We start from the raw sequence: 56,764 nt of genomic DNA, 5'->3' as shown, positions 1-56,764 counted from the left end.
GGTGGGCAAACAGCGGCTTCTGGACGATGGTGTTGACGGCCGAGCACAGCGCCGAGCCGAGGACAAGCAGCGCACCATTGTTGAAATGCAGCCCTTGCCCCTCGCCCATGGCGATGATCCCGATACCGGCGAAGGACAGGAATGTGCCGGCCCAGGCGAGGCCCGAGAAGCGTTCGCCGAGCAGCGCCATGGCCATGATGGCGGTGAAGATCGGGCTGACATTGATGATGAAGCCGGCCGCACCGGCCGAAACGGTCAGCTCGCCGAAATTGAGCATCACCGTGTAGAGCGCGACGAAGACGGCACCACCGAAGACAAAGCGCCAGAGTTCATCGAGCCTGGGCAGCGCCGGCCGCTTGACCGCGAGGAAGATCGCCGCCGGAACCGCGGCGATGGCAAAGCGCAGCGCGCCAAGTTCCAGCGGCCCGAAAGCAGCAAGGCCGGCGCGGATCGCCGGAAAGGCGGAGGCCCAGCCGACCACCGTCAGCGCCACCGCGATGGCAGCCGTGGCATCCATGCGCTGTGTCGTATTCAACGTGCCGGTGTAAGCGCTCATCTGGGTGTCCTCGCGATCCAATGCCATGAAGTAGAGAAACGCTATTGCGGGTCGGTTGACAAACGAACAAATCGAGGATCACCTGTGACTATGGATCACAGCTTAGACCCGATGCTGCCGCTCGAAACGCTGCGCGCCTTCGACGCCGCGGCTCGGACCGGCAGCTTTTCGGCGGCGGCCGAGAAGCTCAACATCACTCACGGCGCCGTCAGCCGGCAGATCGCCAAGCTCGAGGGTTGGCTCGGGCTGAAAGTCTTCGATCGCGGCGCGCGCGGCGTCTCGCTGACCATCGAGGGCAACCGGCTGCATCTGCGCACCACCGAAGCCTTTGCCCTGATCGCCAGCAATTCGGATCGCTGGGTCGAGCCGCGCGGCACGGCGGTGGTGCGGCTGACCTCGATCCCTTCGGTCAGCGGGCTGTGGCTGATGCCGCGTATGGCGGCGCTGGAGAACCACCCGTCGAAGCTGCGTATAGTGCTCGACGTCGACATCCGCCAGGGCGATCTTGCCGACGAGGGCATCGACCTGTCGATCCGCTGCGGGCGCGGTCGCATTCCGGGCCGGATCTCGGTGCAGCTTTTCGAAGAATATGTGTTCCCGGTCGCCTCGCCGGAATTGGCCAGGGAGATCGGCCGCGGAGATCCTGCCCGGCTGCTCGAATTTCCGCTGATCAACGATTCCGACGCTTCGGCCTGGCGCGCCTGGTTTGCGGCGCAGGAGATGGACTATCGGCCGCGGCCGCACGACCGCCGTTTCGAGGACTACAATCTGGTGCTCGACGCCGCCGCGCACGGGCTCGGTATTGCGCTGGCACGTCCGCCGTTGACGGTGGACCAATTGAAATCGGGCCGCATCGTCGCCGTCGACGAACGCAGTGCGCTGAGCCCGATATCCTACTGGCTCGACCGGCCGCTGGGGCGCCCGCGCGCCGCCGCCGCCGAACTCGCCCGGCGCATCGCCGTCCAGGCCGGGCTGCCAGCGAAGAAGATCGAGCAGTTTATCACCGCCGAGGAATGAGAAGCGCGTCGCGTTCGACCGGCCTCATGCGACGCGCTTCAGGTTCTTGTGTTTATGCATGTCGCGCAAAACCGCTGCACACTTTTGCGCGACATGCATTGGCATCCGCTTTGCCGGCTTGTTCGAGCAAGTGTCACCAGAAACAGAACCAGGCGAGGCCAACCGAGCTTGACCTCGCCGCAATTTGTGGCGATGACATCGTCATGAATTTCGGCACCACCCCATGATGAACCGTTTCGAAGGACCCGGCGGCAAGGAAGCCCGCATCCGCTATCTCGACGGCGACTTCCAGGTGACCAGCCCCGGCGCCTTCGTGCGCTGTGCGGTGACCGGCGAGAGCATCCCGCTCGACGAGCTCAAATACTGGAGTGTCGCCAGGCAGGAACCCTATGTGAACGCCGCCGCCTCGCTGCGCCGCGAGATCGAAGCGCATCCGGAACTGCGCCGCCGACGCTAGTCCAGCGCAAATGTAAGCCGCCCCGTTGCGATCCTGCGCCCTCTGCCGCGGCGTCAGGCCGGCAACACCGAAACCTTAGAGGCCATGAAATAAAAAAACCGCCTCAAGCTCGAGGGCGGGCCACCGGCGAATCATCACCATACCCAAATTACTAGCATAGCTGCCGGCACAAAGCAAGAACAAAATACGCTCGACCGGCGGAAAGCTGCAAATTCCAGTCCCGCATTGCCTCGGTGCTCACGCTTCTGGTCAGCCTTTAAGCCGGCGCTGCCGCCAGGCATCCAGCGTCTCGTCGATGATGCGTTGCGGCACATGGTCGAGCTCGAAGACGGTGTCGATCTCCAGCACATCGAGCCCGTCGAGGAATTCCGGCGGTGCCGCGCCGTGACGCAGGCGGGCAGCGTCCTTGGCGGTGGTAATGAGACCAAGCCCGGCTTTACGTGCTGTCGCCGCCAATTCGGCAAGCTCGTCCGCACTGTAGAAATGATGGTCAGGAAACGGTCGGGTCAGCGCAAGCTCGCCGCCGGCCTCGGCTACGGTGTCGAAAAACCTGTCGGGATGGCCAATGCCGGCGAACGCCAGGAACCGCCTGCCGGCCAGCGTCACCTTGCTGCTCGGGGCAGTGTGCGCCTCGAAGATCGGCCTGCCGGCGCGCGCTGCCTGGCGCACGACCGTATCGGCCGCGGTGCCCTCGCCCATCTTCAGCAAGGCGCTGGTGAAGACCAATTGGTCGACGATCTTTGCCCGCAGCGGCCCGCCGGGGATGACGCGGCCATTGCCGATGCCATGTCGCGCGTCGACGACGACGAGCGCATAGTCGATGTGGATGCGCGCGCTCTGAAAACCGTCATCCATGATCAGGAAATCGCAGCCGAGCTTCCCCAGCAGAAGCCTGGCGCCGGCGGCCCGGTTCGGCGTCACCGCGACCGGGGCGTGTTCGGCCAGAAGCAGCGGCTCGTCGCCGACATGCTTGGCGGCATCGTGGTGCGGATCGACGATATGCGGCTGCGCGAAGGAGCCGCCATGGCCGCGCGACAGGAAACCCGGATTAAGCTGCATGCGCCTGGCCTGCTCGGCCAGCGCGATCGCCACCGGCGTCTTGCCGGTGCCGCCGACGGTGAAGTTGCCGACGCAGAGCACCGGCGCCTCGACCTTTTCACGCGGCGCGTGCCGCATGCGGCGACCGGCGACAAGCGCATAGACGGCGGAGAGCGGCGACAGCGCCGTGACCCGCCAGTCCGGCTCTTCCCACCAGAAGGGCGGCGCTTCCGAGGTCACGTCAGCGCCCGTTCGCGCCCTTCAGGCGCGACTTGACGACCAGCGGCTGGATATAGGGCTCAAGCGACCTGAGCGTATGCGCCAGCGCACCGCGCATCTCGTCGACCGTCGCCGCACCCGCCGCCATCATCTCATGGCGGGCCGCCTCGTTGGTCAAAAGGAAATTAACGGCGCCGGCCAGCATATCGCGGTCGCGCACCAGCTTGGCGCCGCCGCTATCGAGCAGGCGCTGATAGGCCTCGCGAAAATTCTGGACGTTGCGGCCGGCAAGCACTGCCGTCTCCAGCATGGCTGGTTCCAGCGGGTTCTGGCCGCCCTCGGAAGTCAGCGAACGGCCGACAAAGGCAATTTCCGTCAGCCTCAGATAAAGCCCCATCTCGCCGATCGTGTCGCCGAGCAGAATATCGGTGTCGGCGGTGATCCTGTCGCCCTTGCTGCGCTGCGCCAGCTTCAGGCCCATGCCGGAAATCTGGGCGGCCAGCTGCCCGGCGCGATCGGGATGGCGCGGCACGATGATCGTTAAAAGCCCGTGGTGGCGCTTGTGCAGCATGGCGTGAACTTCGGCGGCGACCGCCTCTTCGCCGTCATGGGTCGAGATCGCCGCCCAGGTCGGGCGGCCGCCGATCTGGCGTTTCAGCGCCGCCAGTGCCCGCTCGTCGGCCGGCGGCGGCGCGGTGTCGACCTTGAGATTGCCGGATACAGTGACCGGCCTGGCGCCGAGCGAAAGGAAGCGCTCGCCATCGAGGTCCGACTGGGCAACGACATGGGCGAGATTTTCGAACAATGCTTCGGCAATGTTGGCGCGCTTCTTCCACGACTTGAAGGAGCGGTCGGACAGCCTGCCGTTGACCAGAACCTGCGGCACGCGGCGGGCGCCGAGTTCCAGGATGGTCATCGGCCAGATCTCCGATTCGGCGATGATCGCCAGGTCCGGCTGCCAATGGTCGAGGAAGCGGCTGACCGCCGGCTTGAGGTCGAGCGGCACATATTGGTGGATGATGCGGTCGCCCAGCCGTTCTTCGGCGACCTGCGCCGAGGTGACCGTGCCCGTCGTCAGCACGATGTTGACGCCGTAATCGAGAATGCTCTCGACCAGCGGCACGACGGCGATGGTCTCGCCGACGCTGGCTGCATGGATCCAGATCACCGGGCCTTCGGGGCGCTCGCGTCCGGCGACGCCGTAGCGTTCGCGCCGGCGAATGCGATCCTCCTTGCCTCTGGAAGTGCGCCAGGCGACATAAGGCCCGGCCAACGGGTAGGCGGCCGCCCCCGCGAAACGGTATGCGGTCAGGAAGGCGCGCGCCCAGCGCACACTCATTTCGAACCGTCCACAAGGCGATAGGCCTCGGCGGTCGCGGCATTAAGCGAGGCCGTGACCTCCTGGCGCTTGCGTTCCATTTCGGCGGCGTCGGCGTTGGCCGGCACGAAGACAGGCGTGCCGACGACGATCGAGGAGCGGCCGAAGGGCAGGTTGATCGTCGTCTTGTCCCAGCTGCCCTCGATCACCTTGCGGCGGCTGGTGGCTATCGCGGCAGGCAGGATCGGCCGGCCGGACAGCCGCGCCAGAAGGACGACGCCGAGCCCCGCATCGCGCGGCGTGCCGTGGGGAATATCAGCAATCATGGCGACATTCTTGCCGGTGGCGAGCGACTTTTTGAGGGCGATGAGCGCCTTGGCCCCGCCCTTGTCGAGATGCCTTGCGCTTTCGCGCCCGCCAGAGCCGCGCACCGCCTCGATGCCGAATTTCTCGACCATCAGCGCGTTGAGCTCGGCATCGGCGCTGCGCGATACCATGGCAACCAGCGGCCGTCCCTTGGGATAGTAGGCCGGGGTCAGCAGGTGCTGGCCGTGCCAGAGCGCGATGATGCCAGGCTCGAGCTGCGCATAGGCGCCGCCGGAAAACTTGGCCGATCCGTCGACCATGCGGTTGGTCAAGCGGACAAGGCGGACGAAATACGCAAACAGCGCGGCAAGCGCATTCTTGACGAATCGCGACTGCGCCAGCGGTTCGCGGATCTTGCGCCAGAACGTCTTCGGCTTGCGACGTCTGACCGCCGACCGCGGGGCTGATCGCTTGACCGCTTCATGGTTCATCGATGTCAACCGACAGCCTTGTTTTCGGGGTCGAGGAGGCGGTGCAGGTGAACGACGAAATAGCGCATATGGGCATTGTCGACGCTAGCTTGCGCCTTGGCCTTCCAGACGGCGTGCGCCGATTGGTAATCCGGATAAATGCCGACAATATCGAGCGCGTCGAGATCGCGGAATTCGGTGCCGCCCAGCTTCTTGAGTTCGCCGCCGAACACCAGGTGCAAAAGCTGCTTCTTTCCGTCTTCAGCGGCCATGTCGATCCTTCACATATCGTGAGTTTGGGACAGGTCTAGACCAAAGCCGCCGACTTTGGAACTATTGATAGTGGTCAATTGTCCAGCCCGGCGATGACGCCGGCGAGCACGGCGAGGAGTTCGCCGCTGCCGGCGGCGAGCGGTCCGTGACGGATCACTTCGCCGGCATAGAGCGGCGCGCGGCCATGCCGATCGAGCAAGGCTCCGCCTGCCTCGCGCAGGATGAGATCGGCCGCGGCGATGTCCCAGTCATGTGCGTTGGCCTTGACGAAGGTGGCATCGAGCTGGCCGCCGGCGATCATCGCCAGCCGGTAGGCGAGCGAAGGAATATAGGGCACGCGCTTCAGCCGTTTGTGCCATTTCGCCGGCAGCAGGTCGATCATCGCCTTCGGTCCGGCGATTTCGGCCGTTTCCGCCAGCGGACGCACGCTGATGCGCCTGCCGTTCAGGAACGCGCCCTCGCCCGGCAGCGCCCAATAGATTTCGCCCTTCGCCGGGCAGTCGAGTACGCCGGCAAGCGTTCGGCCGTTCTCGACCACAGCGACGCTGACGCACCATGTGGGCAGGCCCTCGAGGAAGCCGCGCGTGCCGTCGATCGGATCGACGACGAAGGTGCGGCGCGCGACAAGCCTTACCGGGTCGTCGACGGTTTCCTCCGACAGCCAGCCATAATCCGGCCGGGCCGCCAGCAAGGTCTCGCGCAGATATTTGTCGGCGGCGTGATCGGCTTCGCTGACCGGCGAGGTGCCGCCCTTCATCCACACTTGCGGATTGTTGTTGAAGTATTGCATGGCGATGAGCCCCGCCTCGCGGGCGGCATCGCGCAACAGCTGCAGGTCTTCAGTAGCGCCGGCCGAGACGGCCGGGTCAAGCTCCGGCAAGGGTCATTCCTTCGATCAAAAGCGTGGGCGCGGCGGTGCCGAAATTGCGGTCGAGATCGCTCGCCGGAACCATGTTGAGGAACATCGTCTTCAGATTGGAGGCGATGGTCACCTCGGCGACGGGATAGGCCAGCTCGCCATTTTCGATCCAGAAGCCGGAAGCGCCGCGGCTATATTCGCCGGTCACCATGTCGACGCCCTGGCCGAACACTTCGGTGACGTAGAAGCCGGTCTTGAGCGACTTGATCAGCTCTTCCGGCGTATTTTCCCCGGGCTCGATGGCGAGATTGGTCGACGACGGCGAGACCGACGAGCCGCTGCGCGAGCCGCGCCCATTGGTGACGAGGCCAAGTTCCCGAGCCGCCGAAGTCGACAGGAACCAGTGGTTGAGCACGCCCTTGTCGACCATGAACAGTTTTTCGCCCTCGACGCCTTCGCCGTCGAACGGGCGCGAGGCCTGTCCACGGCGCCGGAGCGGCTCGTCGGTGACGGTGATTGCGGCCGAAGCCACCTTCTTGCCCATCATGTCGCGGAGAAAGCTGGTCTTGCGCGCCACCGCGGCGCCATTGATGGCACCGGCAAGGTGGCCGGCAATGCCGCGCGCCACACGCGGATCGAACACCACGTCGACAGGCCCGGTCGCCGCCTTGCGCGCGCCAATGCGGCGTACAGCGCGCTCACCGGCCTTGCGGCCGATGTCTTCCGGCGCGTCGAGATCGGAAAAATGCTGGCGCGAGGAGAATTCGTAGTCGCGCTCCATGCCGGTGCCCTCGCCGGCGATCACGCTGGTCGAGCGCGAAAAACGCGAGGCGACGTAGTGGCCGACGAAGCCGTGCGAGGTGGCGAGCACCAGGCCGCCAAGCCCGGCACTGGCGCCACTGCCGGCCGAATTGGTGACGCCCTTGACGGCAAGCGCCGCCGCTTCGGCGGCAAGCGCTGCTTCCTTCAACTGGTCCGCCGACACCTCGGTGGCGTCGAACAGATCGAGGTCGCGCGGTTTCTTGACCAGCAAGGCCGGGTCGGCGAGGCCCTGATAGGGATCCTCGGGGGACACCTTGGCCATGGCGACCGCGCGCTCGGCCAGTATATTGGGGTTGGATGCCGCTGTTGCCGAAACGCTGGCTACCCGCTTGCCGACGAAGACGCGCAGCGAGACGTCCTCGCTCTCGGACGCCTCTGTGCCTTCGACCTTGCCAAGCCGCACCGACACGCCGGTCGAGCGGCCACGTACCGCAACGGCATCGGCGGCATCGGCGCCGGCCCGTTTGGCAGCCTCGACCAGGGCCGCGACGCGATCGGTCAGTTTCGCTGCGTCGAGCGTATCGGTCATGCGCATGATCCTGTTATTTCCGGCCGGCTGAAGGGCAGCCGCTGCTGCACCATCTATTGTCCCGATGCCGCTTCTGCAATGGGAGAAGCGGACAATCAGGAGGCATCTAGCCCCAGGTCAGCGCGACCGATCCAGAGATGGTGCGTCCTTCCAGACGCACAAAGGACGGCTTAGATCCGAGGTGGCCGTGACCGAAAGCCGCGACGGCGGCACCGCTGCCGGCGACGAGTCGAAGATGCGGCGTGTGCGACCGTCAGCCTGTAGAGTTGGGATCGGCTGGATCCACCCACGGGCGGCCCAACCGTGTCACCATCGCCGCGTACCCGACGGCACCTGCCGCCCAAAGGAAGATGCCAAGCTCTTTGACAGCGTCTTCGGCGATGTCGACCGCCGAACCCGGGCTAGGAAACAGCTCTCCCAGCTGGTCGATCGCTGCTGACATCGCGAGTAAGAAGCCTGCGGCCACAAATACGATCGAGCCGTCGAATGTCTTCCGTCGCAGCCGAAAGAACCAGAACAACCCGGCGACGGCGTAGGCAATCATCGTAACAATCTCTGGTATCGCGACAAACGGCAGCACGTCCTCATGGATCAACAACAGGTCATCGAGGCCCATGACCAAGGTAAGGCCGCCGAGAAACGTGCAATCCCATCGGTGCGTGAGCAGACCGGCAAACAGGGTCGCCGCGCCGGTGCCGATCCACAGTGAAGCACCTAGGGACGAAATCCACCCCGTATAGAAGCCGACATCCGCGGCTGCAGATGGATCTCGATAGAAGATTGTAGCGTCCAGACCAAGAGTTTGCGCGACGAACAGCGCGGCCAAGAGCATCACAACGTTAATCGCCACGGCCGCAAGTATGACCAAGCGCCAGGACATTGTCCATTCGCTGCTATGTTTTGCGTTCAGCGCGTTTTTGTCTGGCATTGTGCCGAAGGCCATTCTGAGTACGACGGCCGATAGCTCCGCGGCGCCGAGAACCCCGCCAGCACTATGCCGGCCCACCATGATCGTGGCAACACACGGAACGGTTGCAGCGTCTCGCACATGACGAGGTCGTCGCGGTGCAGTTCCTGGCCAGCGCCAACCAACGCACCATGCCGCTCGAAATGTTCATCGGCTTGCGCGAAAAGCTCTCCCCGGCAATAGCGCCGCCGCCACGCTGATGATGGGGCTGTCGACAATCCTCCTGGTCGTCGCCAATCTTCTGGCTCGACGGAGCCGGCGGCGGCCTGGACCGACCATCTGATCCTGGCTTTCAAGCCCGGCGAGATCGGCTTGTCCAACCTTCCTCAGGGACCAGCCACCGGCGTCCAGATCACGTCGTCGATCCTGAGCGCGCCGGTGGCGAGCATCACCAGCCGGTCGAAGCCGAGCGCCGCGCCGCTCGCCTGCGGCATGATGGCGAGCGCGGCGAGGAAATCCTCGTCGATCGGGTAACGTTCGCCATAGACGCGCTGCTTCTCATCCATTTCGGCGGCAAAGCGCCGGCGCTGCTCGGCCGGATCGGTCAATTCGCCAAAGGCGTTGGCGAGCTCGACGCCGCAGCAATAGAGCTCGAAGCGCTCGGCGGTGCGTGGATCGTCGGCGCTCGGCCTGGCCAGTGCCGCCTCCGAGATCGGATATCCGAAAAGAATGGTAGCGCGCCCCTGCCCCAGCGCTGGCTCGATTTTTTCGACCATCACCCGGCTGAACAGGTCGGCCCAATTGTCGTCGGGCGCGGTCCGCAATCCGGCCTGGACCAGGGCGGCATGCAACCCCGCGCGGTCGGTGCTGCCATCGGCGGCAACCGTCGCCAGCAGATCGATGCCGGCATGGCGCATGAAAGCTTCGGCGACGCTCAACCGTTCCGGCCCGGCGAACGGATCGGCCTCGCGGCCGCGGAAGCTAAAACGCTTCGCTCCGGCCCGTTCGGCCGCCAGCGCTACGAGCTCGGCGCAATCGCGCATCAGGCTCTCATAGGTCTCGCCGACACGGTACCATTCGAGCATGGTGAACTCAGGATGGTGCAAGGGGCCGCGCTCGCGGTTGCGCCAGACAGCCCCGAGGCTGAAGATGCGCTCCTCGCCGGCGGCAAGCAGCTTCTTGCAGGCGAATTCCGGCGACGTGTGGAGGTAGAGCGGCTGGCGCTGCCCGTCCGGCCCGATCGCCTCGCTGGCAAAGGCCGACAGGTGCGCTTCATTGCCGGGCGAGACCTGCAGGGCCGATGTATCCACCTCGACGAAGTCGCGGCGGGCGAACCAGTCGCGCGTCCCGGCGGCAATGGCATTGCGCAGGATTAGCCGCGGCCGGCGGTCGGCGTGGACATGCGGCGTCCACCACGGCGAGGCGGCGGTCATCGGCTTCAGGGGAATTGCACAGAGGGCTGGCGATTGCGGCCAAGATGCGCTAGGCCGCACGCAACGGCCTCTCCAGCCGATTTGCGCCAACAAATTTTATCAGGATGGAAACCCGTGAAGGTCATCGCCAGCTCCTTACGCAAAGGCAACGTCGTCGAAAAGGACGGCAAGCTTTATGTGATCCTCTTTGCCGAAAACATTCATCCTGGCAAGGGTACGCCGGTCACCCAGCTCGACATGCGGCGTATCTCCGACGGGGTAAAGGTTTCCGAGCGTTACCGCACCACCGAGCAGGTCGAGCGCGCCTATGTCGAGGAGCGCGAGCACACGTTCCTCTACCGTGACGGCGAAGGCTTTCACTTCATGAATCCGGAGACTTACGACCAGGTCGCGGTGCCGGAAAGCGTGGTCGGCGACATGGCGCCCTATCTGGTGGAAGGCATGCCGGTGCAGATCTCGCAATACAACAACATCGCCATCTCGCTGGTACTGCCGCAGCGCGCCACTTTCGAGGTGGTCGAGACCGAGCCGGTGACCAAGGGCCAGACGGCGTCCTCGTCCTACAAGCCGGCAACGCTGTCCAACGGCGTGCGTACCCTGGTGCCGCCACACATCAGCGCCGGCACCCGCGTGGTGGTGATGACCGCCGATGGCGCCTATGTCGAGCGCGCGAAAGATTAAGGCGCGAAGTCTGACACGCCTCGCCGAAGGCGTCGCGGCGGCCGGTCATCGTCTACCGCTTTGTGCTAGGGGCTTTCGAGCATTGGGACGCTGCACGCGGACCGAAGCGTCAACGCCCTGCCAGTTCTTTCCTATTGCACGACGCCAGCGGGCAATCTCTGAGCCTCGAGCAACGCCGACCGTCCCTTTCGCCAGGTGCCAGGTGGAATGCCGACGAACTTTTTGAAGGCGCGATTGAAGGCGGCTTCCGACTCGTAGCCGACCTCGGCACCCGCTTGCGCGATGCTCATTTCGGGGCGTTCGAGCAAGCGTCCTGCCAGTTGCAGACGCCAGCGAGCAAGATAGTGCATGGGAGAGACCTCGACATAGTGGGTAAAGCGGCTCGCAAACGCCGTGCGCGAGAGCCCTACTTCGCGGGCGAGCCGGTCCAATGTCCATTCCTCCCCGGGGCGAGCGTGGATGAGCCGGAGCGCCTCGCCGACATGTGGATCCCGTAGGCCTGACAGCCAGCCGCGCGAATCGTCGGGCAGGGTCTCGAGATGGCGGCGGATGATCTCGACAAACATCAGCTCGCTCAGCTTGGCGAGTATCGTCTCACAGCCCGCCCGCCCACTGCCACCTTCGGCCAGCGCCAGCCGAAAAAGGTCGATAACCCAGCTGCTTCCATCGGCGGGCTTGCGGGCACACAGGATGGCCGGCAATGCGGCCAGGAGAGGATTGAAGGGACGTGCATCGCAGCCAAGATACCCGCAAATGAACCGGGTCCGCTCGTCTCCGCCGCCACCATGGATCACCGCGAACGGCAGGCTCTCGTCTATCGGCCGATAATACATCGCCATATTGGGTTCGCCCCGCGCCCCCGGCGAGGAGCTCAACACGTTCGGAACACCACCGGGGAAGACAACGACATCACCGGCGTTCACGAGCACCGGCGGCACCGAATCGTCTCCCAGCGCGGCCCAGCACGAGCCCGACATCACGGCATGAAAGGAAATGATGTGCTCTGCCTCCGGCATGACGGCGGCGGCAATGTCGGCCGTGCCCGGCGACTCGCCAACCCAGGGAGAGCTGGCGTCGACGTCGAAATAGATCGCCCCGGTGAGGCGAACGGCTCGGAGCACATCGGAAAGGACATCCATGCACTACACCTCCGGAAACGATCGGCTACTCCCTTTGACAACGAGTTTTTCCGCCAGGCATCTCGAACTATCCGGCAATATGGCCGCCCGAGCAACTATCCATCCGGTCTAATCCTACTCTGAACGATCGGGCAACAGAAATGGACGATGTGACATTTGCGGGAACAGCGGACGGGATTAGCGTTTCATCGGCCGGCCGACAGGTCCAATAACAGGGAGGAATGTCATGAACGATGAAGACATCACCAAATTCGCAGCAAGCCTGCGAGGCGAAGTCATCCGCGCCGGCGACGCCCGCTATGACGAAGCCCGCAAGCTCTACAACGGCATGATCGACAAGCGGCCGCTGATCATCGCCCGCTGTGTCGACGTCGCCGATGTAATCACAGCGGTGAATTTCGGCCGCGACAACAATTTGCTGGTTGCGGTACGTGGCGGCGGCCATAATGGACCAGGATTGGGGAGCTGCGACGACGGTCTGGTGATCGACCTGTCGGCGATGAACGGCGTGCGCGTCGATCCGGATGCCCGCACGGCGCGGGTAGGCCCGGGCTGCACTCAGGGCGACCTCGACCATGCCACCCATGCCTTTGGCCTGGCCGTACCGGCGGGCATCATCTCGACCACCGGGGTCGCCGGACTGACGCTGAGCGGCGGCCATGGCTATCTGACGCGCAAATATGGCCTGACCATCGATAATCTGGTCGAGGCCGATGTCGTGCTTGCCGACGGAAGCTTCGTCACCGCCAGCAAGGAGCGGAACCCCAACCTGTTCTGGGCGCTTCGCGGCGGCGGCGGCAATTTCGGCATCGTCACCAGCTTTGTGTTCAGGCTCCACCGGGTCAGCATGGTCTTTGCGGGGCCGATCGCATGGGATCAGCGCCACGCCCGCACCATCATGCAGCATTATCGCGAGTTCCTGCCGAACGCGCCCGAAGAACTCGGGATCTTCCTCGGGCTCAAGACCGTCCTGTCGAGCGCACCCTTCCCAGAAGAGTTTTGGGGAAAGCGGATGTGTCTGCTGATGTGCTGCTACAACGGCCCGGAGGAAAAGGGCAGAGAGGCGCTGGCCCCGCTGCTCGATGCGCTGCCCGCGCCCTGGTTCAACTGGATGGGAACGATGCCCTATCCCGCGGTGCAGAGCATGTTCGATGGGCTCTACCCGAAGGGAATGCAGTGGTACTGGCGGGGCGATTTCGTCAAGACGCTGTCCGACGAGGCGATCGACGCCCATCTCGAGCAGGCGGCGAAGACGCCGAGCGAGCTATCGCTCATGCATCTCTACCCGATCGATGGTGCGGTCCATCGCGTCGGCAAAGACGAGACACCCTGGAATTACCGTGATGCGACCTGGTCGATGGTCATCGCCGGGATCGATCCGGACCCACAGAAAGCGGGCCCGGTGACGCGCTGGACCAAGGCCTACTGGGAGGCCGTGCATCCGTTCGATCTGGGTGGCGCCTACCTGAACTTCATGATGGATGACGAGGGCGATGCAAGGCTCAAGGCGGCTTATGGCGACAACTATGAGCGCCTGGCTACGCTGAAGAAGAAATACGACCCGAACAACCTCTTCCGGGTGAACCAAAACATTCGACCGGCTGCTTGACGGCGGCCCTCGTCAGACCGGCAAGCGTACCGGCCGGCCCAGCTAAGGCCCGGCCGGTACGATAGCTTGCCGGTCAGGACGCTCTGATCCAGACCAGCATCTCGCCGGAATCGTGGTGTCCCGGGCGAAATACGGCATGGTGACTTTTGCTGCCTCGACCGCCGGTGATTTTTCAAACGCCTCTTTCCTGTCAACAGCCGACAGCGTGACGACTCCGCGGGGCACGTTCGAGAGCTGACTACATTTGAAACCAGGCCAGACGACCGCCGAATGGCGTCCAATGAGCCATGCCGGGCTGCTTTTCAGGCTACCCCGCGTTTCTGATCGTGGTGGGCCGCGTACTGTCCATGCACAAGTCCGGACCTGTTTGGCGACACCCCATCATTGACTGGATCGTTCGCACATGATCGACAAAATGACCCGGAAATGACCGAGATACAAAGCTTTCCTTCAGTTGTGCATCAATAAGCCGCGACAATTTTTTAGCAATCTTTAGGCAAATTCTCAGGTTTATCGACAAACAGCAGACAATTCGGCAGCAGACAATTCGGCACAACGGTCTTTACTGGATTTATGTGGATGGCAATGCATCCCTACTTGACACCGGGACAAGCTGAAGAGCTATGCTGAACATCGGTCGCAAGTTTGCGCGGAGGGAATCTGTTCATGGATTTCATCGAGAGTTGGTTTGGTATTTCCCCTGACGGCGGCGACGGATCGACCGAAGCTCTCTACATACTTGCCGTTGTCGCAATATTGGCGCTCGCATTCCACAAGCACATCGTGCAGTTCGCGCGCGGTTTCTTCGCGCGGAAATAGCCCGCGTACCGTTCGAGCCCAGCTTTATTCGTCTGACCAGAGTACAAACGGCACCAGTCGTCTGACACGCCAATTCACTGTTGCCGCGCGAATCCCGTTGTTATCAGAGCGTTGCCCTGCGTTAGCTTCAGAGGGGAAGTCGATGCGAGGAATAGCGGCAATCCTGCGAGCACTGTTCTCCGCCTGGATTCCGGCACTGATCGAGATGGCTCGCCGTTTCTGTCGCCGGTGGCGGCTAGGGGGCGACCGCCGGGTCGACCAGAAAGGGTCCCGGGCGCATTGCGTACCGATCGATCACCCTGCTTTCTGCCGGCCTGACCCGCTGATCTACGATCAGTATTACCTGACCGGCCTTGGTCTCGCGGTCACCTGGGATAATCCCGATATCGAGCTACGCCAGGGTGGTGTGCCCGTTCCCGCCGGCAGGTTGCAGGCGGATACCGACTACGAGGTGCGGGTTCGCGTCTGGAACGCCTCCCCGGATGCCGTCGTCGTCAAGATGCCGGTCCATCTGTCCTATCTGTCGTTTGGCATCGGAACCGTGTCGAATCCGATAGCCACCAGGCCGGTCTCGGTCGGGGTGATCGGATCCGCCAGCCAGCCTGGGTTCGTCTCCTTCGACTGGCATACGCCGCGGCAAGCAGGTCACTATTGCCTGCAAGCTTTGCTCGACCCGGCCGATGACGCCAACTTCGCCAACAATCTCGGGCAAGAAAATACCGATGTCGGACTGGCCCAGTCGCCAGCAACATTTCAGTTCGAGTTGCGCAACGCTACCCGTCGGCCGCAGCGGTACCGGTTCACCGTCGATGCCTACACCATTCCGCCGCTCGGCCCCTGTCGCGACGACCGGCAGCCAACGGAAGAGACCGCCAAGGCGGAGCAAAAGCGCCGGTTGGCGGCACACTTGCCGTCAGCTCATCCCCTGCCGCCGGGCTGGAAGGTCGAGATTTCGCCTGACCTGCCGTCGCTGGCGCCGGGCGAACAGGTGACGATCACGGCGGTCGCTACGCCGCCGGACGGCTGGACCGGCCGGCAGGCCCTCAATCTGAATGCGTTTGACGAGGGTGACCGCGCCAGCGGCGGCGTCACCTTGACCGTCCTCAGCAGCTTGGAGCCGTGATGGCCACCGACGACAAATCCTGGACCAAGTGCACGACCGCCGACGAGGTGATTTCGGTCAACCAGTACATCAGCGCGGCGATTACCAGCGGCATATTCGCAGCCGTGATGGTCGTGGTGGTGGTCGCGATGGGCGAGCCGTGGTGCATACCGATCGCGCTGGTGGTGACTGAGATTGTGTGGATTCTCGCTTATTGCGACTGGTGGCTCAACAAACGGCTGGTTTGCCTGGGCGAGCCGGTGAGTATCGTCGGCATGGTCATCAGCATCGAGCCGCCGTCGGAAAAGACCTGGCCAGGAAGCCTGGACTCCGACTACAGCCTCAATTTGCTGCTGCCGAACAACCCGGTGGGCGTCTCCCAGGCCGTTGCCGCCGCCAGTGCCCCGTTCGGCTATCTGATGGCCGAAAACGCAATCACCTCCTCGCACGGCTTTCTGTTCACGGGGAACCCGGCGGAGGACAAGGTGACCGGAGTAAAGTCAGAGGCGCTGCATGTGGAGTTCGAAGGGGCATCGATCCATGACCTGCAGACCGTCAACATCCTCGCCCTGATCGCCGCCCTGGCAGCGCTGGCGCTATGCATGTCGGGCGTCGGCGCGGTCGTCGCCTACGTATTGGCGCTTCTCGCCTTGCTCGCTTCGCTGCTCGGCGCGGCCTTCAGCAGTTCGGACACCGCTAGTCCGAGCGATGCCGGCCTGCCTAGCATCGAGACCAACAAGGGCGACGGAACCGGAGCGACAATCCTGGGGGTGACCGGCCGGTGGGTCTATGATGCCGGACACATCCACGACAGCTTTCATGAAGGCCACAACGAACTGCATCCGGTCCAACAGGCCCAGATTCTGGGACGGCCATGGGACGGCGACTGGCCCGACGATATCGACGAAATCGTTCGAGGCTACCAGGACGGCTACGCGCAGTCCCAGGATCCGCTCACCAAGGCGCAACAGGCCCGGCCCGGCTCCCGGTGGTCGGTCCATCCCTATGTTGACGGCTGCAACGACACCGTCCGGCCAGATCAGCCTCCGCACTAAGCCAGTCAAGCTGTTGTACACGACAGTTCGAATCCTGATACCGCGCTGGTGTACTCGGCCCTTGAGAATCCTTCAGCCTTCGGCAACATGGCGGCAAGGCTGAGAGCATGAGGATGAGCAAGGTCATTTCCGCCGCATCACGGCGTTCGCCGCGCAAGACACCGATGGCGCTGACCGAGGCGCTGGTCGCCCGCACCTTGCGGGCGGTCGAGGATGCCGGGCCGACGCCGGGCATGGTCTACATGACCGATGCCGATTACGGGCGCATTCGCGACGAGGTGCTGGCCGCCGCGCCGGGCGGGCCGGTGAAGCTGTTCGCCTATGGCTCGCTGCTGTGGAAGCCGGCCGGCGAGGTCAGGGGTGGCGAACGGGCCGTGGCGACGGGCTGGCACCGTTCGTTCTGTTTTACAGTGCAGCGCTTCAGGGGCACGATCGAGCAGCCCGGCCTGATGATGGCGCTCGACCGCGGCGGCCAATGCCAGGGCATGGTGTTCGAGGTCGCCGAGCCCGTGGCGGCCAATCTCGAAACGCTGCTGCGCCGCGAGATGACCATCCTGCCGGCCGTCAACGTGCCGCGCTGGCTGCAGGTCAGGACAGGCGACGGCACGGGCCAAGCGCTTGGTTTCGTTGTCGATCCCGCCAATCCACGCTACGCTGGCAAGCTCGAAAAGCGAGCGATAGCGGCGACCCTGGCCACGGCCGTCGGCCATTGGGGTTCGGGCGCCGAATATCTGTTCGAGACCATTCGCCATCTCGACGCCTGCGGCATCCGCGACCGCAATCTCTGGCAGTTGCAGGAACTTGTGGCCGAGGAGATCGGTCGGGCGCTGCGATCGGGCTTCATTCGTCCCTGAGCCAGACCAGCATCTCGTCGGGCTCCCAGGCGAAATCGATGTTGCAGGTCGACGAGATGTCCCGCGCGCTCGCCGATGGCAGCATCGAGCATCGTGTGTCCTTCCTTCGGTTCTATGCCAGTGTGTTCGCCCATGCGCCGACAAAGGGCGGCAGCATGATGCACGTCTGCTGCTCGACAGCCTCGTTGCGCAGCCGCTCGGCGAGGGTATCGACTTCCACCTCGGCGGCGGTTGCGGTACCGACTGCCTCGGCCATCGGCAACAGGCTGCGCAACGTGCCGGCAATATAGTCGTAGATCGGCGAGTCGGGTCCGCTGCCGGCGAGGCCGGCGGAGTTCATCCGCGGCGCCGGCAGCCCTGCGCCGGCGAACACCATGGGCAGCCTGCCACCCATGTCGACCTCGAAACCCGCGCGCTCGATCGTGTCGATGATCCAGCCGCGGCATTTGCCGAACAGCGGCGCCTCTGGAAAACTGCGGGTGAGCGGCATCGCCATTTCCTGGACGGCGACGATGCCGCCAGGCCGCAGGAAACCGGCAAGCCTGCGCAGGGTTGCGGCCGGGTCGGGCAGATACATCAGGACAAGCCTGCCGATCACCGCATCGAAGCTCCCGTCGGGCGAGAATGTATCAAGCTCGGCCGTCGTGAAACGTGTCCAGTAACACTGGCCGGATTCAGTGGCGCGCCGCTCGGCAATGTCCACAGCCTCTGCCGAGCGATCGACACCAAGCACGCTTCCCGCCGGTCCGACCAGCCTTCCGGCCAGCAAGGAGACATCACCTACGCCGCAGCCAATGTCGAGCACGCGCATGCCGGGTCCTATGCCCGCACTGCGCAGGACATGCTCGGTAAGGTCGTGAATGAGCGCTCCCTGCAGCTCCAGGCGCTTGAATTCGCTTTGCGTGTAACCCAACGCATAGGGACGCGGATCCATGGGGCTCTGATCACGGCCGGTCTTCGGCGCATGTTCGGCAAGCAGATTGTACATGTTTGACTCCATGATCGATTTATCCGGGATTTGTGACCGCTGGGCAGCCTGATGACCGCCCGGGGCCCGACCGTCACCATCGGAGATCGGTGCTACAACGTGATTTCCGGAATCGGGAATTGCGTTACGACTGAAACAGGCGCCGTGCCTGGGGTACCGCGCAAGCGGAGAACCACCCTGCGCCCGGCGTTCGGACGCCACTATGATTTCGGCGCCCGCGGAACGAACACGATATGCGGCGTCTTCGGCGGACGACCGGGCGGCACATAGTCCGGAACCGGCGTATCGTCTGCCGGGAGCGAAAGCACATATCGGTGGATGGCGCGCAGGTCGGGCTCGCTCATGGCACGCAGGTTGAACCATGGCATGGGCGGGCGCGTCTCGATCGTGCGCGCGAACTGTACCCAGTCGTCCTCATCCATGGTCCGCAAAAATTGGCGAAGATTGGTCGGGTAAGTCGTACCCCACGGCCCGTTGAAGCCGAGCGAATCGCCGATCAGCCATCGATCCTGCGGAACGTTGCCGGCCTTCTCCAGGTACCCTGGCGTGTGGCAGTCGTTGCAGCCGCCGATTTTCACCAGGTATCGACCGTGCTCGATCGAAGCGGTCGCGGACGCCGCGCCGACCTCACCCTGGTTGAGCGTTGCGGCGGTGAATGCTGCGGCCAGGCCAAGGGCGGCAATTGCGATGAGAGCTCTTCGTGTCATCAGCTTCTCCGCTGCTATTTGATGCCGACGATCATCGAGTGAGGCCCGGCGAGATGCTCGCAGCGGACCTCCGCAAAGCCCGCCTCCCGCATCCAGCCCATGCCGTCGGCGCGCGTGTAGTCGAACCCGCCATTGGTGTTGACCAGCATGTTGAGGCTCATCAGCAGACCCGCAGCGTTGTCCCGTCGCTCGTCATCGATGATCTGGTCGTAGACGATGAGCACGCCTTGCTTCGGCAGCGCGGAATGGGCCTTTGCCAGCAGCGCGCGCTTCACCTCCAGGTTCCAGTCGTGCAGGATATGACCCATCACCAGCACGTCGGCAGAAGGCAGCGGCTCGGCAAGGAAGTCGCCGGGATAAAACCGAAGCCGGTCTGCAAGTGCGTGCCGCTCCACATAGGCCTCGAACACCGGCCGCATCGGCGGCAGGTCGAAACCGCCGCCGGTGAGATGCGGATGGGCGCGGCCGACCTCGACCGGAAGCCTGCCTTCGGCTGTGCCGATATCGATGAAGGTACAATAGTCCGCCCAGGGAAAATGCCGGGCGAGCGCCTCCGCCACCTGGAGGCTGCCGCCGGTCATCGCCTGCGCGAACATCTTTACCTTGTCCGGGTCCGAAAACAGCATGTCGAACAGATCTTCGCCGTCCTGGGTGCCGTTTTGCGGTTTGCCCGTCCTGAGCGCGTCGGTAAGCGAGCCCCAGTTCGCGTAAAGCAGCTGACCGGCCCTGGCGAGCATCCCGCCAACATAGGTCGACTTGTTGCGGTCAAGGTAGCGGTCAGTCACGGGCGTGTTGCAGTAGACGTTGCCCTCGCGCTCAAGCATGCGCAGCGCAACCAGCGCGTCGAAGAAATCCTGCGCTCCACGCTCATGCAGTCCGAGCCGGTTTCTCAGTGTTTGCCCTTCGAGGGGTCCCGCCGCCAACTCCGTGAAAAGGTCAAGTTCGACGGCGCTCAGCAACGTCTTCGATGCCCAGAAGCCGAGGCCGAGTTGCATAAGGCTTTCGGGCGACAGTTCTGCGACGTCATTCGCCTGTTTCGTTACCTCGGTGATGTTTGCGTCCATAAGATTTCTCCTTCCGCAAGAGACCATGACCTCCCAAAAAACCGGTTCCCGGTTTTTTGGGATTATGGTCTGGGCGCGGGAGGACCATCGACTGGCCCGGCTACGGGTCGATTTCAGCCAGATGGGATTTTGGTTACGATTGTAACGAAGAAATCCGGCCGGCCGTGATCAGCCTGAATGCAGATGGCGGGCGAGGCATTGTGCGACGGCGGCCGACAGCAGCGGCTTCTTGATGACTTCGCTTATGCCGGCCGCCGTCAGTTGGCGCGGCCGCAGCTGACGGCCGTAACCGGTCATCAGCACGACCGGAAGGTCGGGCCGGATCTTGTGCAACCGGCCGGAGAATTCGATCCCTGTCATGTCGGGCATGACCTCGTCCGTCAGCACCAGGTCGAAGCGTTCCGGATCGGTGCGGAATGCGCTGAGAGCCGCGGGGCTGCCGTCGAACCCGACCGGCTCGTAGCCGAGCGCGGCGAGCATTTCCTCCGCAAGTTGCATCAGCGGCGTGTCGTCGTCGACGACGAGGATCGTCTCACCGTTGCCATGCTTGACCGGCACCTCGGCGGCGTCGCTCTCGTCCTCGTTCTGGGTTGCTTCGGCGGCCTCGATCCGCGGAAAATAGATCTCGAAGGTCGTGCCTTCGCCGGGCTTGCTGTTCACGTCGACCGCGCCTCTGTGCGCTATGACGATGCCGTGCACCGTCGACAGGCCGAGCCCGGTGCCTTGCCCTGCCGGCTTGGTCGTGAAGAACGGCTCGAAGATACGCTCGAGCGTCGCCTGATCCATGCCGCTGCCGGTGTCCCTGACGGCAAGGCGGAGGTAGCGCCCGGCAGGCAGGTTGCCGTGCGATAGCATCCGCGCCTCGACGAATTCCGTCGTGTCGAGACCGATTTCCAATGCGCCGCGGTTGTTCATCGCCTGCGCCGCGTTGGTGCCGAGGTTCATCACCACCTGCTGAAGCTCGGTCGGATCGCCCATCATCGCCGCATCCGCGGCTGCAAGACGCGTCTGCACTGAAAGCGTGGCGGGGAACGAGGCGCGCAGCAGGTCGATCGCTTCGGCAACCACGGCTTCCGCCCGCAGCGCGTGATGCTGCCGCTCGTGACGACGGCCGAAGGCGAGGATCTGCTCGGTGACGTCCTGCGCCCGCCTGCCGGCCTGCATGATCTGCTGGACGTAGCGCCGCGCGCGCGACTCCTTCAGCAGCACCGCCAGCGCCATCTCGCTGTAACCAAGGACGGCACCGAGGATGTTGTTGAACTCGTGCGCTATGCCGCCGGCGAGCGTCCCGATCGCTTCCAGCCGTTGCGACTGATTGAGCCGCGCCTGCAGTGCCTCACGCTCGCGTTCGTTGTGCTCGCGCACGATGGCATTGGCGAAAATCTCGGCCGCGGTGCGCAGCAGTGCAATGTCGTCGTCGGCCCAATGCTTTTCGTGCGTGACGGTATCGAGAGCCAGAAAACCCAACCGCTCGCCGGCATGCCACATCGGTATGCACAGCCACGATCGAAACTGGTGTGCCTGCAGCGATGCCTTCTCCCGCCCCTCGGGAAGCTCGCCGACGCGGGGAACGTCGATGCAGCCCTGCCGCTCGTGGTCGGCCAGCGCCCAGCGTGAAGCCAGCTCGATCATGTCCCTCGACAGGCGGGCCGGCCTGCTCCCGCCCGGACGGCGATAGAAGTAGCCGCCGGAAGGATCGGCGATGTGGCTGACGAAAATCTGGGCGCCGTCGAGCCCGGCATGTTCGACCAGGCGCGCGAGGCCCTTGCTGATGCCGGCGCGGATGCGGTCACGCGGCAGATTGATGAACTGCGTGGAGATCGAGGCGATCAGGCCCTCGAATTCCAGCCGCTCGCGCAGGATCCGCGCGTTGCGGCGCAGGCGGGCGAACAGGTAGGCGACATAGCCGACGAGGCCCAACGCGGCGACATAAAGCAGCGTCTGGAACAGTTCGGCCCGCGCCGCGGCCCGCCCATGCGCACCGAGATAGACGTCCTGCAGCGCGCGAGCCCGCTCGCTCGTCGGCGCGGTCTGCAGGCGGGCGACGAGATCGTCGACCGCCGGAAGCCTGGTGACGATAAGCCGGCCGTGGGAGACGAGCGAGAGTACATCGCTTGCAGGCACGGCATCGACGGAGGGCCTTGCCAGCCGGTCGAGTGCGGCGTTTACTGCTTTTGCCGCATCCGGCTGGGGATCGCTGATAAACCGCGACATTGCGACCATCAGGGCTCCTATCTCGACCGCTCGAAGGCCGTCACCCTCGCTCGTGAGACGACCGCTCATATAGTTGAAAAAGTTCAGCGAGTTCTGCAGCAGCGCGTTATCGGACTTGAACCTCTCGACGAGCGCTTCCTCGTCGCGGATCGCGGCGATGACTTCGGCGATCCGCTTGTCGATGTCCGCCCGTGTTTCGCCGCTTGCTGCGTCGCGGGCAGCCGGCAGCGTCTGCGTCGCCTCATCCAGGTTCTCGATCGACCGCACAAGCGGATCGTAGCTGCGCAGCAGCCCCGCGCGTGCCCGCAACACATCGCGCTGCAGCGCGGCGTTATAGAGGATGACGGTCCTGAGCGCATCGAGCGTGCGCTCGTGGCGCGCCGCATCGGGAGCCGTGCCCTGCACCAGGAGGTAGGTCAGGGCGATGAGCAGGCAGGCAACGATCGGCGCCAGGATGCGTAGCGACTTCATTGCTGCAGACGATCGGCTGCGCTGGTCAACGGCCGGCCGCGATACTCGCCCGTCAGTGTCCCGAGGAATTCGACGATGAGATCGGCATCGCGCTGGTCGAGCTCCCGGCCGAGTTGGTTGCGCGCCATGATCTTCACCGCGTCTGCGAGCGATGCGGTGCGGCCATCGTGAAAATACGGCGCCGTCACCGCGACGTTGCGCAGGCTGGGAACGCGGAACACATGGCGGTCGCTCTCGGCGCCGGTAACGGCGAAGCGGCCGAGATCCGCCTTGGTCAGGGTCTTCTGGCGAGCGAAGGGATCCTGGAAGATGCCGAATTTCTGAAACAGATTGCCGCCTACGTTGGCGCCCTGGTGGCAGGCGACGCAGCCATACGCTTTGAACAATTGATAGCCGTGCTCTTCGTCGGTCGTGATGGCGTCGCGTTCGCCCTTGAGATAGCGGTCGAAACGGGCATCGGGCGTGATCAGCGACCGTTGAAAGACAACAAGCGCATCGAGCACGCTTGTCCGGTCGGGAATGGAGCCGTAGGCCCTCGCGAACCGCTGCGAATACTCAGCATTGGAGCGCAGCTTGGTCAGCAATTCCTCCCAGCTCGTATTCATCAGCCTGTCATCGAGCAGGGCTGCCTCGTTCTGCTCCTCGAAAGTGCGGAAATTGCCGCGCCAGTTCAGCCGAAAATCGTGCGCCGCATTGAAGACGGTCGGCGTGTTGAAATCGAGCGGCTTGCCATCCGCCGCCACGGAACGGGCCAGACCGTCGTCGCCGCTGAGATCGAGCCTGTGACAGGAACTGCAGGCGACGACATCGCCATGCGACAGGCGGGCATCGTTGAACAGGTTCTCGCCAAGCGCGATCTTCGCCCGGTCGGAGGGGCCGCTGGCCGTGATCGGTGCAATCGGCTCGCCCATCGGCGGGCCCGGCTGATTGCTCTGGGCCAACGCAAAAGGTGCCGCCATTGCCAGGCAAAGCGGAACAAAAAGCCCCGCCCGAACCTTACCAATCTGCTGATGTGCCATCGAGCGAGCCTGTGGCAGGGTGTGCGATCACGTAGATCATCGGCGTTCACCAATAAATCGCCGAAAATCGACGTTTAATAAAGCAACGGCTCGGTCACGAGTTCCATGCTTGCGGACGGTGCGAGATGTCAGCCGAACAAAACATTCGCCACGAACAGCAGTCGAAAGGCAGTATCGAGCAGCCAGCGGCGCCGAAGCATATCCTTGTCGTCGACGACGACCCCGAAATTCGCGATATGCTCACCAATTACCTGGAGAGCCAAAACTTCAGGGTCAGCACGGTCGCCGACAGCCAGGCCATGTCGCGCGTCCTCAATGAAAAGCCCGTAGACCTGATGATCCTCGACATGCGGCTTGCCGATGAGGACGGGTTCGACATCATGCGGCAACTCGGCAGTCCGCCGGAAGCGCCCATCATCATCATCACCGGCCACAGGTGCGACGAGGTGGATCGCGTCGTCGGCCTGGAACTCGGCGCCGACGACTACATCACCAAGCCCTTCGGCCTCAGGGAGCTGCTGGCGCGCATTCGCGCCGTGCTGCGGCGATCGCGGTCGACGCAGCCGCAGCCGCGCGGCAAGAAACCCATACGCTATCGTTTTGCCGGCTGGGAGCTCGACATGCGGATGCGGCGCCTAAGGTCGGCGGCGGGCGAGGCGACGCCGCTGACCGCCGGCGAGTTCAACCTGCTGGCAGCCTTCCTGAAATCGCCGCAGCAGATCCTGAGCCGCGAGCAGCTTCTCGCTGCCAGCCGCGTGCACGACGAAGAGGTGTTCGACCGCAGCATCGACGTGCAGATATTGCGGCTGCGCCGCAAGCTCGAGGTCAATCCGAGCGAGCCGAAGCTCATTGTTACGGAGCGTGGCGCCGGCTACATATTCGCGACTGCGGTCGAGGTACTTTGAGCCGCTGCCGCGCCCAGCCTACCCCGCGCTTCTGAGCCAGACCAGCATCTCGCCGGGGTCGCGGTTGTCCCAGGCGAAATACGGCACGGCGGTGATTTTCGCGTCCTCGACCGCCGGCGCTTCGGTGCGGTAGAGCCCCTCTTCCCAGTTTTCGAAAGCCTCCTTTTTGGCAATCGCCGAAAGTGTCACGACGCCGCCCAGAAGGTTCGGCTGCTGATGCGCCTCGATGTCGGCCGTGCGCGGTAGTGCGATGCGGTGCAGCTGGCTGGAATTGTCGGTCTCCTCGACGCAATAGATCAGCGGGCCGCGCGCCAGTGCGACACGGCCGATATCCTGCCGCACCTGCGGGTTGGCGTAGAGGCGGTCGACGGCCATTTCGAGGTCGAGCTCGATGCGGTCGCCCTTGCGCCATTCGCGGCGGATCGCGGCATAGCCGTCACTGGTGACAGCATCCAGATCGATATCGGCGCCGTTGACCTTGAGCGTTGCCTTGCGGCACCAGGCCGGCAGCCGCAGGTGCAAGGTGAACTCGGTCGGCGCTTCCGGTTCGACAGAGATCGAGACCGCGCCGTCCCAGGGATAATTGCTCGTTTGGGTGAGCTCTATCTGCCGGCCCGCAATATCGAAACGAGCCGTGCCGTTTCCATAGAGATGGACGGCGAGTGCGTCGTCCGACAGGCCGTAGAAATAGCTGCCGATCGAGGCGACCATGCGCCCGACATTGGGCGGGCAGCACGGGCAGCGGTGCCATTTCCAGCGGTGGTGGGCGCCGCGGCTTTCGAGCGGATTCTCGTAGAAGAACAGCGAGCCGTCGAGCGACAGGCCGGAGATCGAACCGTTGTAGAGCGCCCGCTCCATGATGTCGGCGTAGCGCGCATTGGGGCCCATGCCGAGCATGCGGCTTGCCCAGAACACCAGGCCGACCGAAGCACAGGTTTCGGCATAGGCGGTGTCGTTGGGCAGGTCGTAATCGGCGGTAAAGCCCTCGTTGTGCGACGACGGCCCGAGGCCGCCGGTGACGTAGAGGTTCTTGGTCATGAGGTCGTCCCACAGCCGGTCGAGCGCCACCCGCAGCGTGTCGTCGCCATATTCGGTGGCGATGTCGGCCATGCCCGAATAGAGATACATCGCCCGCACCGCATGGCCGACGACCTTGTCCTGCTCGCGCACCGGTTTATGCGACTGGTTGTATTCGTAAGTCTTGAAATGATAGGCCTTGGGGTCGGCGCCGCGGGCGCGCGCCTCCTCGTCGAAATAATGCGGCTCAAGGCCGCGCTGGTCGATGAAGTATCTGACTAGCTCCATGTATTTGCGCTCGCCCGTCACCCGCGCCAGCTTGACCAGCGCCAGCTCGATCTCCTCGTGGCCGCAATAGCCCTTCTTCTTGCCGGGTTCCGGACCGAACGTCTCGGCGATATGGTCGACGTAGCGGCACATGATGTCGAGCAGCTTGCGTTTTCCCGTGGCCTGGTAGTAGGCGACGGCGCCTTCGATCAGATGGCCGGCGCAATAGAGCTCGTGGCAATCGCGCAGATTGGTCCAGCGCAGGCCGGGCTGGATGCGCTGGTACCAGCTCGACAGATAGCCGTCGGGCTGCTGCAGCTTTCCATACATGTCGATGACGGCATCGATCTTCTTCTCCAGCTCGTCGTTGCGGCGGCGATAGAGCGAATAGGCGGCGGTCTCGATGGTCTTGCCCCAATCGGAGTCCCAGAACATCTGCGTCGTCACCGTCGATCCGGTGAACTCGTTGCCGGCGGTGGCCGCCTCGTCCGGTGAAGGTGAGTGGAACGGGATGACGACGCCGGGCGACGGCCGGTCCGGGTCGATCTGCTCGAGCATGCGCGCCTCGACGCAGCGGTCGTAGAGGATGCCGGCGGTCTTCGAGGCGACGGCATCGACGCGGTCGCCCCAGAAGCCGCGCACATCGACCTGCGGCACCGGCAGCGGGCGGAAGGCGAGTTTCGGCTTGGCGCCCTGACTGGCGGATTGCGATGCGGTCATCAATTTACTCCGGTTCGGTTCGATTGGTCACTTCACGGCCCCTGCCATCAGGCCGCGGATGTAGAAGCGCTGCAGCAAAAGGAAGAGCACCAGGCACGGCACCATCATGACGGTGACGCCGGCCTGCACGGCGCCCCAGTCGATGGCGCCGAAGCGGCCGGACTGCAGCGCCGTCATCATGATCGGCAGCGTGAATTTCGACTGGTCCGTCATCAGCACCAGCGCCGCCAAAAACTCGTTCCAGGCGCCGAGGAAGGCGAACAGCGCGATGGTGACGATGCCCGGCCAGACCAGCGGCAGCATCACCCTCAGCAGCATGGTGACGTTGTTGGCGCCGTCCATGCGCGCGGCCTCCTCGATCTCGCGCGGCACCGCGTCGAAGGCGTTGCGCATCATAAAGATCGAGAACGGCAGCTGCAGCGTGACGTAGACGCAGACCAGCCCGGTCAGCGTGTTGTGCAGGCCGATCTTGGTCAGCACCAGGAAGATCGGCGTCAGGATCGACTGGAACGGGATCATGATCGTCGACAGGATGACGACGAACAGCAGGTTCTTCAGCGGAAAGCGGAAGCGCGAGAAACCGTAGCCGGCGAGCACGCTGACGATCACCGACAGCACCACCGTCATGACCGAGACGTAGATGCTGTTTTGCGCCGGCAGCCAGAGGCCGTCGCCGAAGGTGTTGAGGGTGGCGTAGTTCTCGAGCGAGATGCCGCTGGTCGGCCACGGCGGCAGCGGCGGCTGGCGCGCCTCCTGCGCCGGCTTGAAGGCCGAAAGCACCGTCCAGGCGATCGGCGCCAGGAACAGTATGGACGCGATGATGCCGGTCGAGTGCTCGGCGATCTGCATGCCGATGCGGCGTTTGCGGCTCCTTGCCTGCGCCATCAGTCGACCCCTTCCGGATTGCGCAGCAGCCGCAGCTGGATAAGGCTGAGCGCCACCAGGATGACCAGCAGGACCATCGAAAGTGCGGCGCCATAGCCGAGCTTGAACGACACGAAGGACTGGTTGAAGATCCAGTAGACGGCGGTCAGCGTCTGGTTGCGCGGGCCGCCGCGCAGGATGATGTAGAACTGGTCGAAGGCGAGGATCGAGCCGGCGACCGACAGGATCAGCGCCAGCGCCAGCGTGCGGCGCATCAAGGGCAAGGTAATCGCCCGGAACCGCGCGAATGGCCCTGCCCCGTCGATCATCGCCGCCTCCTGCAGGTCCGGCGGGATCGACTGCAGGCCGGTCATCAGGATGATCATGGTGAAGCCCGCCACCTTCCACACCACCATGGCGATGATCGACCAGAAGGCCGGCTGGAAGGTCGCCAGCAGGTTGAATTTCTTCTCGGTCAGGCCGAGCTCGAAAGCGGCCGGGCTGAACAGGCCGGAATCGACATTGAGCAGCCACGACCACAAAAGGCTGGCCGAGGCGAAGCCGATGACCGCCGGCATGAAGAAGGACGTGCGGTAGAAGCCGGTCAGCTGCCGCGGCCTTTCGATGAACAGCGCCAGCGGAAAGGCGACGGCGAAGATCGCGATCGTCACCACCACCGTGTAATAGCCGGTGAACTTCAGCGCGTTCCAGAAACGGGTATCGCGCAGGATCGCCCAGTAATTGTCGAGCCCGATAAAGCTGTGCGCGCCCATCAGCGGCCAGTTGTGCAGCGACATCCAGGCGGTCATGCAAAGCGGCACGATGAAGAAGACGACGACCAGGGCGACGGCCGGCGCGACATAGAGCAGGCCGATCCACTGCCGTCGGCCGGCGCCGACCAGTTTGTATGCGCGCGCTGGCGCGGCGGTGGTTGCTGTGATGGTGGTCATCGCTGGCCTTCTCCTTCTCCCCTTGTGGGAGAAGGTGGATCGGCGCGAAGCGCCGAGACGGATGAGGGGTGTTGGAAGGAATGCCGTCCGAGCCAAGCTGGAGCACCCCTCATCCGTCGCCTTCGGCGACACCTTCTCCCACAAGGGGAGAAGGGGGAGCCAACGTTGCGACGGCGTACTGTGATGGTGCTCATGCCTGTTGTTCCATTGGCGGGACGTCCCCCTCCCCCTTGAGGGGAGGGTCCGGCCGAAGGCCGGGGGTGGGGTCGTCTGCGAAGTGCGCCGACAGGAACGTCGAGCACTGCCGCAACGACCCCACCCGGACCTTTGGTCCGACCTCCCCTCGAGGGGGAGGTGGGCGCCGGCGCTTTACTTCTGCGGCGCCGAATCGATGATCGACTGCATCGTTTCCTGCGCGTTGGCGATGGCGCCGTCGACGTCTTCGCCGAAGAAGACCTCGTTCATCATCTGGTTCCACGGACCGTTGGCCGAGTTGATCAGGTCGTTGAACACCACCGAATAGGGCGTGCGGCCCTTGGCCATGGCTTCGGCGGCAACCTTGTAGCGCGGGTCGAGTTCCTTCAGCGCCTCATTGGCGATGTCGCCGCGCACCGGCAGGCTGCCGTATTTCGCCAAAATGGTCTGGCCCTCGAGCGAATAGGCGAAGTCGAGGAACTCCTTCACCACCGCCACCTTGGTGGTGCCCTTGGTGACGACGAAATTGTCGCCGCCGGCAAACGACGACCAGCCGCCATCCTTGCCGGGCAGGAAGGTGATGCCGTAGTCGATATCGGGATATTGCGTGTTGAGTGCGCCGATGGCGAAGGCGCCGGACGGCGAGATGCCGATATTGCCTGTGGCGAAGGCGGCAAAGAAGTTGGAGCCGGTGTCGGTCTGCGCGCCTGAAGGCACCAGGTCCTTCTTGACCATCGAACGGTAGAGGTCGATGGCACCGCGCATCTGCGGCGTGTCCAGCGTCGCCTTGGAGCCGTCCTCGGTCAGGATGTCGCCGCCCGAGGCCCAGATCAGCGGCGTGAAGGTGAAGATGTTGCAGCCGCCGCAATTGCCGGAGAAGTAGAAACCCTTGATGTCGCCGCCGAGCGCGTTGACCTTTTCGGCGTCGGCTTCGATCTCGGCCCAGTTGGTCGGGCCCTTTTCCGGATCGAGGCCGGCCTGCTTGAACAGCTTCTTGTTCCAGATCAGCACCGAACTATCGGCCGAGAACGGCAGCCCGTAGATGCGGCCCTTATAGGTGCCGGTCTTGACATGCGCCGGCGACAGGCTGGCGAAATAAGGCAGCGATTTCGCCCAGTCGGTGATGTCTTCGAGCTGGCCGGCGGCAGCGAAAGACGGCGTGTAGATCAGGTCGAGCGACAGCGCATCGGGCGCCGTGCCGCCGGCAGCGGCAGCGCCGTATTTCGGAATGATTTCGGCATTGGGGATGATGTCGAGCTTGATCTGGTTCTGATGCCCCTTGTTGAAGGCATCGACGATGCGCGGCATGAAGTTCGAGCCGTCGGCGCGAACCCAGATGTTGGCAGTGTCGGCGGCGGCCGAGCCGACTGTTGCCAGCGTGCCCAAAATGCTCGCGGCGATGGCGAGCCCGGTAATGGTGGTTCTCATGCTTCTCCTCCACATGGTTTTAATTTAGCGTCTTAATTTAGCCGCGCCCCCAAGCGGGTGACTATCGACACGGCCCGTTTCGTTCAGCCGTCCGGCGGACGGCCGCATGACTGACGCACCACCAGCCGGCACGGCAGTTTTCTGATGCCCGGCAAAGCGGGTTCGCCGCCGACGAGCGAAAGCAAGGCAAGGCCGGCCTCGCGGCCAAGTGCTGAAAGGTTCATATCGACGGAGGTCAACGGCGGCCGGGTCGCCTCGGCGACGATCTGCCAATTGTCGAAGCCGATGACGCCGACCTCGTCCGGCACGCCGATACCGCGCTCGCGCAAAGCGTCGATGACGCCGCGCGCGATCTGGTCGTTGCCGCAAAACACCGCATCGGGTTTTTCGCGCGTGCCATTGAGCCCCTCGCCGTCGAACAGCTTTCCGATCGCCTCATGGCCCCAGGCCTCCGACCACGGGCCGAGCAGCGGCTCCATGACCGGCAGGCCGTTCTCGGCCAGCACCGCGCGATAGGCCTCGGCCCGCGCATGCACCACGGCAAAGCTCGCCGGACCGCTGACGTGGGCGATGCGCCGCCGCCCGAGCCGGCAGAAATGCTCGACCGCCAGCCGCGCCCCGCCGGCATCATCGGAGACGAAGGCGATGGAGCCGGGATCGGGCTCGGTGAAGGCGTAGATCGCCGGAATGCCGAGATTGGCGAGATCGACCGGCAGGTGGCGGTCGATGCGCTTGCCAGTGGCGATGATGCCGTCGACGCGCTTGTCGAGCATGGCATCGACATGCAGCTGGGCAAGGCGCGGGTCGTCCTCGACATTGCACAGGAACACCGAGACGCCGGCATCGACCAGCGCATCGGAAACGCCGGCCATCAGCGGCAGCGAAAAGCGGCCATAGGTGTCGTTGGTCAACAGGCCGACGGTAAAGGAGCGCCGCCGCAACAGGCTCTGCGCCAGGCTGTTCGGGCGAAAGCCAAGCCGCTGCGCCGTCTCGCGAATACGCGTCCGCGTCTCGGCCGTCATCCGCCCCTGCCCGTTCAGCGCTTTTGAGGCCGTGGCGACGCTGACGCCGGCAAGGGCCGCCACCTCGCGGAGGGTGACTGGCTGCTTGACAGGCGTTGGCTGCGCATCGGACGCCATGATTCGGATATCGATCCTCCCGTTTGAGAAAAGCTTTTCTCTTATGGCCCTGCGAGGCGCTGAATAGTGCGGTCAGCGGACGTGGGGCGGTTTGGGAAAAGGTTTTCTCAAAAACAAGATTAGGGGAAGGATGCAAGGATGGCAAGAGGGAATGGCCTGGTTACAGGCATGTTCGGCAGTCAAGTACGACTCGCTGCCCTGGGTCCAGGATCTGCCATGGGGGCCCGAAGGAAAGAGGGCGAGCAGCTTTGGCGTGCATTGCCGTTCAGCGGGCACCGCGACCGAATAATCGCGGTGCCGCAGTCTACCCGCAGAACTAGCAGTTCTCAGTCTGTGGATCGCACGCCTTGTTTTTCTGTTTCTGTGGCTTGGGCTTGACCGCCTGCTCGGGCTCGGCCTGCTGCTGCTCGGCCGCTGGCTGCTCCTTGGCCTTCCGCTTCTCAGGCTTGGCAGCCTGCTCCGGCTCAGCCTGCTGCTGCTCGGCAGCGGCCTGCTTCTTGGCCTTCCGCTTTTCAGGCTTGGCCGTCTGTTCGGGCTCAGCCTGCTGCTGCTCGGCGGCGGGCTGCTTCTTGGTCTTCGGTTTCTCGGGCTTGGCCGCCTGTTCCGGTTCGGCCTGCTGCTGCTCGGCGGCGGGCTGCTTCTTGGTCTTCGGCTTCTCAGGCTTGGCCGCCTGTTCCGGCTCGGCCTGCTGCTGCTTGGCGGCGGGCTGCTCCCCGGCCTTCGGCTTCTCAGGCTTGGCCGCCTTGCCGGGCTCGGCCTGCTGCTGCTCGGTGGCCGGCTGCTCCTTGGCCTTCGGCTTCTCAGGCTTGGCGGTTTCTTCGGGCTTGGCCTGCTCGGTCGTTGCAGCGCCTTCGGTCGGCTTCGATTTCCGGCCAGCCTGAACCTGCTTCACCTCTTCGATGTCTTTGAGCTTAGCTGGTTTGGCCTTAGGGTCGGCTTTCACCTCGCCCTCAAAGACAGCGACCCTATCGTTTTCCAGTTTGCCGGACTTCTCGGGCGCGTCGGTCTTGCTGACCTTGACGGCAGTCACCTTCTGGTTCGTCTCCTTTTCGATCACATCGACATCAATGACTTTGTTGATCACCGAATTGTTCTGGATCGTCACGTCGCCGGCCGGTTCGGCCGCCTCGACAATGCGCACAAACTCCGGCTCATCACGAATAACGACCACAGAAATGTCCGCGGCAAGGAATTCGCGGGTGGGGACCACAACCCAGTAATAATCCGGCGTCGTGTCGAAGGTCACCTCGATTGAAATCAAATCCGGATCGCGGCGGGGCGGCAGCGGCGCCCAAATGATGTGCTCTCTGTCACGACGCCAACTCACCCATGCTGGCGCCCAGCGAGTGCCCGGAACCCAGTACCAGCCGATATCGTCGGCATAGCCCCACCGGCCGTAATGGTACGTCGCCCAGCCGAATGGCTCGTCGGACACCCAGAGCCAGCCATACTGCTCGGTATAGACCCAGTGTCCAAGCGTATACGGACGCCAATCGTCAGGCACATCAACCGGCACGAAAACGGTCGCTCCGTGATACGAGACCCAATCACCATAGGAAGACAGGTCTTCGTAGAACGTGCTGATCGAAACGGTGGTGGCGGCCCTTGCCTCGGACACAAGCGACAATGGCGCAATTGGGTTTGGAATCTCGACGACCGTGAGCAGGCAGGCGGTTACACCGCCGAGCATCAGTCGCACCGCATGTTGGGCAAGGACGCGTTTCATCGTAATCTTCCTCCGAAACAGATCGCCCTTCATCGTACAAACCCGCCGGCTGCCGGATTGTTCCACTTTGCTGACGTTACCCGCATCCCCTCCCGCAACGGCTTGGCATCGCACGATGATATTTGGGATCAGAGTTGCTTCATGAGGGCGGTGACCGTCACAAATGCGCGCCGAAGGCGCGGTGATAGAGTGTCGTTGGTCAAAAGGCCGACGGTAAAGCTGCGTCGCCGCAAGAGGCTCTGCGCCAGGCTGTTCGGGCGAAAACCAAGCCGCAGCACCGTCTCGCGAATCCGGGTCCGCGTCTCGGCAGTCATCCGCCCCTGCCCGTTCAGCGCCTTCGATGCCGTGGCGACGCTGACGCCGGCAATGGCCGCCACCTCACGCAGCGTGATGGGCTGCTTGGCGGGCGTTGGCTGCGCGTCGGACGCCATGATTTGGATATCGATCCGCCCAGGGGGGAAAAGCTTTTCTCTTATGCCGCCGCGAGGGTGCTGAATGGTGAGGTCAGCGGATGCGAGGCGATTTGGGAAAAGGTTTTCTCAGAGGGAAGGCTAGGATGAAACCGGCAGATGTGCAAGGGGTATGATGGCGCTGCCGATCCGAACTTTCGCGGTATGTTGAGCCCTCTCCGACCTCGGTTTCCGAGCGACAAGCGTCAACATTTAGGCCGAGTGTGACTTGCTTTTGCCGAGGTTGGGGACATCCTGTAAGATACATCCGTGCTGAGCGCAGCATATTTCTTGCACATTTTCAGAATGTGTGAGACATTTGTGCAAAGTTTTGCGTTTTTGACTCGGAATGGATTTAATGCGCGATAAGCGGGCGAAGTTTGTCAAGTTGGCTAACCAACGGGTAGGAAAGGCGCTGGAACAAATTCGGCTGGTAGGGAATTTGTCAAATAGGGCTGCCTACGACTTCAGTGAAGACGACACTCGTAAGATCGTGAAAGCGCTCCAGAAGGCTGTCCAGGGCATTAAGGAGCGCTTCAGTGAAAGCGGGGCTCGCGCTGAGCAAGGTTTCCATATTGAATAGCGCGTCGCTGTGACCGACCCTCTGTCGCCTGAACGCCGCGGCGCGCTCATGGCACGCGTAAAGCAACGCAATACAAAGCCAGAGATGACGATTCGCCAATTACTTCATTCAAGGGGTTGGAGGTATCGGATACACGTCAAAAATTTACCGGGGACGCCCGATATTGTGTTCCCTAGGAGAAAGGTGGCGATCTTTGTTCATGGCTGTTTCTGGCATGGGCACTCGTGCAAATTGGGCAGTTTGCCGAAGACGAGATCGGAATTTTGGTCGCAGAAAATCGTGGGAAACCGGCAGCGTGATGACCGGAAACGGGATGAGCTGCAACAAAGTGGTTGGCAAGTATTGATTGTCTGGCAATGCGAGCTTGCGGATCAGAGCTCCATGTTGCAGAGGATCGAGTCTTTTCTATCTAATGCCGCGAGCTGTTAGGCAGAATCAAAAGTTCGTTGGGGGTGCGCTTGAACGTATTGGCGAAACAACTGGGGACGGTGCAACCTGATTGGGCGTTTGAAGCCAATCCACGCATGGGCGGAGCAGTCGGCGAAGCTTACACCAATACCTTGGCATCTTCGGGTATGCACCCGGAGTGGGTTGTCGCCCGCGAGGCTATCCAGAACAGTGTGGACGCCCGCGACGGCGAAGACCGGAAGGTCGCTGTTGAATTTGTCAGCAGGGCACTTACTGGCAAGGCCAAGTCAGCGTTCATAAAAGCGGCAGGGCTGGGGGCAATCGCAGGCCGGTCCGATCGCCTTGGCTTTCGAGAGCCGAACTGCATTGGCAGCTTGTCGAACCCCCAAGCTCCACTTCGCCTGCTCTTTGTGAACGACCATAATACCACGGGCCTTGCGGGCGATCCATCAAGCTCAGATTCCAAGTTTTATCGTTTTTTGCTGACATTAGGCGACGGCGGGAAGGAACATAGCGAACATGGCACCGGGGGGTCCTACGGTTACGGAAAATCTGTATATAGTTCGAACTCGGGCATACTAACGATCTTTGCCTACAGCCGGACAAAGGACAGCGCAGGAGAGCCTATCTCAATATTGTTCGGCTGCGGCTACTACAGAAAGCACAAGCATTCCGAGCGCACGTTTACCGGACGAGCCTGGTTTGGTCATGACAAGACACCAGGCCTTGACGCGCAGCCGGTAGTAGAACCGCTGCTTGGCGATGAGGCCGATGAAATGGCTGCCGCTTTGGGTTTTGAGCAAAGGGATCTAGATGACCTTGGAACATCCGTTCTCATTGTGGACTCGTTGCTGAACTCGCAGGGCATTTTGGAGGGTGTCGAAGACTGGTGGTGGCCCCGGCTGATTTCCCACAAACTTGATGTTAAGGTCATCGGCGAGGATGGGGGGGTGTCTTACCCTCGGCCTCGGAAGCGCGACCAGCTGCGCCCTTTCCTTGAGGCGTTCGATATTGCTGCGGGAATATCGCCGACCAACAACAAAACCCACTTCCAGAAGACTGTCGGCAAGAACGAAGGGACGATGGGCCTCACCGTCCTTGAGCAGACTGACGACGGCGATTTTGTGGTTGGGGAAGCAAGGGCGGATGCAGTCGCTCTCATCAGAGCACCTTTAATGGTGGTAGCTTATCATCGCGCGTGGAACGTTGGGTCGCCAACGATGGCAGGCGCATTCATTGCTTCCGACGGCATCGACGACATTCTGAGATCCGCTGAGCCGCCCGCGCACGATAGGTGGGACCCAGACGCAAGACGGCTCCAGGACCAAACTGGCGAAAAGAAAGCTATCGTCTCAAGAGTGCTTTCGAGCATTCGGCGTGCAGTGAAAAATTCCCAGAAAACGGCGATCCCACCACCTCCCCCACGCCCCAAGCGCCTTACTCTACTTGAACGAACCCTCGCGAGTTTTCTGACACCGTCAAAAAAAGGCACCCCGCCCAAGCACGATGCATCGGCTGCACCGATACACCTTACTTACGACAAAGAGCCTCGCGCGGAGGCGGATGGAGCTTCTCTGAGGCTGAGAGCCTCGTTTAGCGTACGCATGAAAGCCGAGGAGAGCGATGAGCCTCTTCGGATTCGTGTGAGAATTAGCTGTCCTGTGATTGAGGATGGGCATGTAGGCGAATCTCTTGCTGTGAAGATCGCAGCCGATGTCGCTTTGGAACCCGATTCCAGTGACCCCGACTGGAGCGTCTTCCAACTACCCCCTGACACAAGTGTCAAGTTTAAATGTGACACTGAGGCGTACAACCCTCTTTGGACAGTTAGATTCGTTCCTGAGATTGAAGCCGTAGGTGAACAGTGATGGTCGCGAAATGGCATCGAGAAGAGCCGCGGGAAGTGCGCCCTTTTTTTCAGGCGCAAAAGGCCGAAGACGCGCTCCAGGCTAGCGCGATCAGATTGTATAAGCATGGAGATGTTTCAATCGAGACCTCTTTCGATCTGGATGAAATCGATTTTCAAAAGTTAGATCTGGCCGTCCACCCGGTCCTGGCGGACCCTTCAAACTGGATGCCCGCCGGCCTAACATCGGATGATCTGGAGGTAGTCCTAGTCGCTACGCATTCGTTTCTTAAGCGTTCAATGATTATAGAGCGATATACCGTCGGGGATGGCGACCCACCGGATAGATGGAATATAGGAAGCGACGTCCTATCGGATTTCGCTGGCGGCCGGAACCTGGAGCTGTCGCTGGCCTTGTGCCTCCGTAGCGATCGCGCTCCGATACCAGGTGCACCGTTCGTTGGAGGCCATTGGGTGGCTCGCAAAACGTTCGCCTTGCGGTCTCGCTCTGCACATACGCTATTCGACCTTCGTACGCGAACCGACGAAGACTGGATTGCCGCAAGCCTTCCCGCGAAGACTCTCTACTTTGTAGAATACGCTGGCGGAATTGCTGAAGAGCCCGAAGAAGGAGGCTCCGTCGCTACTGTATACATCCATCTAGATGCGCATAACCGGCTCGTCTCCTCGCCGGCGCTAGGTGAAGCGTTTCAACCGATGCTAGCAGCCGAGATCGTTCAGTCGGTACTTTCAGACAGCTACGACGATTGGAAAGATTTACAGGCGCCCCATCCAAATAGCCCACTCACAACGCTTCTAAAGCAACTCGGAAAAGAAAACGCGATGAAGCTGGAAGATTTAAAATCGATCGTCGCGAGCCCGGCGCGCGCCAAAGCGCTCCTGCAGGACCGCTTATCCGTCGTTCAGTCGTTGAGATAGGATATTTCATGCCTTACCCGATTGTTAACAAGGCCGAGGCTCGCACATACCTTCGCAGCCCTGCGGAGAGCGGGGAGCAAAAGGCCCTTCCCGAAATTCGGTTTAACGACGAGGGTTCTGACGAGGACTGGGTCGGTATTGCAGAAGATCTTTCTACCCAGCTGCTAGAGCTACTGGCGTCTAGCAAATCCGAACATGGACTAGATGGAGGCAGATTCGAAGCGGCTGCATCACCGTTGGTACATCAGGTACTCCCGACGCATATCGCACTGGCCGATCCGGAGTTCTGGATTTGGCTTTCGGTGGCACATTGCCTGCCAGTGGTCGACGGTCGTTACGGGCGGAAGAGAAATCTAAAGAACTTTGGAATTGGTGGGGCGGCTGAAAATTTGCTGTACCGCTTGTGGTTGAGGGCGGAAATCGCTTTTGACCGGGCGCAATCCAACGAGTACGACTTGGCGCGCGTTGGTGACATAGATTTTTGGCGAAGTCATCTTTTCCGCCAGGGTTACGGCGATGTGAGAACCTTCGCCAGAGCTCTCATCTCTTTCCAATTCCCGTTGTCTAAGAAGCGCAAGTCTCGCCTTAAGATAGACCAGATACGCGCGTTGGCGAAGCAGCTGAAAAGAGCTCGATCAAATCTCATGTTTGAGGTAATGAGTGAGAGTCGGGCAACGCAGTTCATTGAGTCGGAATGGGAGCGGATTGCCTCGGATATCCCGTGAGGTCGTCTATGCAGCATTCGTTCTCCACCAGAGCAAAGGAATTGGTTCGGCACGTCCGCGTCTCTGACACGCAGTATGACACCGTCATCCCTAATCTCGCTGACGACGTTTTTGAAGGCCATGCAGCCTGGTGGCAATCTGTCTTGCGCGGCGCGAAGGCGGCACCGGCGGCTCATACTAGACCGCCACTCCGAGTGGTCGATGCCTTTTGCGGTTCAGGCGGACTGGCGCTAGGCGTCAAATTTGCCGCCGAAGCTATAGGTAGGAACATTGAGTTCCCGTTGATTATTGATACCGACATAACGGCTATGGAAATCCACCGGCACAATTTGGGAGCTAGGCGAACCATCGGCGCAAGCGCTTCCTCGCTTGTCGACTTCCATGTAGTCGGTAGCGGGGAGAACGCTTCCTTTGGCTATGAACCGGAAACCGTGCACCCAGAGTTGGAAAATGTTGGCCATGTTGACCTTTTCATTGCCGGCCCGCCTTGTCAGGGACATTCTAATCTCAACAATCATACCCGTCGGCAGGATCCGAGGAACGACCTTTACGTGACAGCTGCGGCCCTCGGAGTCGCCCTTGGCGCTGAGGCCATTATAATTGAGAACGTCCCGACCGTACAAAATTCTCATTCGGATGTCGTCGCTACTGCCGTGGCGTTGCTTAAATCTGCCGGGTACTTCACAAGCATGTCCGTACTAAAGGCAGACAATCTCGGGGCCGCACAACGTCGCGCTCGTCATTTTCTGCTTGCAACGCGTGGACAGATCGCTCCTGACCATCTGGCGACACACGCCGGAACACTTGCAATGCCTGCAATGCCAATCTCGTGGGCGATTGGTGACCTAATAGATCTTCGATCGGATGAACTTGTGAATTCGCCGCCCACCGTAACACAGGTGAATGGTGCGCGGATCGACTATCTATTCGACCATGATATTTACGATCTACCAGATGCTCAGCGCCCTGACTGTCATAAGAATGGAACGTCTTATACAGCGGTCTATGGTCGTATGCATTGGGATCGGCCCGCGCAGACGATCACAACTGGTTTTGGCACCCCTGGGCAAGGCCGATATGTTCACCCTAAACGAAGGCGATTAATTACCCCTAGGGAAGCCGCTCGTATTCAGGGATTTCCAGACTGGTTCGATTTCGCACCGGCCAGCATTTCGGTTAAGAGAAAACATCTTGCGAAGTGGATCGGCGATGCCGTTCACCCTGCATTGGGGTATGCGGTGGGGTTATCAGCCCTTGCTGTGCTTGAAATAGCCCTTCCACAGAACATGCAAAGTGCGGCCTGAAAAACCGTCAGACCTGTGGGAGTGGCAGGTCTACTTCGGCCATTGCGGGCGTCACACCGCTGCCGACCAGCATCGGCAGGCCGGCTGTCTGCTTGATCATGCTTATCTAGCGGAGGTCGACGATCGTGTCTGATATCGACTAAAAACAACAATGCGCTGCTCTATTTTCTTTTCACGGCGCAGTTCTTGGAAGGCCCGCCCGGCGCGGCCCCCAACGAAAGGAGCCCGCCATGCGAAACTTATCGTCACCGAATTCATGAGCGTCGATGGCATCGCCGAGATCGAGAAGCTGCCGAGCGTGACCTGGAACGATGAGATGCAAAAATTCAAGGAAGACGAGCATGCCGACAGCGGCGCCATGCTTTTGGGGCGCACGACCTATGAGATCTTTGCCGGCTCGTGGCCCAAGGAGACCGGAGATTTTGCCGACCGGTTCAGCGCCCTGCCGAAACATGTCGCCTCGACGAGCTTGACGCCGCGCGGATCCCTCCCGCGATTGATGCGATCGAGTTCGCAGCCACCAGGCGGAAGGTTCTGATCCGCCCTTTCTTGCTGCGGCGGTAGGAAGACTTCTTGATTCAGCCACAAGCCCAAATTGCTGGATTTGGCAGCTCTGGAAGGATAAGCTTGGTTTGTGGTTCAGCGATGGAACAGAGACTAGCCGCAATTCTGGCTGCCGATATGGCGGGCTACAGTCGGCTGATGGAGGCCGACGAATCCGGCACGCTCGCACGTCTTCGGACCCATCGCATAGAACTGGTCGATCCCGCCATCGCTAAGAACAAGGGCCGGATCATCAAGACCACTGGAGACGGCATGCTCGTTGAGTTCCAGAGCGTGACCGATGCCGTGAAATGCGCCGTGGAAATCCAACAGCGCATGAAACGGCGCAATTCGGATGTGCCGCAAGAACGGCGTATCGAATTCAGGATCGGCATAAATCTCGGCGACATCATTTTCGACGATGAGGATATTTTCGGCGACGGCGTCAATATTGCCTCGCGCATCGAGCAACTCGCCGACGTCGGCGGTATCTGTGTGACCGCAGCGGTGGCAACCCAGATTGCCGACCGTCTCGAAATTGCCATGGAGGACCTGGGCGAGAAGACGTTGAAGAACATCAGCCGCCCGGTTCGCCTCTATCGCGTTGGGTTTGACAGTCCTGTCCTGCCGGAAGTCGAGGCGAAGCGATCCATCTCGAAACCTTCGATAGTGGTGCTGCCGTTCACCAACATGAGCGGCGACCCCGAGCAGGAATTTTTCGCGGACGGACTGACCGAGGACATCATCACCGAACTGTCCCGCCACCATGAGCTGTTCGTCATCTCGCGCAATTCCAGCTTCGTCTACAAGAACCGCGCCGTGAATGTGCGCGAGGTGGCCGAGAAACTCACCGTCCAATACCTGGTGGAGGGAAGCGTCCGCAAGATCGGCGACAGGGTGCGCGTGACGGTTCAGCTCATCGACACGGCGAACGACGCTCATATTTGGGCAGACAAGTATGACCGGAAGCTGGACGACATATTCGCGATTCAGGATGAGGTGACCGCGGCGATCGCAGCCACGCTGCCCGGTCGTGTCGAGGCGGCTCAGCGGGACCAGCTCGCGCGGGCGAAACCCGCAAACATGGCCGCGTATGAATGTGTGCTTGCTGCCAAGGTGCTGCATCACCGAAGCACGATTGCGGATAATGAACGCGCGCAAACCTTGATAGAAAGGGCCGTCACGCTCGACCCCGATTATGCCCATGCCCATGCCTGGCGGGCCTGCATTCTTGGCCAGGCCTGGGTCCATAACTGGTGCGAAGACAGGGATGCTATCTGGAACAACATCATGGCGGCGCTGGACAGGGCGCTGGCGCTGGACAACAACGATGCCGATGTCCATCGCATCCTCGCGGCAGTGAACGTGAACAACAATGAGCTGACCACAGCGCGCTACCATCAAGAGCGGGCGCTGGCCCTCAATCCCAATTACGACCTCGTGGTGGTGCAGCAAGGCGAGTTGTTGACGTGGCTGGGCAGGCCGGAAGAGGGAATTGAATGGATCCGCAAGGCAATGCAGTTGAACCCGCACCACCCGGAGAGGTTCTGGAGCCATCTGGGAAAGGCGCATTTCGCCGCGCGCCAGTATGGCGAGGCGATCGAAGCTTTCATGCATCTGTCAACCATGGACTCGGCTCAGCACGCTTTCGCCGCTGCCTGCTACGGCTGGCTCGGCGACGAAATCGCGGCCGCGGCACATCTAGGCAAGATCAGAACGCTCGATCCCCAATTCGACCTCGATTCATTTATCGCCACCCTGCACTTTGCCCAGGAGTCTGATGTGCAGCACGTCCGCGAAGGACTGCTGAAAGCCGGTATTGCCCACCTGTAGACAGCTGGTAGCTACGACCCAGATCCAATCGGCAAAAAAAGACCGGCCCCCGATGCGGACCTTGTGGCATGACCGAACGACGGGCAGGTCGGACAAGCTTTTCCCACGGTATCGGTCTTTGGAAGCGACCAGGGAAAACCCTCCCCCTGAAAAAGCGCCGCGCTAGTTGACGGCGCATGTCGCATAAGGCCCGCGCCATTCGGCCCTGCCAGAAAGGAACCCGCCATGAGAAAACTCATCATCACCGAATTCATCAGCGTCGATGGCATTGCCGAGGTCGAGAAGCTGCCGAGCGTGGCCTGGAACGATGAGATGCAGAAGTTCAAGGACGACGAGCTTGCCGACAGTGGCGCCATGCTGTTGGGGCGCACGACCTATGAGATCTTTGCCGGCTCGTGGCCCAAGGAGACCGGAGATTTCGCCGACCGGTTCAATGCGCTGCCGAAATATGTCGCCTCGACCAGCTTGCAGGCGCTCGACTGGCAGCCGGCCGAGCTGCTGCAGGGCGCGTTGCCGGAAGCGGTCAGAGGGCTGAAGCAAGGCAGCGGCGGCAACATCTATGTGCATGGCAGCCTCAGCGTCGCGCAGGAATTGCTGCGCCATGGCCTGGTCGACCGCATCAGGCTGCTCAGCTACCCCGGCGCCGTCGGCCAGGGCAAGCTGCTGTTCCCGCCCGGCGCGCAATTGCCGCTCGAGCTGATCTCGGCCACGCAATTCAGCAACGGCGTGGTGGCGCTGGAGTATGCGGCTGGGATGGGGTGATGAGCCAATCTCCCCCCTTGAGGGGGAGATGCCCGGCAGGGCAGAGGGGGCGGTTCGACCGGGCTCGGCTCCTCTCTTGCGGCAGTGGGGGGTTGGCGCATTACGCGAGACGACCCCCTCTGTCGCCTTCGGCGACATCTCCCCCTCAAGGGGAGAGATTGGCAGCGCCCCTACACCGTCCGCTGCCTGCCCTCGACCGCAGCGTCTTCCCGCGCCTTCAGCGCCTTCTCGATCTCGCGCTTCAGCTCGTCCTTGATCGCCACCGTCTCGGCCATCAGCGCCTCGACCTTCATGAAATCGAGCACCCGGTATTTCGAGACGGCCGGCCGGATCAGAATGTCGGGCCGGCTCTGGTTCAGCTTGCTGGCGATGATCGACTGCATCATCAGCTGCGTGGCGCCGAACATCAGGTCGACGGAGGTCGGGAATTTGCGGCCGGCCTCGGTCGGCGCGCCGACCACGTCGACGGCGATGATGATGTCGGCGTCGAGCTCGATCAGGTCGAACGGCACGGGATTGTAGATGCCGCCGTCGATCAGCAGCCTGCCGTCGCGCATCACCGGACGGAACACCGCCGGGATCGCCGCCGAGGCGGCCAGCGCCGAATGCAGCTCGCCTTCGTCGAACACGGCGAGCTTGTGGCCATAAAAGTCCGTTGCCGTCACCTTCAGCGGTATCTTCAATTCGGCAAAGGTCTCGGGAATGGCGTCGGGCAGGAACGCCTTGAGGATGCGCTCGACATTGAACTGGCTGACCCGCAGGCCGCCCTGCATCGCCTCGGCAAAAGTGCCGGGCCGCGCCCGCCACATGCGCGTCGCCACTTCGGCGCGGCGGCCGAGGATCGAGCGCGTATAGTCGTGGATGTCCTTGCCGGTCATGCCCGAGGCCATGCCGGCGCCCATGATGGCGCCGATCGACGAGCCGGCGATTGCTGCCGGCCTTATGCCCAGCTCGTCCAGCACCTCGATGACATGGATATGCGCCAGCCCACGCGCCCCGCCGCCGCCAAAGGCGATGCCGAAGCTAGGGCTCATCCCTTGTTGGCCGCGCCGAGCTTCGGCCCGACCACCATGACGGCCGGCTCGGCGGAGAGCAGCTTTTTCGCCACCGCTTTCACCTGGTCCAGCGTCACCGCGTTTATCAGGGCGGCGCGGCGCTGCATGTAGTCGATGCCGAGCTTGCCGAGCTGGATCTCGACCAGCGTTGAGGCGATCGCGCCGGAGGAATTCAGATTGTTTATGGCATAGGCGCCGATCATGTATTTCTTGGTCGCCGCCAGCTCGGCTTCGGTCGGCCCCTCCTCGGCCATGCGCTTGACCACGTCGCGCACCACGGCCAGCGTCTCGGCCGCCCTGTCGGCGCGGGTCGAGGTGGTGATGGACAGCGCCTCGGAATGCTGGTGGTCGACGAGGTCGGAGCTGACGCTGTAGGCCAGACCGCGCTTCTCGCGCACCTCGTCGAACAGCCGCGAGGTGAAGGTGCCGCCGCCGAGGATCTCGTTCATCAGCACCGCGGCGAAAAAATCCGGCGCATTCCGCTTCACGCCGGGATAGGCGAGTTGCAGCGAGGCCTGCGGCTGGTCGTAAACGACCTCGAGCTGCTGGCCGAGCTTCAGCTCGATGTCGGGAACGGGCGTCAGCGCCTGCTTTTCCGGCAGGCTGCCGAACACCAGGTCGAGCTTCTGCTTCAGCGTCTCGGCGTCGATGGCGCCGACCACCGCGACATGCAGGCCGTCGCGGGCGAAATTCGCCTTGTGGAAGGCGGCGAGATCGGCCGGCGTGATCGTCGCGATGCTTTGCCTGGTGCCCTGGTCGGGCCGCGCATAGGGATGCCTGCCGTAGATCGCTTCCAGCCATTTACGTTGGGCGAGCGTGTCGGGATCACGCTCGTTGGCGATGATGCCGGACAGGATTTGCGCGCGGATGCGGTCGATCGGCACTTGGTCGAAGCGCGGCTGGTTGACCGCCACGCGCAGCAGGTCGAAGGCGCCGTCGCGCTGGTCGGCCAGCATGCGCATCGAGCCGTAGATGCCGTCGCGCTGCGCCTCGAAGCTCATCTCTGCACCGACGTCGTCGAGCTTGATCTGGAAGGCCTCGCTGTCGAGGTTGCCGGCACCTTCGTCGAACAGGCCGCTCATCAGATTGGCAAGCCCTTCCTTGCCGGGCGGGTCCTGCGTCGCGCCGCCATCGAAGACGAAGCGGATGGCGACGATCGGCACCGAATAATCCTCCACCAGCCAAGCGGTGATGCCCTTCGACGAGGTCACCTCCTGGATGTTCATGGCGGCGCGAGCGGAAAGCGCCGGCAGGAGGAGAAAGACGAGGGAGAGAATGAGGGTGGCCAGAAGAGGGCCGGCGCGCCAATTGCCAAGGTCGGCGCCGCCCCTCATCGCCCTGCCGGGCACTTCTCCCCGTATAGTGACGGGGAGAAGGGGCTGGCCGCTGTCCCGGCGCTCGCTCTGCAAACGCTGAAGATTGGCGAAACCGTCGATGACGGCGCCCCTCTCCCCGTCCCTATACGGGGAGAGGATGCCGGCAGGCAGGTGAGGGGCGGCGCCGACGCTCAAACTCATCATCAAATCAATTCCCAGCCTGGGTTTGCGGCAGAAGATAGCCGGTCGTTGCGTGGTCGAGATTGAGATAGCGGGCAGCGACTTCCTTGACCTGGTCGGCGGTGACCTTGCGGATGCGGTCCGGCCATTGCTGGACGTCCTGGACGTTGCCGCCGGTGGCGAGCGTCGAGCCGTAGATGTTGGCCATGTCCTCCTGCTTGTCGCGGGCAAAGATCATCGAGCGTACGAAACGGTCCTTGGATTTTTCCAGCTCGTCGCTGGTGACGCCGTCTTTCGCGATGCGGGCGATCTCGGCGTCGACCGCGGCCTCGATGTCGGCAAGCTTGGCATCGCCGCGCGGCGCGCCGTAGACGGTGAAATTGGTGTCGTCGAGCATGGTGCCCTGGAAGAAGGCGCCGGCCTCGGCGGCGATGCCTTGCCTGACGACAAGCTCCTGGTAGAGCCGGCTGCGGTTGCCGCCGCCGAGGATTTCGGACAGCACGTCGAGCGCTTCGGCTTCGCCGGGCTTTGCCGTGTGATAGGACGGGACCACCCATTGCGTGGTAAAGCTCGGCACGCTGACGCGCCCGTCGGTCAGCGTCACCGTGCGCCTGGTGTTCTGCTCGGGCTCAACCGGGCGGATGCGCGGCGGCAGATCCGGGCCGCGCGCGATCTTGCCATAGGTCTTTTCGGCCAGCGCCTTGACCGTTTCCGGTTCGACATCGCCGGCCACCACCAGCACGGCATTGTTGGGTGTATAATATTTGTTGTAGAAGGCCATCGCGTCGGTGCGGTTCAGCTTCTCCATCTCCTGCATCCAGCCGATGACCGGAATGCGGTACGGCTGGTTCTGCCACAGCGTGGCGTCGATTTCCTCGTCGAGCACTGCCTGCGGATTGCTATCGATGCGCGAGCGGCGCTCCTCGAGGATGACGTCCCGCTCGGTCTTGATGACATCGTCGTTGAGGATGAGATTGCGCATGCGGTCGGCCTCGAAGCCCATCATCTCACCGAGCGCCTGCGGCACCACCGTCTCGTGAAAGGCGGTGTAGTCGTAGGAGGTGAAGGCGTTGTCCGAGCCGCCGATGGCGGCGACGGCACGGTCGAGTTCGCCCGCCGCATGGTTGCTGGTCGCCTTGAACATCAGATGCTCGAAGAAATGGGCAATGCCGGACTTGCCCGGCGGCTCGTCGGCGCTGCCGATCTTGTACCAGACCATATGGGTGACGATGGGGGCGCGGTGATCGGGGACGACGACGACCTCCATGCCGTTGTCGAGCAGGAAATCGGTCACGACGCCATCGTCAGGATTGTTATCCGCCAGAGCCGGCGCGGCCATCACCAGAGCCAGTCCCAAGAGCGTTCCGCGCAGCCATTCAGCCTGAAATGTCATAGATGGCTCCGGTTTGTGGTGGGACGATAGGCGGGGTTGCTGGTCGAGGCAAAGCGAATTGTTCGTCATTTTGAAGGCGCCACCGTGGAAGCCGAACTCAGGCGGCCTCGATGAACCGGATGACCGTCTCGCCATAGTTGCGCTCGTCGACAACCGAAAAGCCCGGCCCTGCCTCGAACGGCGCCGCCGCCGCTTCCTCGACGACGCAGAGCGCGCCGGGGGCGAGCCAGCCACCGGCCTTGGCCGAGCGCAACGCGCGTTCGCCAAGGCCTTTGCCATAGGGCGGATCGGCGAAGACCAGGCCGAATGCGGCGATGGTGCCCGCCTCGCCCAAGCCCGTCGCGTCGCGGCGGAAAATCTTGGTGCAGCCGGTGAGGCCGAAGGCCTCGACATTGGTGCGGATCAGGCCGCGCCCTTCGGCGGATTCCTCGATGAAGACAGCGTAGGAGGCGCCGCGCGACAGCGCTTCGAGGCCGAGCGCGCCGGTGCCGGCGAACAGGTCGAGCACGCGCGCGCCGTCCAGTCTTTCGGGAAAGCGATGCGCCAGCACGTTGAAGACCGCCTCACGCGTGCGGTCGGTGGTCGGGCGGATGGCAAAGGTGCGGGGCGTCGCCAGCGGACGCCCGCGAAACTCACCGCCGACGATCCGCATTGCTTCCCTTCGGGCCGCCACGCGGCCGGTCGCCACCGCCATCCGGGCGCTCGCCACGCGGTTTGCCGAACGGCTTTGCACCGCCGCCTTGCGGCTTGCCGCCGGGCTTGCCGTAAGACGGCTTGAACGAGGCCTTGCGCGCCTTGTTTTCTGCCGCCTTGGCGGCATCTGCCTCCGCCCTGCCCTTGCCGATCGGCCGTGCGCCCGGCGCCATCCAGACATTGGCCTTGCGCTGGCCCGGCGGCTCGATCGGCCGCTGCTCGCGTTCGGATTTTTTCCCACCGAAGCCGCCACGAGGCTTGTCGCCACGGGGTTTGTCCCCGAAGTCGCTGCGTTCAGGTCTGGGGCCACGCTCGCCAAAGCTCTTTTTTGGCGCAAAGCTCCTGTCAGGGCTTGTCGACAGCTTGCCGAGCGCTTCGTCGCGGCTGCCCTCGCGCCGCTTGCGGTTCTTGATCAGGCCGCCCTCGCCGATCGGCCGGCGTTCGCCGTCGCGGGTGAATTTCGGCCGCTCGGGCTCCTCCTCGCGCTCACGCCTGACCGGCTTGTTGGAAAACGGCTTGGCGATATCGGCATCGAAATTGGCGCCGGACTCTTCGACCAGGCGCTCGCCGAGCTGGTCGCGCAGCACGCGGCCCTTGATCTCCAGCACATGGCCTTCCGGCAAATCGTCGAGCTGGAACGGCCCGTAGGAAATGCGGATCAGCCGCGTCACGTCGAGACCGAGCGCGCCCAGGATGTTCCTGACCTCGCGGTTCTTGCCTTCGCGCAGACCGAGTGTCAGCCAGGCGTTCGAACCCTGCTCGCGGTCGAGGGTCGCTTCGATGGCGCCGTAAAAGACACCGTCGACGGCAATGCCTTCGCGCAGGCCGGCAAGCGCGCTTTCCTCGACCTTGCCGTGAACGCGCACGCGGTAGCGTCGCAACCAGCCGGTCGCCGGCAGTTCGAGCACGCGCGACAGGCCGCCATCATTGGTGAGCAGCAGCAGGCCTTCGGTGTTGATGTCGAGCCGGCCGATGGTCATCAGCCGCGGCAGCCCGGGCGGCAGCACATCGAAGACGGTCTTGCGGCCTTCGGGATCGCGGTTGGTGGTGACCACGCCGGCCGGCTTGTGGAACAGGAACAGCCTGGTGCGCTCGATCGGCGGGATCTCCATGCCGTCGAGATGGATGATGTCGCCGGGCATGACATTGAAGGCCGGCGAGGACAACACCTTGCCATTGACCTTGACGCGGCCGGCCGCAATCAGTTCCTCGGCGTCGCGGCGCGAGGCCAGACCGGCACGCGCCAGCCGCTTGGCAATGCGTTCGCCGGCTTCTTCCGTTGCCTCGACGCGACGCGGGCGCGGCTTGAAGCCGCCTTCCGATGCCACCTGTGCCCTTTGTGCCCCTTGCGGTCGATCGCCGCCAAAATCACGCTTGGGACGATCGCCAAAATCACGCTTGGGACGGTCGAAGCGCCTCTCGCCGCGCTCGCTTTCGGCAGCTGCCGGCCGGTCGCCGCGCGGAGTGTAAGGCTTGCGCGGACCTTCGCGCTTTTCATAAGGCGTGCCCTCCGGACGCGGCCCTTTGTTGAACGGCCTGTCGCCGCCTTTGAAGTCGCGCTTCGGCCGCTCGCCTTCGGCAGCTGCCGGCCGGTCGCCGCGCGGCGCATAAGGCTTGCGTGGACCCTCGCGCTGTTCATAAGGCTTGCCTTCCGGACGCGGCCCTTTGCTGAATGGCCGGTCGCCGCCTTTGAAGTCGCGCTTCGGCCGTTCGCCTTCGGCGGCCGCCGTCCGGTCGCCGCGCGGAGTGTAGGGTTTTTTGGCGCCGAAGGGCGGCTTGCCGCCCTTGCCGGGAGCGCTATCGCGACCACGCGACCCTGCCGGCTTCGGGCCGGCCTTGCGCGGGAATTTCTTGTTTTTGTCGTCCATGTGGCCTTTGCTCGTTTGCGCGGGTAGTAACAGGATCGCGCTCTAGTGGCGAGGAGATAATCGGAATGGAAACCGCGTGAAGCGGCAGGATTTCATGGCGCTGGCGCTTAAAGAAGCCGAAGCCGCCGCCCAGCGTGGCGAGGTGCCGGTTGGCGCGGTCGTCGTCGGCGGCGATACGGTCGTTGCGAGTGCCGGCAACCGCACCCGCGAGTTTGCCGATCCCACCGCCCATGCCGAGATGCTGGCGATCCGCGAGGCCTGCCGCAAGCTTTCCAGCGAGCGGCTCAGCGGCCACGATCTCTATGTGACGCTGGAGCCGTGCGCCATGTGTGCCGGCGCCATCTCCTTCGCCAGGCTGCGCCGGCTTTATTTCGGCGCTGCGGACGAGAAGGGCGGCGCAGTGGTCAACGGCGTTCGCTTCTTCACGTCACCGACCTGCCACCATGTGCCCGACATCTATCCGGGCATGGCCGAGAACGCCGCAGCAGCATTGCTGAAGGACTTTTTTCGCGAGCGACGCGGAGCCTGATTTTCTGGTCCAGCAGACGGTCCATCCAAGTCAGCCAATCCAGGGCAAGAACGTCTCTGGCGCCGTCAGCCTACCAGGGCAGCCAGTCGAACATGCCGCCGCTCTTACTCTTGGCGGCCGCCTCCCTCTTGAGGCGGCGTTCCTTCTTGTACTCGTCCTCGCCGAGGTCACCCTGCGGCGCGGTGGCGGCGGCAGCGCGGTATTGCACCGGTGGCTCGCTCAGATATCTGCGGGTGGTCGGGTCGCCCTGTTTGCCTTCAGCCCGGCGGCGCATGATTTCCGCGGCGCGGCTCTTGTCCGAATCGGCCGGAGTCCAGGCTGGCGGGTGGCTCGAGCCCGACAGCTTCAGCGCGGCCTTGACCGACGCCGGATCCGTCTGCACGTCATCGATGACCTGCGCCTGGTAGGCCGGGTCGTCCTGATGCAGGGTGGCATCGGCGCGCAGGCGGGCACGGCGCTGCTCCGGCGATTCGGGCCATTCGGCACTCGCCGTCTCGATGCTTTCCTGCGGCGGCGGCAAGACTTCCTTCTGCCCCGGCCCTGGCTTCACCAGCGTGGGGCGCGGCTTGTAGTCGATACTATCCTTGCGCTTGGGTGCGAAGGAAAAAGCCCCGGTGAGGTCGCCGGCAAGCTGCGCGCCCGCGGTCTTGTCGGTCCCGTAAGTGGGCGAGCCCATGCAGCCGGACAAAGCGAGGCCCGATACGACAAGCGGCGCCAGCAGCGCAACGCGCGCGTAAGTTCTCTCGGTCATGCCAAAAAGTCCCACTGTAGACAGCCTCTCGATTGCCGCCGGCCAAAGAAAGGTCCGGTCCCCATCGCCTATGCTCTTCCGACGGAATTCCGGCGACAATTTGTCGTCCGGAGTTTCGCGTGTTTACCTCAACCACTCGTTAAGGGCAACGCGCGGGTGCCGATCGGCCGCCCGCCGTGGCATTTGTGCACCGCCTTAAAGACGGCTCAAAGCCTTCAGCTCATGCAGAACAGCGGCGTCACGGGCCGAAACATCCGGGAATTCCGGATCTGAGCCGACATCGGCGGTGTAGCGCCAGGAGCGCGCGCACTTCACCAGGCCACGGTCCTCCGCCTTCTCGACGACCACGGCGACGCCCTTGACGTCGTCGAGGGTAAAGCTGCCCGCCGACGCCTTGCCGTGCACGATTACCAGATCGCTGGTGATCGCCATCTCGGCCATATCGACATCGGCGATCGCCGCTTCGAGCACGGCATCGTCGAGGGTAACGACCGGCACCGCTTCCAGCGAAGAGCCGATGACCTTCTGCGCGCGGGCAATTTCCAGCGCCCCGGTGACGACACGGCGAACCTGCCGAACCTTGCGCCACTTCTCCGCCAGCGCTTCGTTCCTCCAGTCCGCCGGGATTTCCGGGAACTGGTCGAGATGCACGGAGACCGCATCCGGATGACGGTCGAGCCAAGCCTCTTCCATGGTGAAGGGCAGCATCGGCGCCAGCCATTTCACCAGGCAGTCGAAGAGATGGCGCACCACCTGCACGGAAGCCTTGCGCTTCACGCTGGAAGGCGCTTCGCAGTAAAGCGCGTCCTTGCGGATGTCGAAATAGAAGGCCGACAGCTCTACCACCATGAAGTCGAGCAGCGCGCGGGTGATGCGCTTGAATTCGAACGCGTCGTAGCCCGAGCGTACGACCTCATCGAGTTCAGCGAGCCGGTGCAGCATCAGCCGCTCCAGTTCAGGCATCTTATCCAGCGGCACCTCCTCGCCATCGTCGTGGGCGAGCGTGCCCAGCATCCAGCGGATGGTGTTGCGCAGCTTGCGGTAGGCGTCGATATTGGTCTGCAGCACGTTCTTGCCGAGCCGCTGGTCTTCCCAATAATCGGTCGTCACCACCCACAGCCGCAAGATGTCGGCGCCGGACTGCCTGATGACGTCCTGCGGCACGACGGTGTTGCCGAGCGACTTCGACATTTTCCGCCCCTCCTCATCCATGGTGAAGCCATGGGTGACGACGGTGTCGTAGGGCGCCCTGCCCCTGGTGCCGCAGCTTTCGAGCAGCGAGGAGTGGAACCAGCCGCGATGCTGATCGGAGCCTTCCAGATAGACGTCGGCCGGCCATTTCAGGTCGGGCCGGTCCTCGAGCGTGAAGGCATGCGTCGAGCCTGAATCGAACCAGACATCGAGGATGTCCATGACCTGCTGCCATTTCGAGGCATCGTGATTGCCGAGGAACCGCTCCGTGGCGCCGGCGGCGAACCAGGCGTCGGCGCCTTCTTTCTCGAAGGCGTCCATGATGCGCCGGTTGACTGCCTCGTCGCGCAGCACATTGCCGTCGGCATCGGCAAAGACGGCGATCGGCACACCCCAGGCGCGCTGGCGCGACAGCACCCAGTCGGGGCGCTCCTCGATCATGGCGCGGATGCGGTTCTGGCCGGCGGCGGGCACGAAGCGGGTATCGTCGATGGCTTTCAGGGCGCGGCTGCGCAGCGTCGTGCCGTCGCCAAGCTCCTTGTCCATATAGACGAACCATTGCGGCGTGTTGCGGAAGATGATCGGCTTCTTCGAGCGCCAGGAATGCGGATAAGAGTGCTTCAGGCGGCCGCGCGCGAACAGCGCGTTGCGCTTGATCAGCTCGTCGATGACAGCCTGGTTGGCGTTGCCCTTCTTGCCATTGTCGTCGATGACGCGCGCCGCTCCACCCTCGCGATCCTGGCCGAAGCCCGGCGCGTCCTTGGTGAAGAAGCCGGCATCGTCGACGGTGAAGGGGATCGCGGTGTCGATGCCACGCTGGCGAAGATCAGAGGCAGCATCCATCCAGGCGTCGAAGTCTTCGCGGCCATGTCCCGGCGCGGTGTGGACGAAACCGGTGCCGGCATCGTCGGTGACGTGATCGCCGGCGAGCATCGGCACGGGGAAATCGTAGCCGCCACCCAGAGCTTTGAGGGGATGCGAAAGCGTAAGGTTTTCAAGCTCTTCGGCGCCAACGCTGCGAAGCCGATTCAGAGTGACCTTGGCCTTCGCGGCAGCGTCGTCCGCAAGCTTCTCGGCAAAGATCAGCTTTTCGCCGGGCTGAGGACCAAAGGCGTTCTCGGCCGCCGTAACCTCGTAGAGACCATAGTTGATGCGCGGCGAGTAGTTGACGGCGCGGTTGCCGGGGATCGTCCACGGCGTCGTCGTCCAGATGACGACGTTGGCATCAAGCAGATCGAGCGACGTCTGCGTCAGCTTGGGATCAAGGGCTGGCTGCCCATCCTTGATGTTGATGACCTGGCGAGCGAGGCTGACGACCGGAAACTTCGCCCAGATCGTGTCCGACTCATAGTCCTGGTATTCGACCTCCGCCTCGGCCAGCGCGGTGCGCTCGACCACACTCCACATCACCGGCTTGGAGCCGCGATAGAGTTGGCCGGACATGGCGAATTTCAGCAGCTCGCCGGCGATGCGCGCCTCGGCATGGAAAGCCATCGTCGTATAGGGATTGTCGAAGTCGCCGACGACGCCGAGCCGCTGGAATTCGGAACCCTGCACCTTGATCCAGTGCGCCGCAAACTCACGGCATTCCTGCCGGAACTCGTTGACCGGCACCTCGTCCTTGTTCTTGCCCTTGGCGCGGTACTGCTCCTCGATCTTCCATTCGATCGGCAGGCCGTGGCAATCCCAGCCTGGTACATAGTTCGAGTCATAGCCGCGCATCTGGAACGAGCGGGTGATGACGTCCTTGAGGATCTTGTTCAGTGCGTGGCCGATATGGATGTTGCCATTGGCGTAGGGCGGGCCGTCGTGCAGCACGTATTTTTCGCGGCCGACTGCGTCTTCGCGCAACTTGCGGTAAAGGTCCATGTCCTGCCAGCGCTTGACCAGCAGCGGTTCCTTTTCCGGCAACCCGGCGCGCATCGGGAAATCCGTCTGCGGCAGGTAGAGCGTTTTGGAATAATCGATCGTCTCGGCGGTCTCGGTATCAGTCATTCGTCTGCCATATGCGTTGCCGGCGGCAAAAGAGCCCGGGCGTTGAACTATCATGATCTGGAAAAAGCGCGAGAGGCCGCGCGCAAGATTCCCGGCGGCTCCGGCGGCGGTCAGGCCGCCCGGAACACCGGGCCTGTAATTCGTATCGCAGTCGCGAATGCGCTGATAAAGTGCGTCATGACCGGGCTTTTAAACGAGGCCGGCCCTATTGAAAAGCCCGAACTCTGATGCTTCCTCCTAAGAGCATGTACCAACTGCGGTTTACATTTCACAGTTAGCGCGCCGGAAGAACGAAATGTGACTCTGACGATTACTGAGTCCGAACGCGCCCTGCGACTTCGTATTTCAACGATGGCGGATCGTGTTTTCGGCAACCATGAAAGGGCGCAGCGCTGGCTGCGCAAGCGAAGTCGGGTGCTCAACGAGGCGCCCATCAATCTCCTACAATCCGAAACAGGTGCGATGCTTGTGGAAGAGGAACTCAACCGCATCGCCTACGGCATAGTCGCCTGAGCCATGCGGCTGCGCGCAGTATATAACCTGAGACATCACATCGAGAAATCGAAGCGATAGGTCGTCGACACGCCGATCATGAACTGATCCCTAGAGCCGCGCTCCTTGACCAGGCTGGAATCGGCGGCCGGGCCCATCAGGCGGGAATATTCGCCGAACAGACTGGCCGTCATCGGCTCGGTCACCTTCCAGGTCACCGCGCCGCCCAGGCCCGCCGACTTCACCCCGCCGCCGGGATGATATTCGCTGAGTCCCGAGGCCAGGGACTCCTTGGCATCAACGCCGTAATAGGCGTCGAAATAGTCCGATGAGGCGAACGAAACGCGCGGTCCGGCCGAAATCCTGACGTCGGGCGTCACATCGTAAAAGGCGTCGGCGGCGATGTCGGCGACAAAACCGTTATGGGCGCGAATGCCGTGCCGCATTTCGGCGCGGGCACGCAGCCAATCCAAAGGATAGAATTCGAAGAAGCCGCCGGCCTCGCCGCCCCAGCGCACCGGGTCGAGACCCTTCAATTCGTCGGCGTCACCACCGTCGCGGGAAAACAGGAACTTGCCTGTCAGGCCGGCGCGGACGCCGCCATCGTCGATCAATGCCAATGAGATATTGTCGTTGCGCGAGGTGAAGCGCGCCGCGGGACCAGCCTTGCCGAGCGAGATGATCGGCGAGGCACTGAGCGGGTACTTCTTGCCGCCCTCGAAATTCGGAGCAACCATGCCGGTGGCACCGACGGTCAGGTACCAGTCTCCGGACAGCCAGCCGAAGGTGCCCTCGCCGGCCTTGGCAACGCCGCAGGTGCCGAGCATGAATGCGGCCAAGATCGTCGGGACAGACCGCATCGTTACTCCATACGTCGAACGCATTGGCGGATACAACCAGCCTTGACTGAAGCCATGGCGCCAGTTCGGTAAAATTTGACTTAATATCCGCAACATTGGCCGCGTTGGCCGTGACCTTGCCCCTCTGATCTAATCCGGTTTGAAGTTCGTTCTGGCCCATCGAGAGGACCAGGACATGAAACGTAGCCGCTTCTCTGAAGAGCAGATCATCGGAATTTTGAAGGAACATGAGGCCGGGGTATCGGTTGCCGATCTGTGCCGCAAGCACGGGGTCAGCGACGCCTCGATTTACAACTGGAAGGCCCGCTTCGGCGGGATGGATGTCTCCGAGGCTCGGCGACTGAAGGCTCTGGAGGACGAGAACACGCGGCTGAAGCGGCTTCTGGCCGACGCCATGCTCGACAATGCCGCGTTGAAGGATCTTGTGGGAAAGAAATGGTGACGCCCGCGGCCAAGCGGAAAGCTGTCGCTCGCCTGAAGGAAGGCTTCGGGATGAGCGAACGGCGGGCGTGTAAAGCCATCGGCTGTTGCCGCATGACGGTTCGCTACGAGACCAGCAGGCCGGACGACCGCGAGCTTCGCGAGCGGATGAAGGCGATCGCGCAGGAGCGTCGCCGGTTCGGCTACCGGCGTCTTCTCGTGATGCTGAGGCGGGAGGGCCTGGTCGTGAACCACAAGAAGCTGTTCCGGCTCTATCGGGAGGAGAAGCTCGCCGTTCGCCGCGTGGCGGCCGCAAACGGGCGATCGGGACCAGGGCGCCGATGGTGGTGCCGCTGAGGCCCGACGAGCGCTGGTCGCTCGACTTCGTATCCGACCAGCTCACAGACGGGCGCCGCTTCCGCATCCTGGCCGTCGTCGACGACTGCACGAGAGAGTGCCTGGCACTCATCATTGATACGTCTCTCTCGGGCATGCGGGTTGCCCGCGAATTGGACCGGCTCATCACCGAGCGCGGCCGGCCGAGAATGATCGTCAGCGACAATGGCAGCGAGTTCACCTCGAACGCCATCCTCTCCTGGGCGGATCAGAACCGCGTCGAATGGCATTACATTGCGCCCGGCAAGCCGATGCAGAATGGCTTCATCGAGAGCTTCAACGGCCGACTACGCGATGAACTGCTCAACGAGACGCTGTTTACTGCGCTGGCTCAGGCACGCGTCGCCATCGCCCTGTGGCGCGCCGACTACAATCCTGTTTCATAACACCCATCTGTCTATGTCGTTGAAGTGAATAGGTTTTGCTGATCTGGATGCGATCCCGTGGGGTATTTTGGGTTTTGCCGCGCGCGATGAACGATGCGCTGTGCCGCAGGTTCGCCAAGCGTTGATCGGCTGAAGACCCATGGACCATCCGGCAGAGGATGAACGCCTTCGATCTCGCCCGCCTCGGCGGCGAGCCTGAGGGTCTTCGGTGCAACGCCGAGAAGGCGCGCCGCCTTGTTCAGGTTAAGCCATGGCTCTTTGCCGTCCGCCGCTGGCCGGAAGACAGGGATCTTATGATGCGACCTGTGCGCGGTGACCCGTTCGCGTGTCCATCGATTGCCGTGGCCGGTCACCAGTCCATTGCGGTTGAGGATGCCAGCAATCAGATCATCATTGGCGATGAGCACCAGTTGGCGGACGGCCGCGATGATATCGCCGGACGTGCTGTTGCGCTGTCCACGGCGCCGCTTCGGCAGGCGCAGTTCAGTATGGACGCCGCCAACCCAATGGATCAGAAGAACGATCTCTGACGCTTCGTCATCGATATCGGCGACCACCTCCCGGATGACGGTGCGAACGATGCGCTTCTTGAGCCTTGCATCCGTCGTCGGCGCCGCCCATACAGCCTTGAGATCGGCGGCGAGCGCGGTGACGTGTATTGGCGACAGAAGTGATGGCTCCGATGTCGAGGCATCATGCGCGGCAATCCT

Annotated in this window: 52 protein-coding genes and 2 pseudogenes (1 of these 54 cut by a window edge); 23 read left to right on the top strand and 31 right to left on the bottom strand. The window is 62.8% G+C overall.

Annotated features, from left to right (window positions below; genetic code table 11):
* On the bottom strand, positions 1 to 556 hold the 5' portion of the coding sequence (locus NKH30_RS19155; RefSeq protein ID WP_352474383.1) for a DMT family transporter. It extends 338 nt beyond the left edge of the window; the window shows 556 of its 894 coding nt (coding positions 1-556); it begins with the start codon at positions 554 to 556; its stop codon lies beyond the left edge, outside the window.
* A gap of 90 nt (positions 557 to 646) precedes the next feature.
* Here NKH30_RS19155 and NKH30_RS19150 point away from each other — a divergent pair, with 90 nt between their 5' ends.
* Positions 647 to 1,573, top strand: coding sequence for a LysR substrate-binding domain-containing protein (locus NKH30_RS19150; RefSeq protein ID WP_352699095.1), 927 nt, complete (start codon positions 647 to 649; stop codon positions 1,571 to 1,573).
* Positions 1,574 to 1,796: 223 nt separating this feature from the next.
* The gene (locus NKH30_RS19145) at positions 1,797 to 2,030 is read left to right on the top strand and encodes a DUF2093 domain-containing protein (RefSeq protein ID WP_031211156.1); all 234 of its coding nucleotides are present in this window, start codon (positions 1,797 to 1,799) and stop codon (positions 2,028 to 2,030) included.
* A 249-nt stretch (positions 2,031 to 2,279) separates the two neighbouring features.
* Here NKH30_RS19145 and lpxK read toward each other — a convergent pair whose 3' ends face one another.
* From lpxK to NKH30_RS19110, 7 genes are all read right to left on the bottom strand, one after another.
* Positions 2,280 to 3,308 (bottom strand): tetraacyldisaccharide 4'-kinase, encoded by a 1,029-nt coding sequence (lpxK, locus tag NKH30_RS19140; protein ID WP_352996592.1) that lies wholly within the window; start codon positions 3,306 to 3,308, stop codon positions 2,280 to 2,282.
* A 1-nt stretch (position 3,309) separates the two neighbouring features.
* On the bottom strand, positions 3,310 to 4,626 hold the full coding sequence (gene waaA / locus NKH30_RS19135; protein WP_352474386.1) for a lipid IV(A) 3-deoxy-D-manno-octulosonic acid transferase: 1,317 nt from the start codon (positions 4,624 to 4,626) through the stop codon (positions 3,310 to 3,312).
* Entirely contained in the window at positions 4,623 to 5,402 is a 780-nt protein-coding gene (locus NKH30_RS19130; protein ID WP_023717166.1) for a lysophospholipid acyltransferase family protein, read from the bottom strand. The genes waaA and NKH30_RS19130 overlap by 4 nt, the downstream gene beginning before the upstream one ends.
* A gap of 5 nt (positions 5,403 to 5,407) precedes the next feature.
* Complete coding sequence (locus tag NKH30_RS19125) at positions 5,408 to 5,653, bottom strand: DUF4170 domain-containing protein (RefSeq protein WP_023674378.1); 246 nt, start codon at positions 5,651 to 5,653, stop codon at positions 5,408 to 5,410.
* 74 nt (positions 5,654 to 5,727) lie between these two features.
* Positions 5,728 to 6,534 carry a 3'(2'),5'-bisphosphate nucleotidase CysQ gene (locus tag NKH30_RS19120; RefSeq protein WP_352996590.1) on the bottom strand — a complete coding sequence of 269 codons (807 nt, stop codon included), beginning with the start codon at positions 6,532 to 6,534 and terminating at the stop codon, positions 5,728 to 5,730.
* On the bottom strand, positions 6,521 to 7,864 hold the full coding sequence (locus tag NKH30_RS19115; RefSeq protein ID WP_352996588.1) for a TldD/PmbA family protein: 1,344 nt from the start codon (positions 7,862 to 7,864) through the stop codon (positions 6,521 to 6,523). The genes NKH30_RS19120 and NKH30_RS19115 overlap by 14 nt, the downstream gene beginning before the upstream one ends.
* Before the next feature lie 253 nt (positions 7,865 to 8,117).
* Entirely contained in the window at positions 8,118 to 8,807 is a 690-nt protein-coding gene (locus NKH30_RS19110) for a DUF8692 domain-containing protein (protein WP_352685493.1), read from the bottom strand.
* An 89-nt stretch (positions 8,808 to 8,896) separates the two neighbouring features.
* On the opposite strand from NKH30_RS19110, the gene NKH30_RS19105 reads away from it, so the two are divergent.
* Positions 8,897 to 9,031 (top strand): hypothetical protein, encoded by a 135-nt coding sequence (locus tag NKH30_RS19105; protein WP_352474393.1) that lies wholly within the window; start codon positions 8,897 to 8,899, stop codon positions 9,029 to 9,031.
* A gap of 126 nt (positions 9,032 to 9,157) precedes the next feature.
* On the opposite strand, the gene epmA is transcribed toward NKH30_RS19105, so the two are convergent.
* Entirely contained in the window at positions 9,158 to 10,204 is a 1,047-nt protein-coding gene (gene epmA / locus NKH30_RS19100) for an EF-P lysine aminoacylase EpmA (RefSeq protein WP_352996586.1), read from the bottom strand.
* 114 nt (positions 10,205 to 10,318) lie between these two features.
* On the opposite strand from epmA, the gene efp reads away from it, so the two are divergent.
* Positions 10,319 to 10,885, top strand: a complete 567-nt coding sequence (gene efp / locus NKH30_RS19095) for an elongation factor P (RefSeq protein WP_023674374.1) — start codon at positions 10,319 to 10,321, stop codon at positions 10,883 to 10,885.
* A gap of 131 nt (positions 10,886 to 11,016) precedes the next feature.
* Here efp and NKH30_RS19090 read toward each other — a convergent pair whose 3' ends face one another.
* Entirely contained in the window at positions 11,017 to 12,024 is a 1,008-nt protein-coding gene (locus tag NKH30_RS19090; protein WP_352926185.1) for an AraC family transcriptional regulator, read from the bottom strand.
* Between the two features lie 226 nt (positions 12,025 to 12,250).
* On the opposite strand from NKH30_RS19090, the gene NKH30_RS19085 reads away from it, so the two are divergent.
* From NKH30_RS19085 to NKH30_RS19065, 5 genes are all read left to right on the top strand, one after another.
* Positions 12,251 to 13,633: an FAD-binding oxidoreductase gene (locus NKH30_RS19085; protein ID WP_352541563.1), complete on the top strand. Its 1,383-nt coding sequence runs from the start codon at positions 12,251 to 12,253 to the stop codon at positions 13,631 to 13,633.
* A 666-nt stretch (positions 13,634 to 14,299) separates the two neighbouring features.
* On the top strand, positions 14,300 to 14,452 hold the full coding sequence (locus NKH30_RS19080; protein WP_352474399.1) for a hypothetical protein: 153 nt from the start codon (positions 14,300 to 14,302) through the stop codon (positions 14,450 to 14,452).
* A gap of 142 nt (positions 14,453 to 14,594) precedes the next feature.
* Complete coding sequence (locus tag NKH30_RS19075; protein ID WP_352771568.1) at positions 14,595 to 15,575, top strand: hypothetical protein; 981 nt, start codon at positions 14,595 to 14,597, stop codon at positions 15,573 to 15,575.
* Positions 15,575 to 16,609, top strand: coding sequence for a hypothetical protein (locus tag NKH30_RS19070; protein ID WP_352541565.1), 1,035 nt, complete (start codon positions 15,575 to 15,577; stop codon positions 16,607 to 16,609). The genes NKH30_RS19075 and NKH30_RS19070 overlap by 1 nt, the downstream gene beginning before the upstream one ends.
* A 113-nt stretch (positions 16,610 to 16,722) precedes the next feature.
* Positions 16,723 to 17,463, top strand: coding sequence for a gamma-glutamylcyclotransferase (locus NKH30_RS19065; protein WP_352873252.1), 741 nt, complete (start codon positions 16,723 to 16,725; stop codon positions 17,461 to 17,463).
* A 112-nt stretch (positions 17,464 to 17,575) separates the two neighbouring features.
* Here the strand turns inward: NKH30_RS19065 and NKH30_RS19060 are convergent, their stop codons facing one another.
* The 5 genes from NKH30_RS19060 to NKH30_RS19040 form a co-directional block, all read right to left on the bottom strand.
* Positions 17,576 to 18,463 carry a class I SAM-dependent methyltransferase gene (locus NKH30_RS19060; RefSeq protein WP_352474404.1) on the bottom strand — a complete coding sequence of 296 codons (888 nt, stop codon included), beginning with the start codon at positions 18,461 to 18,463 and terminating at the stop codon, positions 17,576 to 17,578.
* Between the two features lie 188 nt (positions 18,464 to 18,651).
* Positions 18,652 to 19,158: a hypothetical protein gene (locus NKH30_RS19055; RefSeq protein WP_352474406.1), complete on the bottom strand. Its 507-nt coding sequence runs from the start codon at positions 19,156 to 19,158 to the stop codon at positions 18,652 to 18,654.
* 14 nt (positions 19,159 to 19,172) lie between these two features.
* Positions 19,173 to 20,222 (bottom strand): methyltransferase, encoded by a 1,050-nt coding sequence (locus NKH30_RS19050; protein ID WP_352996584.1) that lies wholly within the window; start codon positions 20,220 to 20,222, stop codon positions 19,173 to 19,175.
* A 168-nt stretch (positions 20,223 to 20,390) separates the two neighbouring features.
* Complete coding sequence (locus tag NKH30_RS19045) at positions 20,391 to 22,907, bottom strand: two-component system VirA-like sensor kinase (protein WP_352996582.1); 2,517 nt, start codon at positions 22,905 to 22,907, stop codon at positions 20,391 to 20,393.
* Positions 22,904 to 23,818, bottom strand: a complete 915-nt coding sequence (locus NKH30_RS19040; protein WP_352996580.1) for a cytochrome-c peroxidase — start codon at positions 23,816 to 23,818, stop codon at positions 22,904 to 22,906. Before NKH30_RS19040 ends, NKH30_RS19045 begins: the two co-directional genes overlap by 4 nt.
* 233 nt (positions 23,819 to 24,051) lie before the next feature.
* Here NKH30_RS19040 and NKH30_RS19035 point away from each other — a divergent pair, with 233 nt between their 5' ends.
* Positions 24,052 to 24,831: a response regulator gene (locus NKH30_RS19035; protein ID WP_352996578.1), complete on the top strand. Its 780-nt coding sequence runs from the start codon at positions 24,052 to 24,054 to the stop codon at positions 24,829 to 24,831.
* 18 nt (positions 24,832 to 24,849) lie between these two features.
* Here the strand turns inward: NKH30_RS19035 and NKH30_RS19030 are convergent, their stop codons facing one another.
* From NKH30_RS19030 to NKH30_RS19000, 7 genes and pseudogenes are all read right to left on the bottom strand, one after another.
* Entirely contained in the window at positions 24,850 to 26,835 is a 1,986-nt protein-coding gene (locus NKH30_RS19030) for a glycoside hydrolase family 127 protein (protein WP_352996576.1), read from the bottom strand.
* 27 nt (positions 26,836 to 26,862) lie between these two features.
* A complete protein-coding gene (locus NKH30_RS19025; RefSeq protein ID WP_254817449.1) occupies positions 26,863 to 27,720 on the bottom strand; it encodes a carbohydrate ABC transporter permease in 858 nt (285 codons plus the stop codon).
* Complete coding sequence (locus NKH30_RS19020; RefSeq protein WP_352452309.1) at positions 27,720 to 28,649, bottom strand: carbohydrate ABC transporter permease; 930 nt, start codon at positions 28,647 to 28,649, stop codon at positions 27,720 to 27,722. Before NKH30_RS19020 ends, NKH30_RS19025 begins: the two co-directional genes overlap by 1 nt.
* 369 nt (positions 28,650 to 29,018) lie before the next feature.
* Positions 29,019 to 30,272, bottom strand: a complete 1,254-nt coding sequence (locus NKH30_RS19015) for an ABC transporter substrate-binding protein (protein WP_352996574.1) — start codon at positions 30,270 to 30,272, stop codon at positions 29,019 to 29,021.
* Positions 30,273 to 30,355: 83 nt separating this feature from the next.
* A complete protein-coding gene (locus NKH30_RS19010; RefSeq protein ID WP_352996572.1) occupies positions 30,356 to 31,411 on the bottom strand; it encodes a LacI family DNA-binding transcriptional regulator in 1,056 nt (351 codons plus the stop codon).
* A 316-nt stretch (positions 31,412 to 31,727) separates the two neighbouring features.
* Positions 31,728 to 33,170: a DUF6600 domain-containing protein gene (locus NKH30_RS19005; protein WP_352996570.1), complete on the bottom strand. Its 1,443-nt coding sequence runs from the start codon at positions 33,168 to 33,170 to the stop codon at positions 31,728 to 31,730.
* Positions 33,171 to 33,325: 155 nt separating this feature from the next.
* Positions 33,326 to 33,568 (bottom strand): annotated as a pseudogene (locus tag NKH30_RS19000) (LacI family DNA-binding transcriptional regulator); the annotation flags it as partial.
* A gap of 376 nt (positions 33,569 to 33,944) precedes the next feature.
* Here NKH30_RS19000 and NKH30_RS18995 point away from each other — a divergent pair.
* The 9 genes from NKH30_RS18995 (at position 33,945) to NKH30_RS18955 (ending at position 42,529) form a co-directional block, all read left to right on the top strand.
* The gene (locus NKH30_RS18995) at positions 33,945 to 34,169 is read left to right on the top strand and encodes a hypothetical protein (RefSeq protein ID WP_352996568.1); all 225 of its coding nucleotides are present in this window, start codon (positions 33,945 to 33,947) and stop codon (positions 34,167 to 34,169) included.
* 9 nt (positions 34,170 to 34,178) lie between these two features.
* The gene (locus NKH30_RS18990; RefSeq protein ID WP_352996566.1) at positions 34,179 to 34,598 is read left to right on the top strand and encodes a very short patch repair endonuclease; all 420 of its coding nucleotides are present in this window, start codon (positions 34,179 to 34,181) and stop codon (positions 34,596 to 34,598) included.
* Between the two features lie 29 nt (positions 34,599 to 34,627).
* Positions 34,628 to 36,445, top strand: a complete 1,818-nt coding sequence (locus NKH30_RS18985) for a hypothetical protein (protein ID WP_352996564.1) — start codon at positions 34,628 to 34,630, stop codon at positions 36,443 to 36,445.
* Entirely contained in the window at positions 36,445 to 37,362 is a 918-nt protein-coding gene (locus tag NKH30_RS18980) for a hypothetical protein (protein ID WP_352996562.1), read from the top strand. The genes NKH30_RS18985 and NKH30_RS18980 overlap by 1 nt, the downstream gene beginning before the upstream one ends.
* Before the next feature lie 8 nt (positions 37,363 to 37,370).
* On the top strand, positions 37,371 to 38,087 hold the full coding sequence (locus tag NKH30_RS18975; RefSeq protein WP_352996560.1) for a DUF6339 family protein: 717 nt from the start codon (positions 37,371 to 37,373) through the stop codon (positions 38,085 to 38,087).
* Positions 38,088 to 38,095: 8 nt separating this feature from the next.
* Positions 38,096 to 39,391 carry a DNA cytosine methyltransferase gene (locus NKH30_RS18970; RefSeq protein ID WP_352996558.1) on the top strand — a complete coding sequence of 432 codons (1,296 nt, stop codon included), beginning with the start codon at positions 38,096 to 38,098 and terminating at the stop codon, positions 39,389 to 39,391.
* A gap of 151 nt (positions 39,392 to 39,542) precedes the next feature.
* On the top strand, positions 39,543 to 39,929 hold the full coding sequence (locus NKH30_RS18965; protein WP_352996556.1) for a dihydrofolate reductase family protein: 387 nt from the start codon (positions 39,543 to 39,545) through the stop codon (positions 39,927 to 39,929).
* A gap of 107 nt (positions 39,930 to 40,036) precedes the next feature.
* On the top strand, positions 40,037 to 41,767 hold the full coding sequence (locus tag NKH30_RS18960) for an adenylate/guanylate cyclase domain-containing protein (RefSeq protein WP_352996637.1): 1,731 nt from the start codon (positions 40,037 to 40,039) through the stop codon (positions 41,765 to 41,767).
* Between the two features lie 225 nt (positions 41,768 to 41,992).
* Positions 41,993 to 42,529 (top strand): dihydrofolate reductase family protein, encoded by a 537-nt coding sequence (locus NKH30_RS18955; protein WP_352593045.1) that lies wholly within the window; start codon positions 41,993 to 41,995, stop codon positions 42,527 to 42,529.
* A gap of 170 nt (positions 42,530 to 42,699) precedes the next feature.
* Here NKH30_RS18955 and NKH30_RS18950 read toward each other — a convergent pair whose 3' ends face one another.
* From NKH30_RS18950 to NKH30_RS18930, 5 genes are all read right to left on the bottom strand, one after another.
* The gene (locus tag NKH30_RS18950) at positions 42,700 to 43,563 is read right to left on the bottom strand and encodes a patatin-like phospholipase family protein (protein ID WP_352996554.1); all 864 of its coding nucleotides are present in this window, start codon (positions 43,561 to 43,563) and stop codon (positions 42,700 to 42,702) included.
* Positions 43,560 to 44,918, bottom strand: a complete 1,359-nt coding sequence (locus NKH30_RS18945; RefSeq protein ID WP_352541660.1) for a M16 family metallopeptidase — start codon at positions 44,916 to 44,918, stop codon at positions 43,560 to 43,562. The genes NKH30_RS18950 and NKH30_RS18945 overlap by 4 nt, the downstream gene beginning before the upstream one ends.
* A gap of 190 nt (positions 44,919 to 45,108) precedes the next feature.
* Positions 45,109 to 46,473, bottom strand: a complete 1,365-nt coding sequence (locus NKH30_RS18940; RefSeq protein ID WP_352817440.1) for a M16 family metallopeptidase — start codon at positions 46,471 to 46,473, stop codon at positions 45,109 to 45,111.
* A 97-nt stretch (positions 46,474 to 46,570) separates the two neighbouring features.
* A complete protein-coding gene (rsmD, locus tag NKH30_RS18935) occupies positions 46,571 to 47,125 on the bottom strand; it encodes a 16S rRNA (guanine(966)-N(2))-methyltransferase RsmD (RefSeq protein WP_352749213.1) in 555 nt (184 codons plus the stop codon).
* A complete protein-coding gene (locus NKH30_RS18930) occupies positions 47,106 to 49,034 on the bottom strand; it encodes a pseudouridine synthase (protein ID WP_352996552.1) in 1,929 nt (642 codons plus the stop codon). Before NKH30_RS18930 ends, rsmD begins: the two co-directional genes overlap by 20 nt.
* 76 nt (positions 49,035 to 49,110) lie before the next feature.
* Between NKH30_RS18930 and NKH30_RS18925 the strand changes: the two genes are divergently transcribed.
* Positions 49,111 to 49,563, top strand: coding sequence for a nucleoside deaminase (locus tag NKH30_RS18925; RefSeq protein ID WP_352474534.1), 453 nt, complete (start codon positions 49,111 to 49,113; stop codon positions 49,561 to 49,563).
* Positions 49,564 to 49,633: 70 nt separating this feature from the next.
* Here NKH30_RS18925 and NKH30_RS18920 read toward each other — a convergent pair whose 3' ends face one another.
* On the bottom strand, positions 49,634 to 50,314 hold the full coding sequence (locus NKH30_RS18920; RefSeq protein ID WP_352453465.1) for a hypothetical protein: 681 nt from the start codon (positions 50,312 to 50,314) through the stop codon (positions 49,634 to 49,636).
* A gap of 195 nt (positions 50,315 to 50,509) precedes the next feature.
* Positions 50,510 to 53,500, bottom strand: a complete 2,991-nt coding sequence (ileS, locus tag NKH30_RS18915) for an isoleucine--tRNA ligase (RefSeq protein ID WP_352996550.1) — start codon at positions 53,498 to 53,500, stop codon at positions 50,510 to 50,512.
* A 42-nt stretch (positions 53,501 to 53,542) separates the two neighbouring features.
* Between ileS and NKH30_RS18910 the strand changes: the two genes are divergently transcribed.
* Positions 53,543 to 53,728, top strand: coding sequence for a hypothetical protein (locus NKH30_RS18910; protein ID WP_352838048.1), 186 nt, complete (start codon positions 53,543 to 53,545; stop codon positions 53,726 to 53,728).
* A gap of 69 nt (positions 53,729 to 53,797) precedes the next feature.
* Positions 53,798 to 54,013, top strand: a complete 216-nt coding sequence (locus NKH30_RS18905) for an antitoxin Xre/MbcA/ParS toxin-binding domain-containing protein (RefSeq protein ID WP_352531066.1) — start codon at positions 53,798 to 53,800, stop codon at positions 54,011 to 54,013.
* A gap of 35 nt (positions 54,014 to 54,048) precedes the next feature.
* On the opposite strand, the gene NKH30_RS18900 is transcribed toward NKH30_RS18905, so the two are convergent.
* Positions 54,049 to 54,852 (bottom strand): MipA/OmpV family protein, encoded by an 804-nt coding sequence (locus NKH30_RS18900; protein WP_352996548.1) that lies wholly within the window; start codon positions 54,850 to 54,852, stop codon positions 54,049 to 54,051.
* 175 nt (positions 54,853 to 55,027) lie between these two features.
* On the opposite strand from NKH30_RS18900, the pseudogene NKH30_RS18895 reads away from it, so the two are divergent.
* Positions 55,028 to 56,042: pseudogene (locus tag NKH30_RS18895) on the top strand (IS3 family transposase); the annotation flags it as partial.
* Between the two features lie 23 nt (positions 56,043 to 56,065).
* Here the strand turns inward: NKH30_RS18895 and NKH30_RS18890 are convergent.
* On the bottom strand, positions 56,066 to 56,764 hold a 699-nt coding region (locus NKH30_RS18890; protein ID WP_502911489.1), incomplete at its 5' end, for a MerR family transcriptional regulator.

Origin of the sequence: Mesorhizobium sp. M1273 (genome assembly GCF_040318195.1) — a bacterium.
Lineage (GTDB): Bacteria > Pseudomonadota > Alphaproteobacteria > Rhizobiales > Rhizobiaceae > Mesorhizobium.
Note: the sequence above shows the minus strand (reverse complement) of the source record. Positions and strands in the feature narration are given on the sequence as shown.

What these genes read in the sequence shown, in the direction of transcription:
- NKH30_RS18950 (WP_352996554.1), bottom strand. Translation starts at nt 43,563, where the DNA reads ATGAGCCCTAGCTTCGGCATCGCCTTTGGCGGCGGCGGGGCGCGTGGG.
- NKH30_RS19020 (WP_352452309.1), bottom strand. Translation starts at nt 28,649, where the DNA reads ATGACCACCATCACAGCAACCACCGCCGCGCCAGCGCGCGCATACAAA.
- NKH30_RS19090 (WP_352926185.1), bottom strand. Translation starts at nt 12,024, where the DNA reads ATGGATGTCCTTTCCGATGTGCTCCGAGCCGTTCGCCTCACCGGGGCG.
- NKH30_RS18975 (WP_352996560.1), top strand. Translation starts at nt 37,371, where the DNA reads ATGCCTTACCCGATTGTTAACAAGGCCGAGGCTCGCACATACCTTCGC.
- NKH30_RS18900 (WP_352996548.1), bottom strand. Translation starts at nt 54,852, where the DNA reads ATGCGGTCTGTCCCGACGATCTTGGCCGCATTCATGCTCGGCACCTGC.
- NKH30_RS19040 (WP_352996580.1), bottom strand. Translation starts at nt 23,818, where the DNA reads ATGGGCGAGCCGATTGCACCGATCACGGCCAGCGGCCCCTCCGACCGG.
- NKH30_RS19010 (WP_352996572.1), bottom strand. Translation starts at nt 31,411, where the DNA reads ATGGCGTCCGATGCGCAGCCAACGCCTGTCAAGCAGCCAGTCACCCTC.
- NKH30_RS19045 (WP_352996582.1), bottom strand. Translation starts at nt 22,907, where the DNA reads ATGAAGTCGCTACGCATCCTGGCGCCGATCGTTGCCTGCCTGCTCATC.
- NKH30_RS19005 (WP_352996570.1), bottom strand. Translation starts at nt 33,170, where the DNA reads ATGAAGGGCGATCTGTTTCGGAGGAAGATTACGATGAAACGCGTCCTT.
- NKH30_RS19075 (WP_352771568.1), top strand. Translation starts at nt 14,595, where the DNA reads ATGCGAGGAATAGCGGCAATCCTGCGAGCACTGTTCTCCGCCTGGATT.
- NKH30_RS19110 (WP_352685493.1), bottom strand. Translation starts at nt 8,807, where the DNA reads ATGGCCTTCGGCACAATGCCAGACAAAAACGCGCTGAACGCAAAACAT.
- NKH30_RS19085 (WP_352541563.1), top strand. Translation starts at nt 12,251, where the DNA reads ATGAACGATGAAGACATCACCAAATTCGCAGCAAGCCTGCGAGGCGAA.
- NKH30_RS19145 (WP_031211156.1), top strand. Translation starts at nt 1,797, where the DNA reads ATGATGAACCGTTTCGAAGGACCCGGCGGCAAGGAAGCCCGCATCCGC.
- NKH30_RS19030 (WP_352996576.1), bottom strand. Translation starts at nt 26,835, where the DNA reads ATGACCGCATCGCAATCCGCCAGTCAGGGCGCCAAGCCGAAACTCGCC.
- NKH30_RS19070 (WP_352541565.1), top strand. Translation starts at nt 15,575, where the DNA reads ATGGCCACCGACGACAAATCCTGGACCAAGTGCACGACCGCCGACGAG.
- NKH30_RS18965 (WP_352996556.1), top strand. Translation starts at nt 39,543, where the DNA reads ATGCGCTGCTCTATTTTCTTTTCACGGCGCAGTTCTTGGAAGGCCCGC.
- NKH30_RS18930 (WP_352996552.1), bottom strand. Translation starts at nt 49,034, where the DNA reads ATGGACGACAAAAACAAGAAATTCCCGCGCAAGGCCGGCCCGAAGCCG.
- NKH30_RS19130 (WP_023717166.1), bottom strand. Translation starts at nt 5,402, where the DNA reads ATGAACCATGAAGCGGTCAAGCGATCAGCCCCGCGGTCGGCGGTCAGA.
- waaA (WP_352474386.1), bottom strand. Translation starts at nt 4,626, where the DNA reads ATGAGTGTGCGCTGGGCGCGCGCCTTCCTGACCGCATACCGTTTCGCG.
- NKH30_RS19115 (WP_352996588.1), bottom strand. Translation starts at nt 7,864, where the DNA reads ATGACCGATACGCTCGACGCAGCGAAACTGACCGATCGCGTCGCGGCC.
- epmA (WP_352996586.1), bottom strand. Translation starts at nt 10,204, where the DNA reads ATGACCGCCGCCTCGCCGTGGTGGACGCCGCATGTCCACGCCGACCGC.
- NKH30_RS19015 (WP_352996574.1), bottom strand. Translation starts at nt 30,272, where the DNA reads ATGAGAACCACCATTACCGGGCTCGCCATCGCCGCGAGCATTTTGGGC.
- NKH30_RS19065 (WP_352873252.1), top strand. Translation starts at nt 16,723, where the DNA reads ATGAGCAAGGTCATTTCCGCCGCATCACGGCGTTCGCCGCGCAAGACA.
- NKH30_RS19025 (WP_254817449.1), bottom strand. Translation starts at nt 27,720, where the DNA reads ATGGCGCAGGCAAGGAGCCGCAAACGCCGCATCGGCATGCAGATCGCC.
- NKH30_RS19150 (WP_352699095.1), top strand. Translation starts at nt 647, where the DNA reads ATGGATCACAGCTTAGACCCGATGCTGCCGCTCGAAACGCTGCGCGCC.
- NKH30_RS19125 (WP_023674378.1), bottom strand. Translation starts at nt 5,653, where the DNA reads ATGGCCGCTGAAGACGGAAAGAAGCAGCTTTTGCACCTGGTGTTCGGC.
- NKH30_RS18995 (WP_352996568.1), top strand. Translation starts at nt 33,945, where the DNA reads ATGCGCGATAAGCGGGCGAAGTTTGTCAAGTTGGCTAACCAACGGGTA.
- NKH30_RS18960 (WP_352996637.1), top strand. Translation starts at nt 40,037, where the DNA reads ATGGAACAGAGACTAGCCGCAATTCTGGCTGCCGATATGGCGGGCTAC.
- NKH30_RS19060 (WP_352474404.1), bottom strand. Translation starts at nt 18,463, where the DNA reads ATGGAGTCAAACATGTACAATCTGCTTGCCGAACATGCGCCGAAGACC.
- NKH30_RS18945 (WP_352541660.1), bottom strand. Translation starts at nt 44,918, where the DNA reads ATGAGGGGCGGCGCCGACCTTGGCAATTGGCGCGCCGGCCCTCTTCTG.
- NKH30_RS18980 (WP_352996562.1), top strand. Translation starts at nt 36,445, where the DNA reads ATGGTCGCGAAATGGCATCGAGAAGAGCCGCGGGAAGTGCGCCCTTTT.
- NKH30_RS18920 (WP_352453465.1), bottom strand. Translation starts at nt 50,314, where the DNA reads ATGACCGAGAGAACTTACGCGCGCGTTGCGCTGCTGGCGCCGCTTGTC.
- NKH30_RS18940 (WP_352817440.1), bottom strand. Translation starts at nt 46,473, where the DNA reads ATGACATTTCAGGCTGAATGGCTGCGCGGAACGCTCTTGGGACTGGCT.
- rsmD (WP_352749213.1), bottom strand. Translation starts at nt 47,125, where the DNA reads ATGCGGATCGTCGGCGGTGAGTTTCGCGGGCGTCCGCTGGCGACGCCC.
- NKH30_RS19055 (WP_352474406.1), bottom strand. Translation starts at nt 19,158, where the DNA reads ATGACACGAAGAGCTCTCATCGCAATTGCCGCCCTTGGCCTGGCCGCA.
- NKH30_RS18955 (WP_352593045.1), top strand. Translation starts at nt 41,993, where the DNA reads ATGAGAAAACTCATCATCACCGAATTCATCAGCGTCGATGGCATTGCC.
- ileS (WP_352996550.1), bottom strand. Translation starts at nt 53,500, where the DNA reads ATGACTGATACCGAGACCGCCGAGACGATCGATTATTCCAAAACGCTC.
- NKH30_RS18970 (WP_352996558.1), top strand. Translation starts at nt 38,096, where the DNA reads ATGCAGCATTCGTTCTCCACCAGAGCAAAGGAATTGGTTCGGCACGTC.
- NKH30_RS19050 (WP_352996584.1), bottom strand. Translation starts at nt 20,222, where the DNA reads ATGGACGCAAACATCACCGAGGTAACGAAACAGGCGAATGACGTCGCA.
- NKH30_RS19035 (WP_352996578.1), top strand. Translation starts at nt 24,052, where the DNA reads ATGTCAGCCGAACAAAACATTCGCCACGAACAGCAGTCGAAAGGCAGT.
- NKH30_RS19080 (WP_352474399.1), top strand. Translation starts at nt 14,300, where the DNA reads ATGGATTTCATCGAGAGTTGGTTTGGTATTTCCCCTGACGGCGGCGAC.